Source organism: Dokdonella sp. GW821-FHT11D02, assembly GCF_058808595.1.
The window spans coordinates 169427-225996 of the sequence record NZ_CM179520.1; the positions used below are offsets into that span (position 1 = coordinate 169427).

The 56570-nt window shown below is 67.6% G+C and carries 47 protein-coding genes (2 of these 47 running past the window's edge); 24 read left to right on the forward strand and 23 right to left on the reverse strand.

The window, feature by feature from the left end; genetic code table 11:
* The 3 genes in view from AC3QL3_RS00760 to AC3QL3_RS00770 are tightly spaced (each overlapping or abutting the next) and all read left to right on the forward strand, a layout consistent with a single transcriptional unit that may run on beyond the window.
* Positions 1-738 carry the 3' portion of an alpha/beta hydrolase gene (locus AC3QL3_RS00760; protein ID WP_492896310.1) on the forward strand. It extends 828 nt beyond the left edge of the window, so 738 of the gene's 1566 nt are visible here — the last part of the coding sequence; its start codon lies beyond the left edge, outside the window; the stop codon is at positions 736-738.
* A complete protein-coding gene (locus AC3QL3_RS00765) occupies positions 735-1469 on the forward strand; it encodes an ABC transporter ATP-binding protein (RefSeq protein WP_492896312.1) in 735 nt (244 codons plus the stop codon). The genes AC3QL3_RS00760 and AC3QL3_RS00765 overlap by 4 nt, the downstream gene beginning before the upstream one ends.
* Positions 1466-2641 carry an ABC transporter permease gene (locus AC3QL3_RS00770; RefSeq protein WP_492896314.1) on the forward strand — a complete coding sequence of 392 codons (1176 nt, stop codon included), beginning with the start codon at positions 1466-1468 and terminating at the stop codon, positions 2639-2641. The genes AC3QL3_RS00765 and AC3QL3_RS00770 overlap by 4 nt, the downstream gene beginning before the upstream one ends.
* A gap of 16 nt (positions 2642-2657) precedes the next feature.
* Here AC3QL3_RS00770 and AC3QL3_RS00775 read toward each other — a convergent pair whose 3' ends face one another.
* The 3 genes from AC3QL3_RS00775 to ilvA all read right to left on the reverse strand — a co-directional run bounded on the left by AC3QL3_RS00775 (position 2658) and on the right by ilvA (position 7106).
* Positions 2658-3818: a Fic family protein gene (locus AC3QL3_RS00775; RefSeq protein WP_492896316.1), complete on the reverse strand. Its 1161-nt coding sequence runs from the start codon at positions 3816-3818 to the stop codon at positions 2658-2660.
* Between the two features lie 251 nt (positions 3819-4069).
* Positions 4070-5635, reverse strand: a complete 1566-nt coding sequence (locus AC3QL3_RS00780) for an amidohydrolase family protein (protein WP_492896318.1) — start codon at positions 5633-5635, stop codon at positions 4070-4072.
* Positions 5559-7106, reverse strand: a complete 1548-nt coding sequence (gene ilvA / locus AC3QL3_RS00785; protein ID WP_492896320.1) for a threonine ammonia-lyase, biosynthetic — start codon at positions 7104-7106, stop codon at positions 5559-5561. Before ilvA ends, AC3QL3_RS00780 begins: the two co-directional genes overlap by 77 nt.
* A 108-nt stretch (positions 7107-7214) precedes the next feature.
* Between ilvA and lpxO the strand changes: the two genes are divergently transcribed.
* Positions 7215-8117: a lipid A hydroxylase LpxO gene (gene lpxO, locus AC3QL3_RS00790; protein WP_492896322.1), complete on the forward strand. Its 903-nt coding sequence runs from the start codon at positions 7215-7217 to the stop codon at positions 8115-8117.
* 75 nt (positions 8118-8192) lie between these two features.
* Here lpxO and AC3QL3_RS00795 read toward each other — a convergent pair whose 3' ends face one another.
* The 3 genes from AC3QL3_RS00795 to bufA2 form a co-directional block, all read right to left on the reverse strand.
* The gene (locus tag AC3QL3_RS00795) at positions 8193-8981 is read right to left on the reverse strand and encodes an HvfC/BufC family peptide modification chaperone (RefSeq protein ID WP_492896324.1); all 789 of its coding nucleotides are present in this window, start codon (positions 8979-8981) and stop codon (positions 8193-8195) included.
* Complete coding sequence (gene bufB / locus AC3QL3_RS00800; protein WP_492896326.1) at positions 8978-9823, reverse strand: MNIO family bufferin maturase; 846 nt, start codon at positions 9821-9823, stop codon at positions 8978-8980. The genes AC3QL3_RS00795 and bufB overlap by 4 nt, the downstream gene beginning before the upstream one ends.
* A 63-nt stretch (positions 9824-9886) precedes the next feature.
* Positions 9887-10165, reverse strand: a complete 279-nt coding sequence (gene bufA2, locus AC3QL3_RS00805; protein WP_492896328.1) for a BufA2 family periplasmic bufferin-type metallophore — start codon at positions 10163-10165, stop codon at positions 9887-9889.
* A 306-nt stretch (positions 10166-10471) separates the two neighbouring features.
* Between bufA2 and AC3QL3_RS00810 the strand changes: the two genes are divergently transcribed.
* The gene (locus tag AC3QL3_RS00810; protein ID WP_492896330.1) at positions 10472-10951 is read left to right on the forward strand and encodes a DoxX family protein; all 480 of its coding nucleotides are present in this window, start codon (positions 10472-10474) and stop codon (positions 10949-10951) included.
* A gap of 5 nt (positions 10952-10956) precedes the next feature.
* Here the strand turns inward: AC3QL3_RS00810 and AC3QL3_RS00815 are convergent, their stop codons facing one another.
* The 3 genes from AC3QL3_RS00815 to AC3QL3_RS00825 all read right to left on the reverse strand — a co-directional run bounded on the left by AC3QL3_RS00815 (position 10957) and on the right by AC3QL3_RS00825 (position 12908).
* Positions 10957-11175, reverse strand: a complete 219-nt coding sequence (locus AC3QL3_RS00815; protein ID WP_492896332.1) for a YdeI/OmpD-associated family protein — start codon at positions 11173-11175, stop codon at positions 10957-10959.
* Positions 11176-11300: 125 nt separating this feature from the next.
* Positions 11301-12410, reverse strand: a complete 1110-nt coding sequence (locus tag AC3QL3_RS00820) for a PA0069 family radical SAM protein (RefSeq protein ID WP_492896334.1) — start codon at positions 12408-12410, stop codon at positions 11301-11303.
* A 48-nt stretch (positions 12411-12458) separates the two neighbouring features.
* Positions 12459-12908 carry a YaiI/YqxD family protein gene (locus AC3QL3_RS00825; protein WP_492896336.1) on the reverse strand — a complete coding sequence of 150 codons (450 nt, stop codon included), beginning with the start codon at positions 12906-12908 and terminating at the stop codon, positions 12459-12461.
* 159 nt (positions 12909-13067) lie between these two features.
* Here AC3QL3_RS00825 and AC3QL3_RS00830 point away from each other — a divergent pair, with 159 nt between their 5' ends.
* The 5 genes from AC3QL3_RS00830 to AC3QL3_RS00850 all read left to right on the forward strand — a co-directional run bounded on the left by AC3QL3_RS00830 (position 13068) and on the right by AC3QL3_RS00850 (position 18379).
* Positions 13068-13580 carry a DUF1993 domain-containing protein gene (locus AC3QL3_RS00830; RefSeq protein WP_492896338.1) on the forward strand — a complete coding sequence of 171 codons (513 nt, stop codon included), beginning with the start codon at positions 13068-13070 and terminating at the stop codon, positions 13578-13580.
* A 127-nt stretch (positions 13581-13707) separates the two neighbouring features.
* Positions 13708-14070: a VOC family protein gene (locus AC3QL3_RS00835; RefSeq protein WP_492896340.1), complete on the forward strand. Its 363-nt coding sequence runs from the start codon at positions 13708-13710 to the stop codon at positions 14068-14070.
* A gap of 120 nt (positions 14071-14190) precedes the next feature.
* A complete protein-coding gene (locus AC3QL3_RS00840; RefSeq protein WP_492896342.1) occupies positions 14191-15264 on the forward strand; it encodes a sterol desaturase family protein in 1074 nt (357 codons plus the stop codon).
* A 131-nt stretch (positions 15265-15395) separates the two neighbouring features.
* Positions 15396-17270: a putative bifunctional diguanylate cyclase/phosphodiesterase gene (locus AC3QL3_RS00845; protein WP_492896344.1), complete on the forward strand. Its 1875-nt coding sequence runs from the start codon at positions 15396-15398 to the stop codon at positions 17268-17270.
* 86 nt (positions 17271-17356) lie between these two features.
* The gene (locus AC3QL3_RS00850) at positions 17357-18379 is read left to right on the forward strand and encodes an alpha/beta fold hydrolase (protein WP_492896346.1); all 1023 of its coding nucleotides are present in this window, start codon (positions 17357-17359) and stop codon (positions 18377-18379) included.
* Positions 18380-18389: 10 nt separating this feature from the next.
* Here the strand turns inward: AC3QL3_RS00850 and AC3QL3_RS00855 are convergent, their stop codons facing one another.
* The gene (locus AC3QL3_RS00855) at positions 18390-19787 is read right to left on the reverse strand and encodes a GntP family permease (protein ID WP_492896348.1); all 1398 of its coding nucleotides are present in this window, start codon (positions 19785-19787) and stop codon (positions 18390-18392) included.
* Between the two features lie 188 nt (positions 19788-19975).
* Between AC3QL3_RS00855 and AC3QL3_RS00860 the strand changes: the two genes are divergently transcribed.
* Both AC3QL3_RS00860 and AC3QL3_RS00865 read left to right on the forward strand, forming a co-directional pair.
* Complete coding sequence (locus AC3QL3_RS00860) at positions 19976-22288, forward strand: TonB-dependent receptor (RefSeq protein WP_492896350.1); 2313 nt, start codon at positions 19976-19978, stop codon at positions 22286-22288.
* Between the two features lie 233 nt (positions 22289-22521).
* Positions 22522-23535, forward strand: coding sequence for an extracellular catalytic domain type 2 short-chain-length polyhydroxyalkanoate depolymerase (locus AC3QL3_RS00865; protein WP_492896352.1), 1014 nt, complete (start codon positions 22522-22524; stop codon positions 23533-23535).
* An 88-nt stretch (positions 23536-23623) separates the two neighbouring features.
* On the opposite strand, the gene AC3QL3_RS00870 is transcribed toward AC3QL3_RS00865, so the two are convergent.
* Positions 23624-24001, reverse strand: coding sequence for a VOC family protein (locus AC3QL3_RS00870; protein ID WP_492896353.1), 378 nt, complete (start codon positions 23999-24001; stop codon positions 23624-23626).
* Between the two features lie 197 nt (positions 24002-24198).
* Here AC3QL3_RS00870 and AC3QL3_RS00875 point away from each other — a divergent pair, with 197 nt between their 5' ends.
* Positions 24199-24564, forward strand: coding sequence for a cupin domain-containing protein (locus AC3QL3_RS00875; protein WP_492896354.1), 366 nt, complete (start codon positions 24199-24201; stop codon positions 24562-24564).
* A 32-nt stretch (positions 24565-24596) separates the two neighbouring features.
* Complete coding sequence (locus AC3QL3_RS00880; RefSeq protein ID WP_492896355.1) at positions 24597-27920, forward strand: hybrid sensor histidine kinase/response regulator; 3324 nt, start codon at positions 24597-24599, stop codon at positions 27918-27920.
* A gap of 7 nt (positions 27921-27927) precedes the next feature.
* Here AC3QL3_RS00880 and AC3QL3_RS00885 read toward each other — a convergent pair whose 3' ends face one another.
* Together AC3QL3_RS00885 and AC3QL3_RS00890 are read right to left on the reverse strand one after the other, a co-directional pair.
* Entirely contained in the window at positions 27928-28347 is a 420-nt protein-coding gene (locus AC3QL3_RS00885) for a GFA family protein (protein WP_492896356.1), read from the reverse strand.
* A 109-nt stretch (positions 28348-28456) separates the two neighbouring features.
* Positions 28457-29119, reverse strand: a complete 663-nt coding sequence (locus AC3QL3_RS00890) for a response regulator (RefSeq protein WP_492896357.1) — start codon at positions 29117-29119, stop codon at positions 28457-28459.
* A gap of 180 nt (positions 29120-29299) precedes the next feature.
* On the opposite strand from AC3QL3_RS00890, the gene AC3QL3_RS00895 reads away from it, so the two are divergent.
* The 3 genes from AC3QL3_RS00895 to AC3QL3_RS00905 are packed head-to-tail and all read left to right on the forward strand — an operon-like array spanning position 29300 to position 33237.
* A complete protein-coding gene (locus tag AC3QL3_RS00895) occupies positions 29300-31033 on the forward strand; it encodes a 3-hydroxybutyrate oligomer hydrolase family protein (protein ID WP_492896358.1) in 1734 nt (577 codons plus the stop codon).
* A complete protein-coding gene (locus AC3QL3_RS00900) occupies positions 31033-31614 on the forward strand; it encodes a GNAT family N-acetyltransferase (RefSeq protein WP_492896360.1) in 582 nt (193 codons plus the stop codon). The genes AC3QL3_RS00895 and AC3QL3_RS00900 overlap by 1 nt, the downstream gene beginning before the upstream one ends.
* A gap of 48 nt (positions 31615-31662) precedes the next feature.
* The gene (locus AC3QL3_RS00905; protein WP_492896361.1) at positions 31663-33237 is read left to right on the forward strand and encodes a tetratricopeptide repeat-containing sulfotransferase family protein; all 1575 of its coding nucleotides are present in this window, start codon (positions 31663-31665) and stop codon (positions 33235-33237) included.
* An 86-nt stretch (positions 33238-33323) separates the two neighbouring features.
* Here the strand turns inward: AC3QL3_RS00905 and AC3QL3_RS00910 are convergent, their stop codons facing one another.
* The 3 genes from AC3QL3_RS00910 to AC3QL3_RS00920 form a co-directional block, all read right to left on the reverse strand.
* The gene (locus tag AC3QL3_RS00910) at positions 33324-36440 is read right to left on the reverse strand and encodes an efflux RND transporter permease subunit (RefSeq protein WP_492896362.1); all 3117 of its coding nucleotides are present in this window, start codon (positions 36438-36440) and stop codon (positions 33324-33326) included.
* Between the two features lie 22 nt (positions 36441-36462).
* Positions 36463-39687 carry an efflux RND transporter permease subunit gene (locus tag AC3QL3_RS00915; RefSeq protein ID WP_492896363.1) on the reverse strand — a complete coding sequence of 1075 codons (3225 nt, stop codon included), beginning with the start codon at positions 39685-39687 and terminating at the stop codon, positions 36463-36465.
* 132 nt (positions 39688-39819) lie between these two features.
* The gene (locus tag AC3QL3_RS00920) at positions 39820-41049 is read right to left on the reverse strand and encodes an efflux RND transporter periplasmic adaptor subunit (protein WP_492896364.1); all 1230 of its coding nucleotides are present in this window, start codon (positions 41047-41049) and stop codon (positions 39820-39822) included.
* A 257-nt stretch (positions 41050-41306) separates the two neighbouring features.
* Between AC3QL3_RS00920 and msrA the strand changes: the two genes are divergently transcribed.
* The 4 genes from msrA (at position 41307) to AC3QL3_RS00940 (ending at position 45715) form a co-directional block, all read left to right on the forward strand.
* Positions 41307-41963: a peptide-methionine (S)-S-oxide reductase MsrA gene (gene msrA / locus AC3QL3_RS00925; protein WP_492896365.1), complete on the forward strand. Its 657-nt coding sequence runs from the start codon at positions 41307-41309 to the stop codon at positions 41961-41963.
* Positions 41960-42382, forward strand: coding sequence for a peptide-methionine (R)-S-oxide reductase MsrB (gene msrB, locus AC3QL3_RS00930; RefSeq protein ID WP_492896366.1), 423 nt, complete (start codon positions 41960-41962; stop codon positions 42380-42382). The genes msrA and msrB overlap by 4 nt, the downstream gene beginning before the upstream one ends.
* 73 nt (positions 42383-42455) lie before the next feature.
* Positions 42456-44579 carry a TonB-dependent receptor family protein gene (locus AC3QL3_RS00935; RefSeq protein WP_492896368.1) on the forward strand — a complete coding sequence of 708 codons (2124 nt, stop codon included), beginning with the start codon at positions 42456-42458 and terminating at the stop codon, positions 44577-44579.
* A 77-nt stretch (positions 44580-44656) separates the two neighbouring features.
* Positions 44657-45715 (forward strand): STAS-like domain-containing protein, encoded by a 1059-nt coding sequence (locus AC3QL3_RS00940; protein WP_492896369.1) that lies wholly within the window; start codon positions 44657-44659, stop codon positions 45713-45715.
* Between the two features lie 39 nt (positions 45716-45754).
* Here AC3QL3_RS00940 and AC3QL3_RS00945 read toward each other — a convergent pair whose 3' ends face one another.
* From AC3QL3_RS00945 to AC3QL3_RS00975, 7 genes are all read right to left on the reverse strand, one after another.
* The gene (locus tag AC3QL3_RS00945) at positions 45755-46555 is read right to left on the reverse strand and encodes a glycine zipper 2TM domain-containing protein (protein ID WP_492896370.1); all 801 of its coding nucleotides are present in this window, start codon (positions 46553-46555) and stop codon (positions 45755-45757) included.
* A gap of 137 nt (positions 46556-46692) precedes the next feature.
* On the reverse strand, positions 46693-49005 hold the full coding sequence (locus tag AC3QL3_RS00950) for a Tex family protein (protein ID WP_492896371.1): 2313 nt from the start codon (positions 49003-49005) through the stop codon (positions 46693-46695).
* A gap of 132 nt (positions 49006-49137) precedes the next feature.
* The gene (locus AC3QL3_RS00955; protein WP_492896372.1) at positions 49138-51459 is read right to left on the reverse strand and encodes a TonB-dependent receptor; all 2322 of its coding nucleotides are present in this window, start codon (positions 51457-51459) and stop codon (positions 49138-49140) included.
* A 29-nt stretch (positions 51460-51488) separates the two neighbouring features.
* Positions 51489-52598 carry an S-(hydroxymethyl)glutathione dehydrogenase/class III alcohol dehydrogenase gene (locus AC3QL3_RS00960; RefSeq protein ID WP_492896373.1) on the reverse strand — a complete coding sequence of 370 codons (1110 nt, stop codon included), beginning with the start codon at positions 52596-52598 and terminating at the stop codon, positions 51489-51491.
* A gap of 44 nt (positions 52599-52642) precedes the next feature.
* Complete coding sequence (locus tag AC3QL3_RS00965; RefSeq protein ID WP_492896374.1) at positions 52643-53614, reverse strand: YVTN family beta-propeller repeat protein; 972 nt, start codon at positions 53612-53614, stop codon at positions 52643-52645.
* A gap of 39 nt (positions 53615-53653) precedes the next feature.
* Positions 53654-54142 carry a c-type cytochrome gene (locus AC3QL3_RS00970; protein ID WP_492896375.1) on the reverse strand — a complete coding sequence of 163 codons (489 nt, stop codon included), beginning with the start codon at positions 54140-54142 and terminating at the stop codon, positions 53654-53656.
* 17 nt (positions 54143-54159) lie between these two features.
* Positions 54160-55146, reverse strand: a complete 987-nt coding sequence (locus tag AC3QL3_RS00975) for a chorismate transformation FkbO/Hyg5 family protein (protein ID WP_492896376.1) — start codon at positions 55144-55146, stop codon at positions 54160-54162.
* Positions 55147-55352: 206 nt separating this feature from the next.
* On the opposite strand from AC3QL3_RS00975, the gene AC3QL3_RS00980 reads away from it, so the two are divergent.
* The 3 genes from AC3QL3_RS00980 to AC3QL3_RS00990 form a co-directional block, all read left to right on the forward strand.
* Positions 55353-55643, forward strand: a complete 291-nt coding sequence (locus AC3QL3_RS00980; protein ID WP_492896377.1) for a phosphopantetheine-binding protein — start codon at positions 55353-55355, stop codon at positions 55641-55643.
* A 33-nt stretch (positions 55644-55676) separates the two neighbouring features.
* A complete protein-coding gene (locus AC3QL3_RS00985; RefSeq protein WP_492896378.1) occupies positions 55677-56249 on the forward strand; it encodes an isochorismatase family protein in 573 nt (190 codons plus the stop codon).
* Positions 56250-56339: 90 nt separating this feature from the next.
* On the forward strand, positions 56340-56570 hold the 5' portion of the coding sequence (locus AC3QL3_RS00990) for a COG4648 family protein (RefSeq protein ID WP_492896379.1). 501 nt of this gene lie beyond the right edge of the window; only the first 231 of its 732 coding nucleotides appear in the window; it begins with the start codon at positions 56340-56342; its stop codon lies off the right edge, out of view.

A 56570-nucleotide genomic window follows, 5' to 3' on the forward strand; every position in this document is an offset into this window, starting at 1 on the left:
GCCGCCTGCGCGAAGGAGCCGGCCTGCGCGAAGGCGTTCGGCGACCCATACACGAACCTCTATCGCCTGCGCGACCAGCTCGCGACCAAGCCGGAAACGTCGCCTCTGCGCGATCCGCGCACCTACGCCAAACAGAACAAGCCGCTCGGTCCGTTGCGCCTGGCCGGTCTCGTGCGCCTGTTCGCCTACTCGCCGGAAACCAGCGCGCTCTTGCCGCTGGTGATCGATCGCGCGCTGAAGGGCGACTACGCGCCGCTGCTCGGCCAATCCGAATTCATCGCCGCCGAGATGTCCGACCTGACCGGCAACGGCATGCAGCTCTCGGTGATCTGCGCCGAAGACGCCGACGGCTTGGGCGACCGGCCGCAGGACGCCAAGCTGATCCTCGGCGACATGTTCGCGCGCGTGTTGCGCGAGCAATGCGCGATCTGGCCGCGCGGTACGCGGCCGGCCGACTTCCACGCGCCGGTGCAGAGCGACAAACCGGTGCTGATTCTCTCCGGCGAGTTCGATCCGGTGACGCCGCCGCGCTACGGCGAAGCGATCGCGAAAGGCCTGCCGAACGCACGCCAGCTGGTCGCCGCCGGCCAAGGCCACAGCGTAATGGGACGCGGCTGTCTGCCCAAGCTGGTCTCGCGCTTCGTCGACACGCGCGATGCGAAGGCGCTCGACGCCGGCTGCATCGCCGACTTCGGGCCGATGCCGGCCTTCATCGACTTCAACGGAGCCGCACCATGATCGAGGTCAGCGACCTGCACAAGAGTTTCGGCACGGTCAAAGCGGTCGACGGTGTCTCGTTCGCCGCGCGCGACGGCGAGATCACCGGCCTGCTCGGTCCAAACGGCGCCGGCAAGACGACCACCTTGCGCATGCTCTACACCTTGATGCGCCCGGACACCGGCGCGGTGCGCGTCGATGGCATCGACGCCGCGGTCGATCCGCTCGCAGTGCGGCGCCGGCTCGGCGTATTGCCGGACGCGCGCGGTTTGTACAAGCGTCTGAGCGCGCGCGAGAACATCGACTACTTCGGCCGCTTGCAGGGACTCGACGCGGCCACGCGGCGGCAGCGCACGGACGAACTGATCGCCGCGCTCGACATGGCCGACATCGCCGAGCGTCGCACCGAAGGTTTCTCGCAAGGGCAGCGCGTGAAAACCGCGATTGCGCGCGCACTCATCCACGATCCGAGGAACGTGATCCTCGACGAGCCGACCAACGGCCTCGACGTGATGGCGACGCGCGCGATGCGCACCTTCATGCGCAAGCTCAAGGACGAAGGTCGCTGCGTGCTGTTCTCCAGCCACATCATGCAGGAGGTCGGTGCGCTGTGCGATCGCATCGTGGTGATCGCGCGCGGTCGCGTCGTCGCCGACGAATCGCCGGCGCAGCTGTTGGCGCAGACCGGCCAGACCAGTTTGGAAGACGCATTCGTGACGATCATCGGTTCGGACGAGGGGCTCGCCGCATGAAATCCGTACTCACCGTTTTCTGGAAGGAAATCCGCGAGAACCTGCGCGATCGCCGCACCGTCATGAACACGCTGCTGACCGGACCTCTGTTCGCGCCGCTGGTGTTCGTGCTGGTCGTCAACGCGGCGGTGTCGCGCCAGCTCGACAAGGCCGAGCTGCCGCTCGATGTGCCGGTGGCCGGCGCCGAGTACGCGCCGAACCTGATCGCCGCGTTGAAGCAGCAGAACATGCGCATCAAGGACGCGCCGGCCGATCCGGAGCGCGCGGTGCGCGAGAGGGACGCCGACCTGGTGCTGCGCGTGCCGAAGGACTACAGCGAGGCCTGGCGCAAGGGCGAACCGGCCCAGGTCGAATTGATCTTCGACGCTTCGCAGGTGGACGCGCAGGGTTCGGTCGATCGCTTGCAGCGCACGCTGGAAGGCTACGGGCAACGCACCGGCGCGCTGCGCCTGATCGCGCGCGGTCTCGCGCCGGATCTGGCGCGGCCGTTGGTGGTCGCGGCGCGCGATCAGTCGACCGCGCAGAACCGCAGCAGCATGATGTTCGGCATGCTGCCGTACTTCTTCGTGCTCGGCGGCTTCATCGGCGGCATGGCGCTGGCGATCGACACCACCGCCGGCGAGCGCGAGCGGCAATCGCTGGAGCCGCTCCTGGTCAATCCGGTTGCGCGCAGCCGCATTCTTGCCGGCAAGCTCGGCGCGACCGGTCTGTTCGCTCTCGTCACGGTCTTGCTCAGCATCATCGCGTTCTCGATCGCCGGCCAATTCATGCCGACCGAAAAACTCGGCGTATCGCTCGACATCGGCCTGCGCTTCGCCGCTTCGACGATGTTCGTGATGCTGCCGTTGGTGTTCCTGCTCGCCACGCTGCAGACCCTCGCCGCTGCGTTCGCGAAGAGTTTCCGCGAGGCGCAGACCTACCTGTCGCTGCTGATGTTCGTGCCGGTGATCCCGACCCTGCTGCTGTCCGTGTTCCCGCTGAAGACGCAGACCTGGATGTACGCGGTGCCGCTGATGGGCCAACAGATCGCGATCACGCGCTTCCTGCGCGGCGATCCGGTGCGCTGGACCGAGTTCGGCCTGTGCTTCGCCTGCACCGCGCTGGCGGCCGTGCTGGTCTATCTGATCACCGCGCGCATCTACAACAGCGAGCGGCTGGCGATTTCGACTTGAGAGAAAGGCGGATCGCTTACAGCGGTTGCGCGCCCTCGTTGAGGATGTCGAGATACGCTTGGTAGGCGAATATCTGGTAACGCTGCTTGCCGGTGACTTCACGCAAGATGCCCAAGCCTTCCATCGTTCGCAGACCGCGCATGATCGTCGGCTTCGACAGTCCGAGCTCCTTGGAGAGCTTCGGAATCGTATGCAAGGGGTGCTGCGTGAAGCGCTCGTGCAATTGCAACGCTGTACCGGCGATGCGGCCGGCACCGCGCAGCCGTTCGCGGTCGCCGTTGAACAGCTTGAGGAGACGCTGCACGGTGTCGACCGCTTGGCCCGAAGTGCTGGCGATGCCTTCGAAGAAAAAATGCAGCCAACCTTCCCAATCACCGCGTGCGCGGACGCCGTCGAGACGCTCGTAATATTCCGCACGACGCGACTTGAAGAACAGGCTGAGGTACAGGAAGGGTTCGTCGAGCAAACCCGCGTTGCACAGCATCAGCACGATCAGCAGACGTCCAAGGCGACCATTGCCGTCGAGGAACGGATGAATCGTTTCAAATTGCACGTGCGCAAGCCCGGCGCGTGTCAGCGGCGAAATGTCGTCGTCGGTCGCGTGCAGAAATTTCTCGAACTGGTCGAGGCAGATAGGAACTTGATCCGCCGGGGGCGGTACGAATTGCGCGCGATCCGGGCTCGGGCCGCCGATCCACACGGGCGTCTTGCGGAACTCCCCAGGAGACTTCGAGTTTCCTCGTCCGCGTTGCAACAAGTGCTCATGCATCTCGCGCAGTAAGCGCAGCGATAGCGGGAATCCTTCGCGCAGGCGCCGGAGTCCGTACTCGAGTGCATCGACGTAGTTCGATACCTCGCGCACATCGTCCAGCGGCACGCCGGGCGCGGCGTCGAGTTCGAACATCAAGAGGTCGGACAGCGACGACTGCGTTCCCTCGATCTGCGAGGACAGCAACGCCTCCTTGCGCACGTATTGATAGAGAAACAAGCTCGCATCCGGAAGGATGCGAGTGGTTCCCTTCAGTTCGCCGAGAGCGACCAAGGCGCGGTCTCGCAAGGTCGCCAACGCGTGATCGAGGCTGATCGGCGGAATGGGAGGTAAGGGCGAGGGCACGAACGCCTGGTGAGCTTGTCCGTTTAGAGTCGATGGGACATAAGTGCCTGTTTTCCGTTCCATCGCAGCGTTCGCCTTTTAAGGAAACGAATCTATCATATCCGTTACTTAAAGGGCATTTCTACGGAATTCCGTGGGCTGGCGTTACTTAGCCGCGAAGGCGGGGAACCCAAGTAACGTCTCAAGCGTGCAGCAGCAGGCGATAGGCCCAGTACCCTCGTCACGGTGCGCATAACCCGGTGTTGGAGGAGGCCAGCGAAATGGCGCGTCCGGCTTCGGGCACTCGATGTCGGCGCTCGTCGCGGCGACCGCGTTCAGTACCCTGCCGTCGCCCGCCGGTAGCTGTCGCGGATGCGATCTTTCAACGCATCCAGCGCCGCCGCGTCGCGCCATTGCCCGGCGGCCATGACGCCGAGCGGCTTGCGCAGCGTGGCCAGTGAGGCGAGTGGATTGTGTGAGGAGAGAATCAGGTCGGCGCGATACCCCGTCGCGACGACACCGAAGCGATCGCCGTGCTTGGTGCGCTCGATGAAGGCCCCGGGCGCGCGCGTCGCGGTGGTCAGTACTTGATAGGGCGTGAGCCCCGATGTCTCCAGCTCGGCGAGATTGTCGTGCAGGGAAAAGCCGGGGGCGGCGCCGGGAACCGCCGGTGCGTCGGTCCCGGCAACCAGTTCGACGCCCGCGTCCGCCATCGCCTTGACCAGCCGGCGCAGGAACCCGAGTTTGGCTTCGAGCTTCGCGGTCTTGTTCACGTAGCCGCTGGTCTGCCATTGAACGCGATCGTTCGGTGACAGGAAAACCGATTCGGGCCGCGCAAGGAATCCGGCAACGACCTCCGGATGCCCGATTTGGTGCGCGATCGCGGCATAGGTGACGAGATCCGCCGTGACGGTGGTTCCGTATCGCTTCACCAGCGCGATCGCTTCGGGGATGCGGCTTACGTCGGGCGGCGTGTCGGATTCTTCCACGCCCTGCGGCGTGAAGAACGTGTAGAAGAATTCCTCCGCATGCGCGACCAAGACCTGCCCTTGTTCGAACTGGCGCGCGAGCCGCACCGCGCGGACGCCGTGGCCGACCACCGGCAAGCCGAGCCGCGCGCCCTCGTCGGCAAACGCCGAGAAGACTTCGGGCGCGAGGTCGACATAGACCTTGATGAAGTCGTAGCCGTTGGTCTTCGCGAGCCCGACCAAGGCGCGCGCCTCTTCCGGCGTGTGCACGACGAAGCCGTTGTATTCGGGCGAGCCGTCGACGAGGAAGCTCGTGTAGACGTGCGGCCCCGGCAGTTCACCGCGGTTGACTTGCGGCACGATCTTGTCGACGAATCCGGCGCGGGCGTCGCCCATGTTCAGCACCGTGGTCACGCCGTTGGCGAGATAGACGGCGAGATCGTTCTTCGTCTGCGCATGCGTGTGCATGTCGGCGAGGCCGGGCGACAGCCACGCCTCGCCGCGGCCGTCGATTCGGGTCGCGTCGGCCGGTACGTCGACGTCGCTGCCGACCGCGACGATGCGATCGCCGCGCACCAGCACCGTCCGATCGCGCAGCACGCGTTCGCTATCCATCGGTACGACATTGACGTGCACGAACGCGGTCGTTTTGGCCCCGTCCGCGCCGGCATTTGCACCTGCCGACAGCGAAAGCAAGACGGTCGAGAGGGCGATGGTGAACCAGGCCATCCGAAAGGCTTCTTTAGTGAGGACGCAGCGTTCGATGCTCGGCGACGGGGCCAGGTTTAATTGTGCGCAAGGCCCGATCCGTTCGAGCTCGTAGCGAGCCTGAGCGCAGTCCTGCGCGCGCTCGCACTCACGACACAGCGCTCGCTGCGGAACCACGCAGCAATAGCTGAAACGCCGGATTCTCGCTCTCGTCGCGATACGCATAGCCGAGCCGCACGAGGAATTCGGCGAATGCCGCGCGATCCGACGGTGGCACCTGGATACCGACCAGGATGCGGCCGTAGTCGGCGCCGTGGTTGCGGTAGTGGAACAGGCTGATGTTCCAAGCGGGATCGAGCGCGGCAAGGAAGCGGCCCAGTGCGCCGGGCCGTTCGGGGAAATCGAAGCGATACACGAGTTCGTCGGCAGCGAGTTCGGAGCGGCCGCCGACCATGTGGCGCAGATGCAGTTTGGCCAGCTCGTCGTGGGTGAGGTCGAGCACCTCGAAGCCGCCGCGCTCGAAGTCGGCCGCGATGGTGGCGTTCTCGCCGGCGCTCTTGGTCTGCACGCCGACGAACAGGCGTGCTTTCTCCGCATCGCCGATGCGGTAGTTGAACTCGGTGATGCTGCGTTCGCCGAGCAGGGCGCAGAAGCGGCGGAAGCTGCCGCGCTCTTCCGGAATGGTGATCGCGAACAAGGCTTCGCGCGCCTCGCCGACTTCGGCGCGTTCGGCGACGAAACGCAGGCGGTCGAAGTTCAAGTTCGCGCCGCTGGCGATCGCGATCAGGGTCTCGCCGCGCAAGTTTTCGCGTTCGACGTAACGCTTGGCGCCGGCGACGGCGAGCGCACCGGCCGGTTCGAGCAGGCTGCGCGTATCGGCGAAGACGTCCTTGATCGCGGCGCACAGGGCGTCGGTGTCGACGCGCACGATTTCGTCGACGTAGCGGCGGCACAGTTCGAAAGTCTGCGCGCCGGCGAGCTTGACCGCGGTGCCGTCGGAGAACAGGCCGACCTCGGCCAGTTCGATCCGCTCGCCCGATTCGAGCGAGCGTGCCATCGCATCGGAATCCTCGGTCTGCACGCCGACGATGCGGATCTCCGGCCGCACCGCCTTGACGTAGGCGGCGACGCCGGCGATCAGGCCGCCGCCGCCGACCGGCACGAAGATCGCGTGGATCGGCGCCTGATGCTGGCGCAGGATTTCCATCGCAACCGTGCCCTGGCCGGCGATCACGTCGCTGTCGTCGAATGGATGGATCAAGCTCAGGCCGCGCGCTTGGCCGAGTTCGGTCGCGACGCGGTAGGCGTCGCTGTAGGACTCGCCGGCGAGGATCACTTCGACCGCATCACCGCCGTGCGTGCGCACCGCGTCGATCTTCACCGCCGGCGTCGTCACCGGCATCACGATCACCGCGCGCAGGCCGAGCTTGCGCGCCGCCAGTGCGACGCCTTGCGCGTGGTTGCCGGCGGAGGCCGCGAACACGCCGCGGGCGCGCTGTTCGGCCGACAGCTGCGCCATCTTGTTGTAGGCGCCGCGCAGCTTGAAGGAGAACACCGGCTGGTTGTCCTCGCGCTTGAGGAAAACGCGGTTGTCCAGGCGCGCGGACAGGTTCGGCGCGAAATCGAGCTCGCTCTCGCGCGCGACGTCGTAGACGCGTGCGGTCAGGATGCGGCGCAGGAGGTCGTGGTCGGGCATGCGCGGTCGCGTCGGCTGAACGGCACTCGATCTTAGTGGATGGGCGATATAACGGCGGCGACGGGTCGAAGGTAAACTACGCCGTCTGCAAATTCCGACTCCCGTCCGATGAAGTGGTTGATCCTGGCAATTTTCGTGGGCTGCGCCGCCTACATCCATCTGCGCGGTCGCGTACGGCTGCGCCTGGGGCGCCAGATCACCGACCATTCGACCTTCATGGCGCCGCTGAACGTGCTGATGTACGCCTGCTCGCGCGTGCCGACCAGCCGATACATCACGGTGGATGAGTTTCCCGAGCTGGCGCCGTTGCGCGAGCGCTGGCAGGAAATCCGCGAGGAAGCGCTGGCGTTGCGCGAGGCGCAGCAGATCAAGGCGTCCAATCAGTACAACGACGTCGGCTTCAATTCGTTCTTCCGCCGCGGCTGGAAACGCTTCTACTTGAAGTGGTACGACGACGCGCATCCGTCCGCGGCGACGCTGTGCCCGCGCACGACCGAGCTGCTGCGCACGATCCCGAGCGTGAAGGCGGCGATGTTCGCCGAGCTGCCGCCGGGCAGCGAGCTGCGCAAGCACCGCGATCCGTACGCCGGTTCGCTGCGCTTCCATCTCGGCCTGGTCACCCCCGGTGACGACCGCTGCTACATCGAGGTCGACGGTGAGCGTTACAGCTGGCGCGACGGCGAAGCGGTGATGTTCGACGAGACCTACATCCACCGCGCCGAGAATGCGACCGAGCGCGATCGCATCATCCTGTTCTGCGATGTCGAGCGGCCGATGAAGTACCGTTGGGCGACCGCGCTGAACCGCTTCGTCGCGCGCAACCTCGTCGCCGCGGCGGCGTCGCCGAACATGGAGGGCGATGCGACCGGCGGACTCAATCGCGCGTTCGCCTCGTTCTATCGCGTACGCGAGCGGGCCAAGCGCCTGCGCAAGGCGAACAAGACCTTGTACTACACGCTGAAATTCGGCTTGCTCGGCGGACTGGCGCTGGCGATTTTCTGGCCGTATTGAAGGCGCGGTTTTTCGCTTCCTTGTGATCGCTCGTCGTCTCCCTCTTCTTGAGGGAGCGGCGACAGCGGGGACTGCTCAGCTCTCCGCCAACTCCAGCCGCGCGACCCAGCCGTCTTCGATCCAGCGCCGCAGCAAGGTCGCCGCGCGCATCGCCACTTCTTCGGGCGCGTGCCACTGACACAGCCGTTCGCACAATTGCGCGAAGGTCGCCGCTTGCGCGGTCGCTTCGAGCGCGTCCGCCTCGTCTTCCTCGAGCCGGCGATGATGCACGGTCGACTGCCAGCGCCAGGCGACCCACGTTTGCGATGGCGCGAGCGGCTGCAGGGAGGGAACGCTTTCGCCGCGATCGAGCGAAAGGCGTATCAGGTCGAGGTTGTGTTCGAGTTCGAGCCGCTGCAGCGAAGCGTGCAGGCGCAGCTGCAAGAGCGGCCAGTCCGCAGGCGCCAGCGCGGCGGCGGCGGCGAAATCGACCGGCACTTCGTCGGCCGCGTCGAAGGCGAGACCGAGCGCCCATTCCAGCTTCGCCATCGCGGCCAGTTCCGGCCGCTCCGACCACGGTGCTCGGCTCTGCGCGAACGCTGCCAAATCGGCGCCGTACCAGCGCACGTTGGCATGCGTCGAAGGAATCGCGGCGATGTAGGCGAGCGCGAGGCGCTCGAATCCGTCGTCGCCGGCGAGCGCGCGCAAGCCGGGGAAATCCTCGCGCAGCACCCCGACGAGGCGAGTGCGATAAGCGTGGGAATAGATGCCGAGCCGTTCGGCGGCATCCGCTTGCGGCGTCGCCACGACCGCGTTCAACGCGGCGGCGTCGTGTTGCAATACGTGCGCTTGCAGTTCGCGCTGCAGGTCGGCCAGTGCGTTCAAGCGGCCGCCCGCAGGATCGGTTCGGCGATGGCGCGCGCGGCGGCGAGTTCGGCGACCAACTCGGCCAAGGGCGGAATGCGGTCGTCGCGTTCGATCAGGGTCGATACCGGACCGAAGCGCCGCACGGCGTAGGCGTACAAGTCCCACACCGGATCGATGACCGCCGCGTCGTGCGTGTCAACGATCAGCGCGCCGTTGTGCTCGTGGCCGGCGAGATGAAATTGCTGCACGCGCTCGGGCGGAATCTGGTCGAGGTAGCCGCGTGCATCGAAGCCGTGATTGTGCGCACTGACGTAGACGTTGTTGACGTCGAGCAGGATCAAGCAATCCGCGCGCCGCGCGATCTCGGCGAGGAAGTGCGCTTCGGACATCTCCGAGGCGCGGAACGCGACATAGCTCGACACGTTCTCGAGCAGGATGCGGCGGCCGAGTGCGTCCTGCACTTGGCGCACGCGTGCGGCTACGTGGTCGAGCGCTTCCTCGGTGTAGGGCAGCGGCATCAGATCGTGCAGATTGGTGCCGTCGACGCCGGTCCAGCACAGATGATCGGATACCCAGGCCGGCTCCACGCGGTCGGCGAGGGCGCGCAGCTGTGTCAGATATTGGCGATCGAGCGGATCGCTGCTGCCGATCGAGAGCGACACGCCGTGCAGTACCAGCGGCCAGCGTTCGCGAAAGCGCATCAAGTACTCGAGCGGGCGGCCTCCGGGGACGAGGTAGTTCTCGCTGATCGCCTCGAGCCAGTCGATCGGCGCCTCCTGCGCGAGCAGCTCCTCGTAGTGTTCGACGCGTAAGCCCAGGCCGTAGCCGAGTGCGGGATAGCGCGGATCGTTGTGCGACATGGGAATCGTCCGCCGACTGCATGGCCCGCCGTCGGCGGGCCATGCAGAATGCCGGTTTACGCGTTAGGACGCTTTCTTCTTGGCTTCGTCCTGCGCCGCCTTGCAGGCCGCATCGTCCTTCTGCATGGTGATGCCCTCACCCTTGCACGCGTTCTGGCCCTTGCACGAATTCTTCGCCGTCGCGCAGGCACCATGGCCCTTGCACGAGGAGGAGTTTTCGCACTTCACCTTCGCTTCGGCCTTGTCCGCGGCGAACGCCGGTGCGGCGCTGGTCAGCGTGAACAAGCCGGCGACGGCGGTGGCGAGGGCGATACCGGTCAGCTTCGAGACTTTCTTTTCCATGACGTACTCCGTAGTGGGTTCGTTGGTTGTGTATTGCAGTCGTCGCCGCCCCGTCGCGCATCGCGCTCATCGGCCGGCAGGCAGAGGAACGGCATTCCGCATGAGTTCTTTCAAGCTCCCATTCTTTCGAGAACCTTTGCCGCAGTGCAGCGAACCGCGTTCCGTTCGCAATGAAAGAACTCCCCGCCGGCTCGGGTCTTTGTACACGCCGAACGTGAACGGGTTGCAACCGCGATCCGCGGCGGTTCGGCAACTGCGAGTTTCGGCAAGGTTTTTGCCACCATTCCTGTTTAGGGAGTTTCCCCAATGTCCACGACGATCGCCCGCGGCTGCGAGGCCGTCCTGCGTCTTTTGACTCGCGTGCAGTGGCTCGGACCGCTGGTTCTGCGCCTGTTCTTCGGTTACTTCTGGCTCGAAACCGGCTGGGCCAAGCTGCACCATCTCGACGGATTCACCCAGCGCTTCGTCGAATGGGGTGTTCCGTTGCCGGCCTTCAACGCGGCGCTATCCGCCGGCGTCGATTTCGTCGGCGGCCTGTTGCTGATGCTCGGCCTGTTCACGCGCTTCACCGCCGCGGCGATGGGTATCAACATGGTCGTCGCGATCGCCCTGGTCGTGATCAAGAACGTCGGCAGCTTCGACGAGTTCGTCGAACTCGACGAGTTCGTCTACATCCTGATCTTCTTCTGGCTGCTGATCGCCGGTCCCGGCAAGGCGAGTCTCGATACGCTGCTGGCGCGCTGGCTCGGCATCGCGACGCCGGTGCTGCGGATGGAGAAGGCGTAAGCGAACTATCGGCGCGGCGCCGCGCGTGGTCGCCACGCCATCTTCATGTACGAGCTGCCGCCGCGCAGTTCGTCCAGCATCTGCTGCAAGCGCTTCTGGCGCGTGGCGTCCAGGCGCGCGCGGGCGATCCAACCCAGATAGTCGTTGCGCTGGTACGGCGGGCGCTCTTCGTAGGCTTCCATCAGTCCGTGTTCGAGCAAGGCGGCGCGTACCGAAGCGGGCATCGGGTGTTTCGCGCGGCGAAGCCGCGGAGCGGTGGACGTGGGCATTGCGCTGACTCCGGAACGAAGCGGCGGCGCATCGTTGGTCGGCGCGCGCAGGCCGTCAAGCGCCGGCGGCGTCGAGCGCCTTAGAACAACTCCGCCTGCGGCGACGCCTCGCGCGGCGGCCGAAACGCGCTGGTGTCGAGCCGCACGTCGCGGCCGCGGCCGATGCCGTGTTTGCGGCAGGCGAGGTGAACGCGCTGGCGGATCAGTTCGGCGAACTCACCCTCGCCGCGCATGCGCGAGCCGAAGCGCGGATCGTTGTCCTTGCCGCCGCGCATTTGGCGGATCAGGCTCATCACGTGCTCGGCGCGTTGCGGTACGTGCAGGTCGAGCCATTGCCGGAACAAGTCTTTCAGTTCATACGGCAGGCGCACGATGGTGTAGCCGGCGATCGTCGCGCCGCCGGCGGCGACTTGTTCGAGGATCTGTTCGATCCAGCGGTCGGTCACCATCGGAATGATCGGCGCGACCATCACGCCGCAAGGGACGCCGGCGGCGTTCAGGGCCGCGACCGCTTCGAGACGCCGGTGCGGCGCGCTCGCGCGTGGCTCCAGCGTGCTCGACAAGCGATTGTCGAGCGAGGTGACCGAAACGAACGCATGCACCAGCCGCGCCTGCGCCATCGGCACGAGCAGGTCGAGATCGCGTTCGATCAACGCGTTCTTGGTGATGATCGTGCACGGATGCCGGCACTCCAGCAGCACTTCGAGCACCGAGCGGGTGATGCGATAGCGCCGCTCGATCGGCTGATACGGATCGGTATTGGCGCCGAGGTTGATCGGCGAGCAGACGTAGCCGGGCTTGCCGAGTTCCTTGCGCAAGAGTTCCGCGGCGTTGGTCTTGGCGAACAGCTTGGTTTCGAAATCGATGCCGGGTGAGAGATTCAGATACGAGTGCGACGGACGCGCGTAGCAGTACACGCAGCCGTGTTCGCAGCCGCGGTAGGGGTTGATCGATTGGGTGAAATGAATGTCGGGCGAGTCGTTGCGGCTGATGATCGAGCGCGCGCGCTCTTCGGTGACGTGAGTCGCCGGGCGCGGCGTCGATTCCTCTTCTCGCTCCCAGCCGTCGTCTTCGCGTGTTTTCTCGATCGACTCGAAGCGGCCTTCCGGGTTGGACGCCGCGCCGCGCCCTTTGACGCGTGCCGGCGCGTCGATGCGGTCGGGGCTGAATGGGCGAGGTCCGGTCTTCATTCTGGACGGCAGTATGCGCCGCCGTGTCTCAGATGCTGCGAAGCGGCGTCAGCGCGAACGCTGCGCCAGCAGGCGGTCGAGCTGGTTGGCGAACGCCTGGCGGTCGCGTGCGTGGAAAGCGGGCGGTCCGCCGGTCTGCACGCCGCTGCCGCGCAGCTCGTCCATGAAATTGCGCATCGACAGCAGCTGGCCGATGTTCTCGCGGCTGTACAGCTCGCCGCGTGGATTGATCGCGAGCACGCCTTTGTCGACCAGCCGCGCGGCGAGCGGGATGTCGGCGGTGACGGCGAGGTCGCCCGCTTCGGCCCAGTCGACGATCGCCTGGTCGGCCGCGTCCAGGCCCTGCGCGACGCTGCGGCTGCTGATGAAGGCCGACTTCGGCACCGTCAGCGGCTGGTTCGCGACCAGGACCAAGGCCACGCCGGCACGCTCGGCCGCGCGATAGAGGATGTCCTTGATGACTTTCGGGCAGGCGTCGGCGTCGACCCAGATCTTCATGGCAGGCGATCGCCAGACGGGGCCGGCGAGCGTAGCAGTCCGCCGCGAATGCCGCTTTGCTGCGACCGCGACCTTGCAACGGCGCGCGCCGCCCTCAACCTCGTCGGCGCTGCCCGCGACCGCGGGCCTCGTCCGCGCCTAACCGCCCCAGGAGTTCCCATGCGTCTTTCCATGTACCAGGCCTCGGTTCCCGTCTTCATCCGCAATCTGACCCATCTCGACGCGATTCTAGACAAGGCGTCGGCCTATGCCGCGGCGAAGAAGATCGATCCGGCCGTGTTGGTCGGCGCGCGTCTGTATCCGGACATGCTGCCGCTGTCGCGCCAGGTGCAGATCGCGACCGACCACGCCAAGAACGCCAGCGGACGCCTGTCCGGCGCCGACCGTCCGGTGTTCGAGGACAACGAGAGCAGCCTCGACGAACTGAAGGCGCGCATCGCCAAGACGATCGACTACTTGAAAACGCTGACACCCGAGCAGTTCGAGGGCAGCGACGAGCGCGACGTCACCGTGCCGCTGCGCGGCAGCGAGCTGGTGTTGAAAGGCCTGCCCTATCTGTTCGCCTTCGCCCAGCCGAACTTCTACTTCCACGTCACCACCGCCTACGCGATCCTGCGTCACAGCGGCGTGGAGATCGGCAAGACCGACTTCATCGGCACGCCGCCGGTCTGAGTTCCGCGCCCGCCATCGCGCGACCGGCGCCGCCGGATCGCGCGACGGCGGCACTAAGAATTGCGACCGTTTCCGCAGCATTGCCCCGCCCGGGTCGTCGATCATGTCTACGACAGGAGACGTAGCGATGCTGCAAAGGCTGATCCCGAAAATCTTTTACGAACACCTCGACGAAGGCTTCGATTTCTTCGTTGACGGCCTCGGTTTCCAGGTCATGCATCAGGACGACGGCATGGTCGTGGTCGAGCGCGACGGCGCCAGGGCCTGCCTGGTCCAGAGCGCGCAGCCCGCCGGCACCAACCGCCCGGAGTTCGCGATCGAAACCGACGCGATCGGCGTGTTGCACGTGGAAATCCGCTCGCGCCGTCCGGACTTGCTGCACCCGGACAGCGCGATGGTGACGAAACGGCCGGGCGGCGCGCTCGAGTTCGCGGTGCGCGATGCGACCGACGTCTGCGTCGTCTTCCGGCAGTGGCCGGAGCTGGCCTGAGCGCGGCGCACTTCGGTGCGAAGCCGTTCGTGATCAATCCCTTGCCCGGCCGCCCGGCCGGGCCGTACCCAAGCTGCCGCCGCGCCGCCCCGGCGGCGGCGACGGCGCTACAATCCCGCAATGGTCGAACTGTGGTCCCGCGCCGTCGACGGCTTGAACGCGTACGCCGTCACGCCTTTCGTGCATCTGGTCCATCTGAACGGACTGGCCGGTGATCCGCGCGAGGTCGCCGAGGCCCTGCTGATCGCGCTGGTGCAGGTGCTGGTGATCGGCCTGATTTTCCGCCCGCTGGAGAGCTGGCTGCCGGCCGAGCACTGGCCCGATCGCCGCCACGCGCGTATCGACCGCACCTACACGCTGGTGATGCTGCTCGGCTTGAACCCGTTGTTCGCCTATCTGGTGCTGACGCCGTTGGCGAACGCGTTCGCCGGCGCGCCGGTCGCCACCGGCAGCGACGAGATCGCCACCGGACTTTCGCATTGGGTGCCGTGGTTCCAGCACCATCCGCTGATTCTGTTCTTCGTCTACTACCTCATCTACGACCTGGTCTACTACTGGATGCATCGCGCCCAGCACGCGATTCCGTGGTGGTGGGCGCTGCACAGCATGCACCACAGCCAGCGCCAGATGAGCTGCTGGAGCAACGACCGCGGCAGCTACGTCGACGGCTTCCTGCAATCGATGGTGCTGGCGACGGTGGCGCTGGTGATCGGCATCGAGCCGGACCAGTTCGCGCTGCTCTTGTTCGTCGCCGAGCTGGTGCAGAATTTCTCGCACGCGAACGTGCGCTTCGGTTTCGGGCGCGTGTTCGAAAGAATCTTCGTCGACCCGAAATTCCATCGCCTGCATCACATGATCGTCGACCCCGATCGTCCGCAGCTGCACAACTGCAATTACGGCCAGGTGTTGTCGGTGTGGGACGTGCTGTTCGGCACCGCGCTGTACGGCGAGCCGCCGCGGCGCACCGGCGTCGGCGATCCGATGGTCGACATCGACAACGAGCGCGGCCTGGTCGCGATGCAGTGGGGAGCGTTCCGGCGCTTCTGGGGCGCGTTGTGGACACCGGCGGGCTGGAAGCTCGGTGACGTCGCGTTCGGACCGGACTACAAGCCGGTGCCGACCGCGCACATGGACATGCATCAATTTGCGGCGGAGCCGATGCGCGAGTCGGCACAGGGCGTCGTGGCGAGCTGAAACGTCGCGGCGGGATGCGCAGGAAGCGTCGAACGATGGGTTGTGGGCGGGCGGAGATCGAGCATGTGTACGCGAGGGAATGAATCGGCGCGTCGCCGTCGCCTCGATGCCGACGCGGGAGTGCGCGCGCGATGATCGACGCCGGCGCCACCGCCTCGCTGCTGCACCTGCAGGGGCAGATCCTGGAAGAAGTCGCGCGCGGCGAACCGATGGCCGTGATCGCCGACCACATCTGTTCGAGCATCGAACGCCTCGCCGAAGACGTGCTCTGTTCGATCCTGACGGTCGATGCGCAGGGCAACCTGCATCCTCTGTCCGGACCGAGCCTGCCCGACTCCTACTCCTTGGCGCTGGACGGCTTGGTCAGCGGTCCAGCGGCGGGGTCGTGCGGCACCGCCGCCTATCGCGGCGAGGCGGTCGAGGTGATCGACATCGAGACCGACCCGCTCTGGGCGCCGTACAAGCATCTCGCGCTGCCGCTCGGCTTGCGCGCGTGCTGGTCGAGTCCGATCAAGACGCACGAAGGCCGCGTAGTTGGTACGTTCGCGTTCTACTACCGCGAGCCGCGCGGACCGAGCGAGCTGGAGCGGCAAATCGTCGAACGCTGCGTGCACCTGTGCGCGATCGCGATCGCACACGACCAGACCCAAGCGCGCATCGACCAGCTCGCCTACTACGACACGCTGACCGGCCTGCCCAACCGCAGCGAATTCCAGCGTCTGGCGCAGCAGGCCCTAGGTGCGCTGCCGCCGGGTGCCGTTCTCAACATCCACTACATCGATCTCGACGACTTCAAAAGCGTCAACGACCTGCACGGTCATCGCATCGGCGACTTGCTGCTCGAACAAGTCGCGCGCCGGCTGCTCGCGCGGGTCGGCGCCGACGCCTTCGCCGCGCGGCTCAACGGCGACGAGTTCGCGGTGGTGCAGACCTGCGAGGACGGCACGCGCGACGGCAGCACGCTGGCGCGCGCGCTGGTGGCGGCGCTGGAAGAGCCGTTCGACATCGAAGAGTCGCGCGTCAGCGTCGGCGCCAGCATCGGCATCGCGCAGACGCGTTCGGGCGCGATGCCGTTGACCGAACTGTTCAAGCGCGCCGACCTGGCCCTGCACGCGGCGAAGACCGACGGCGGCCGCGTGCACCGTTTCTTCGCGCCCGAAATGGAAGCCGCGGTGCAGCTGCGCCTGAGCCTGAAACAGGACCTGCGCGGCGCGATGGGTCGCGGCGAGTTTCGTCTGGTGTACCAGCCGATCGTCGCGCTGGCGAGCAACGAGCTGGTCGGTCTCGAGGCCTTGCTGCGCTGGCGCCATCCGAGCCACGGCGAAGTGTCGCCGAGCGTGTTCGTGCCGATCGTCGAGGAGATGGGTCTGATCGGCACGCTCGGCAATTGGGTGCTGCGCGAGGCCTGCCTCGCGGCCTCGCGCTGGCCGCGCGCGGTCAAGATCGGCGTGAACCTGTCGCCGCTGCAGATGCGCAAGGCCAGCCTCGTGCGCGAGGTCATCTCGGCGCTGCGCGAAGCGGGCCTGCCGCCCGAGCGGCTGGATCTCGAAGTCACCGAAAGCGCGCTGCTCGCGCGCGACGCCGCCACGCGCGCTGCGCTGCACGAACTGCACGACTACGGCGTGCGCTTGTCGCTGGACGATTTCGGCACCGGCTACTCCTCGTTGCAGTTATTGCGCGCATTTCCGTTCGATCGCATCAAGATCGACATGTCCTTCGTGCGCGACATCGGCATGGACGCCGACTCGATGGCGATCGTGCGTGCGGTGATCGGTCTCGCCGGCGACCTCGGCTTGCGCGTCGCCGCCGAAGGCGTGGAGATCGAAAGCCAGTTCGAGTGGCTCTTGCAGCACCGCTGCACCGAAGGCCAGGGCTACTGGTTCAGCCGGCCGCTCGATCGCATCGAACTGCAGACGCTGCTGGAACGTGCGCATCCGGACGAGCCCTTGGTCCTGTCGAACCTGCTGCGCCCGCCGCCGCTGTCTTCGGAACTGGCCGCGAGCTGAACGCAGTCGCGTTCGCAGCAACGCAGGGACTGGACGCGCCGTATTGGGTTTCGCCACGATGCCGGCTTCTGCGTGGGAGATCTCCGATGCGCATGCTCGGCGCCGCTGTACTCGCCTTGTCCGTCTCCGCGGCCTTCGCCGCGCCGCCGCCCGCCGCGAAGCCGGCCGCACCTGCGCCCGACAAAGCGCTCGACATCTATGCCGAACCCGGCCAGCGCATCGACATCGGTGGCCGCAAATTGAACTTGCGTTGCAGCGGCAGCGGCGCGCCGACCGTAATCCTCGACAGCGGTCTCGGCATGACATCGATGTCGTGGCGCAAGCTGCAACCGCTCGTCGCCAAGACCCTGCGCGTCTGCTCCTACGATCGCGCCGGACTCGGTTTCAGCGACGCCGGTCCGCAGCCGCGCACGGCGCAGGCCGCCGCGGACGACTTGCACGCGATGCTGCAGGCAGCACGGCTGGCGCCGCCGTTCGTGCTGGTCGGGCATTCGATGGCGAGCTACGTCGTGCGTCTGTATACCGCTGCGCATCCGAACGAGGTCGCTGGCCTGGTGCTGATCGATCCGGTCTCCGAAACGCTGGCCGAGGATGCGCCGGCCTATGCCGCGCACGAAGCGGCGGCGAGCGCCGCCAATACCGACTACGGCAAGAAATGCGCTGAGGCTGCGCGCAAGGGCGACTTGACCAAGCCGACGCCGGCCGCGCAGGCCTGCGTACCGCCGCCGTTTCCGGGTCTGAGCGACAAGCTCAGCGACTCGATCCGCCAGCGCTTCCGCAGCACGGCGTACTGGGACACGACGCTCGCGGAACGCGAGGCCGACGCCGCCAACATCGCTGCGGTGAAGGCGATACCGGCCTCGGCCTATGCGCAGCGGCCGCTGCTCGTACTCAGCGCCGAAAGCCGCGAATGGATCGCACCGGAAGACCGCGATGCGGCCTCTGCGGCGTACGCGAAAGCGCATCGGCGCATCGCCGCGTTGTCGACGCAGGGGCGCGTGCAGGCGGTGGCGAAGTCCGGCCACAACATCCAGGAAGATCAGCCCGAAGCCGTAGCGAAGGCGATCGTCGAGGTTGCGCGCGAGGCTGCCGCGCCGGCCGCTAAGTAACGCGTCGCGCTCAGACCAGGCCGGTCGCGTAGTACAGCGCGATCACGGCGAAGACGGCCAGGGTCTTGATCAGTGTGATGGCGAAGATGTCGCGGTAGGACTGGCGGTGGCTCAGGCCGGTTACGGCCAACAGCGTGATCACCGCACCGTTGTGCGGCAGCGTGTCCATGCCGCCGGAAGCCATCGCGGCGACGCGATGCAGCACCTCGAGCGGAATGCCGGCAGCGTGCGCGTTCTGCACGAACGTCTCGGCCATCGCGCCGAGCGCGATACTCATGCCGCCCGAGGCGGAGCCGGTGATGCCGGCCAGTGCAGTCACCGAGATCGCCTCGTTGACCAGCGGATCGGGAATCGCGCGCAAGGCCTGCGCGACGACCAGAAAGCCCGGCAGCGCGGCGATGACCGCACCGAAACCGTACTCGGAAGCGGTGTTCATCGAAGCGAGCAGGGCGCCGCCGACCGCGCTCTTCGATCCTTCGGCGAAACTCGCGCGCACCGCGCGCCAGCCGAACGCGAGCACGCAAGCGATGCCGGCGAGCAGGGCGCCTTCCACTGCCCAGATCGCCGCGAGGCGAGCGACTTCCTGCACCACCGGCTTGGCCTCGCCGACCGCGGCCGGTACGAAGCTGTGGCTGGCGCCGTACCAGCGCGGAATCCACTGCGTGAGCAGAAAATTCAGCACGCCGACCACGACCAGCGGCAGCAGCGCGACCAGCGGATGCGCCAGCCGTTCGCCGCGGAACGGTGCCGGTTCGTTGAGCAGATCGCTGCCGTAGCCTTCGCCGGCCGCGGCCGCGCGGCGGCGGCGCGATTCGAGATAGACCAGCCCGAGCGCGCACACGAACACGGCGCCGAACGTGCCCAGCCACGGTGCTGCCCAGGCGCTGGTCTGGAAGAACGTGGTCGGAATGATGTTCTGGATCTGCGGCGTGCCCGGCAACGCGTCCATGGTGAAGGTGAACGCGCCGAGCGCGATCGTGCCGGGGATCAGGCGCTTGGGAATGTCGCTCTGGCGGAACAGCTCGGCCGCGAACGGATACACCGCGAACACCACCACGAACAGCGAGACGCCGCCGTAGGTCAGAAGCGCGCACACCAGCACGATCGCCAGCATCGCGCGGCTGCGTCCGACCAGGCCGATCGTCGCCGCCACGATCGAGCGCGAGAAGCCGGCCAGCTCGATCAGCTTGCCGAACACCGCGCCGAGCAGGAACACCGGGAAGTACAACTTCAGGAAGCCGACCATCTTGTCCATGAACAGGCCGGTGAACATCGGCGCGACCAGGCTCGGATCGGTCAGCAGCACCGCGCCGAGCGCAGCCACCGGCGCGAACAGGATCACGCTGTAGCCGCGGTAGGCGACCAGCATCAGGAACGCCAGCGCGGCGAGCACGATCAGTAGCGACATCGACCAACGATCCCCGTGCGTGCGGAAGCGGTCCGGCGCGGCCGCGGCCGTCCGGATGCGCGTGCAGGGTAGGGTGATGCCGGCGGTGCTACCTACTGTACGAAGGTACAAGTGTGACGCCGGCGAGCCTCCTCTAGCCTGCGCGCACACACTGGCCACGAGGCCGGCGCGCCGCTGGAGGGGGAATCATGCAACGTCGTCTGCTCTGTCTTGCCGTCGCCTGCGCGCTCGGCGCGAATGCGAGCCGCGTGTTCGCGGCCCAAGCCGCCGCGCCGGACGAGGCGGCGGCGCAAGCCGAAGCTGCCGCGCAAGCCGAGCCGGCCGGGGCCTCCGCAGCGGTACCGACGACCCAGCTCGAATCGATCGCGGTCACCGCACGCCGTCGTTCGGAGAACATCGAGAAGGTGCCGGTCGCGATCAGCGCGTTCAGCGAAGAAGATCTCAAGGACCTGCAAGCGAACAACATCGACGGACTGCAAGGCGCGGTGCCGGGCATGAATATCGTGCAGGGTCGCGGCTCTTCTTCGGCGGTGAACGTGTTCATCCGCGGCATCGGCCAGCCGGACGCGTTGCAGACCTTCGATCCGGGTGTCGGCATGTACGTCGACGACGTCTACTACTCGCGCATCCAGGGCGCCTTGATCAGCCTGTTCGACGTCGACCACGTCGAAGTGCTGCGCGGACCGCAAGGCACGTTGTACGGCAAGAACTCGACCGGCGGCGCGATCAAGATCCAGACGCGCGCGCCGAGCGAAACGAGCACCGGCTCGGCCGAACTCACGCTCGGCGACTACGGTCGCGCCGAAGGGCGCTTTTATCTCTCGGGCGCGTTCGACGAGCGCTGGTCGGCCAGCATCGCAGGCGCGGTGGTCGGCAACGACGGCTACGTGCGCGATCCGGTCACACGCCAGGACTACAACGACGACGACACCAAGGCCTTGCGCGCCAAGCTGCAATTCAAGCCGGGCGAGAACTTCACCGCGACCTTGGCGCTCGACTACACGCGCCAGACCACCGCGCTCACGCTCGGCGAGCCGACCGCGCCCTTGATCCAGACCGATTTCGTGCGCGGCGCCGTCGTGCTGCTGTCGCCGTCGCGACGCGAGTACGACTTCGAGTCGCGCACTTCGTTCGCGCCGGACAAAGGCCAGAGCCTGACTCACAAGGGCGCTTCGCTGCATCTCGACTGGAAGTTGTCGGAGGCGTGGACGCTCAAGAGCATCAGTGCGTATCGACGCTTGAACAGCGCCTCCTACATCGACATCGACGCCTCGCAATACGAACTCGGCGACGTCTTCGTCGGCTTCCACCAGAAGCAATCCAGCCAGGAACTGCAGCTGCAATACGACAACGGCAGCAACCTGCAAGCGGTGTACGGCGTGTACTGGATGCGCGAGACCGTGCCCTCGCACCAAGAAGCCTACGCCGACGACCTGTTCGCGCTCGGCGGCGCGCCGATCGGTTTCCTGCGCACCATCGACGACGACCTGCGCAGCACCAGCTACGCCGGCTTCGCCCATCTCAACTGGGAATTCGCTTCCAGCTGGACGCTCGCCGCCGGCCTGCGCTGGACGCACGAGAGCAAGGACTACGACCGCAGCACCAGCGTGTTCTGGACGCCGCAAGTTCCGCCGGCCCTGGTCAACGGCACCTTGCCGTTCTCCGGCAAGGACGACTGGAACGCGTGGACGCCGTCGATCTCGCTGCAGAAGCAGTTCAACGACCAAGTCATGGCCTACGTCTCGGCCAACCGCGGCTTCAAATCCGGCGGCTTCAACGGCCGCGCCAACAGCGCCGCCGAAGCGGCCAACGCGGTGTTCGATCCGGAATTCGTCTGGACCTACGAGATCGGTCTCAAGATGCGCTCGGCCGACGGCCGCCTGCAAGGCAACATCGCCGCGTTCCACAGCGACTACAAGGATTTCCAGGCGCGGGTGTCGGAAGTACTCAATCCCGGCTCGCCCACGCCGACCTTCGCCTTCCCCGTGCTCAACGCGGCCAAGCTGAAGATGGACGGTCTCGAATTCGAAGGCGCCGCGTTGTTCGGGCAGGGCACGCGGCTGTCGGCGCAGCTCAGCTATCTCGACGCGCGCTACGACCAGTTCGCCGACCCGCGCGTGCAGTTGAATCCCGCGCTGGCCAGCCTGCACGACCATGTGCCGTTCTCGCCGAAGTGGAGCGCGCGCGTCGCGCTGACGCAGACCTTCAACCTCGGCGACGGCGGCGCGGTCACGCTCGGCGGCGACGTTTCCTATCGCGACGACACCTGGCTCAGCGTCGACAACCGCGCCGGCCTGATGCAGGACGCCTACACCCTGGTCGGCTTGTTCGGCGTGTACGACTCCGCCGACGGCCACTGGCAGCTGCGCGCCGGCGTGCGCAACCTGACCGACAAGACCTACAAAACCGACGGCCAGGAGTTCTCCAGCGTCGGCAACATACAGACCGTGTATTACGGTTGGCCGCGCAACTACTACGTGTCGGCGCGGTACAGTTTTTGAGGGCCGGGATTGGGGATTGGGGAATCGGGAGCGTAGCGCGCTGTTCTCACTCTCCCGCTTGCGGGAGAGGTCGAAGCCGCCGTCCGGCGGTTGAGGGCCGGCGCAGGGATGCGCTGGCGGCTTGCGAAGCAGGGACAGTGTAATTGGGGTGAGGAAATCGAAGCGCGCCGATCGGCGTGAGCTACAAACGTATCGCTACAACACGAACCAGCAACCCCTTCGGAGAGAATTTCGTGCGAACCCCAACGACCTCGATCCTCGCGCTGTCACTCGCGCTCGCCACCCTCTCCGTCCACGCGGCGGACTCGACACTGCCCAAGCTCAAGCTCGATCCCGCCAAAACCACGGTCTCCGGTCTCTCCTCCGGCGCCTACATGGCGCATCAAGTGCACGTGGCGTACTCCGACCACATCATTGGCGCTGCGCTGATCGCCGGCGGCCCCTACCACTGTGCCGACGGCAAACTCGAAACCGCGCTCGCGCGTTGCATGACGCCGGCCGACGGCAAAGGTCCGGACCCGAAGGCGCTGGCGCAGCATGCGACCGAAGTCGCCAAGGCAGGCAAGATCGCGCCGCTCGCCGGCCTCGTCGGCGACAAGGTGTTCATCCTGCACGGCAAGGCCGACAAAACCGTCGGCGAATCGCTCAGCCGCGACACCGCTGCGCTGTATCGCGAACTGGCGCCGCAATCGAACGTGCACGAAGACCTCGCGCGCGGCTTCACGCACACCTTTCCGACCGAATCCGCCGGCGCCTCCTGCGAAACCGCCACCACACCCTACGTCGGCAAATGCGGCTACGACGCCGCCGGCGCAGTCTTCGCCGAGCTGTACGGCAAGCCGCCGCATGCCGCGAAAGAGCCGAGCGGCGAGCTGCGCGCGTTCGACCAGGACACATTCCGCCCTGACGGCGCCGATGCCTTCCTCGGTACGAAAGGCTATGTCTACGTGCCCAAGCGCTGCGCCGACGGCAACACCTGCGCGCTGCACATCGCCTTTCACGGCTGCCAACAGAACGCCGACACGATCGGCGAAACCTTCGTCAAGGAAACCGGCTACAACCGCTGGGCCGATGCCTACGACGTCGTCGTGCTGTATCCGCAGACGCGTGCCTCGATGGCGCCGCTGAATCCGAAGGGATGTTGGGACTGGTGGGGCTACGGCGGCGAGGCTTACGACACGCGCGATGGCGTGCAGATGCGCGCGGTTGCGGCGATGGCGCAGGCACTCGGGGCGGGCTTGCGCTGAGATCGCAATCCGCACCGCCGTCGATTGACTACTTCGTTGGCGACAGGTGGGACAGGGGTGCTGCACTCGTCGCATGACTCGCGCGCACTCATTTCTCCGCCGTCGCGACGCCGAAGCAGTGCGAATGGCCGTCGTCGTCCGTCACGAAGAACTCGCTCTGGCCGTAGTCGCGTTCGCTGACGTCCGACACGGCGAAACCCAAATTCTTCAATCGTTGCCGCAGCGCGTGCAGATCATCGGGCGCCCAATACAAGCGGATGCCTTCGTAGTCGTCCGGCTTTTGCGGCGAACCCGCGCGCTGATTGAGCCAGAAGCGAACCTGCGCGTTGCCGACCATGCAGCCGACCAGACGGCCGTCTTGCCGCATCGCGCGATCCATGACGAGGCCCAAGCCGTCGACCCAGAAGCGCAGGCTCTTTTCCAAGTCCGCGCTCGGGACCACCGGGATGCACGATTCGATCGCCATGACACGCCTCTCGATGCTCGGCCGCCTTCCGTACGTTCGGATGGCGAAACGGTGCTGCGAGCCGCCGTGCGCTCCCTCGCGCGACTGCGGATACTCTTGTCGTCTCCCTTCATTCTGCCACCGCAAGCCAGCCGCGCCTTCGCGCACGTACGAAGAGCAAGCGCCCTCGCATTGCGGCTCGAACAGGTACCCAACGCATGAGCGACACCGCGATCAACCTGCGCAGCAAATTGGCCCAATTCTCCGAGCACTGGTCGCCGCGCGTCGTCGCCGAGATGAACGACTACCAGTTCAAATTGGCCAAGCTCGAAGGCGAATTCGTCTGGCACTCGCACGCCGATACCGACGAGGTATTCATCGTCCTCGACGGCGAGATGACGCTCGAATTCCGCGACAAGACCGTGCCGCTGGCGGCCGGCGAAATGTACGTCGTGCCGAAGGGCGTCGAACATCGCCCGGTGGCGCCGCGCGAATGCAGCGTGATGCTGGTGGAGCCGCGCGGGGTGGTCAACACGGGCGAGGCCGGCGGCGCCTATACCGCGCCGAACGACGTCTGGGTCTAGCGCGGCGGGCGCTCGTGCCGCTTATCTGACCGATGGCCTTCTCCGAACCGCTTGTCGCGCTCGCCGGCCTCGGCTGGCTGGTGCTGCTGTTCGGCATCGCGCTGTACGGCGAGCGCCATCCGCGCGTGCTGGCGCGGCGCTGGGGCGTGGTCTATGCGCTGTCGCTCGGCGTGCACTGCACCTCGTGGACGTTCTACGGCACCGTCACTCAAGCCGAGCGCTCGGGTTGGTGGCTGCCGCCGACCTTCGTCGGTCTGATCCTGCTCTATCTGCTCGCCGCCGGCGTGTTGGTGCGGTTGGTGCGGCTCGCGCGCGAACACAATGCGAGCTCGCTCGCCGATCTGGTCGCGGCGCGACTCGGCCGCCATGCCGGATTGGCCGCCCTGATCACCGCGGTGACCGCGCTCGGCATCGTGCCCTACATCGCGTTGCAGCTGAAGGCGGTCGCGATGAGCTATGCGCTGTTCGGCTCGGGTCGCGATCTCGCCACGCCGGCGTGGCAGGACAGCGCGCTGTACGTCGCGCTCGCGATGGCCTTGTTCGCGATGTTGTTCGGCACGCGCCGTGCGCCGGCCGCGGCGCACAACCGCGGCCTGGTGCTGGCGCTCGCGTTCGAGTCGCTGTTCAAACTGGTCGCGATGCTGGCGATCGGCGTGCTGGTGCTGCAATTGCCCGACGTCGCCGCCGCCACCGCGGCGCAGCCGCGCGACAGCAGCGGACTGGCGCCGCTGATCCTGCTCGGCGCGCTCGCCGCGTTCACTTTGCCGCATCAGTTTCATGCCGGCGTGGTCGAGTGCCGCGACACCGAGCACGTGCGCACCGCGCGCTGGTTGTTCCCGCTTTATCTCGGATTGATCGCGCTGCCGATCCTGCCGCTGGCGCAAGCCGGTGCGGCGCGGCTCGGTGCGCTCGGCGTGTCGTCGGATCTGTACGTGCTCGCGCTGCCGCTGTCGCAGGGTCAGCGCGGATTGGCGGTGCTCGGTTTTCTCGGTGGCTTGAGTGCGGCGACCAGCATGGTCATCGTCGCCACGCTCGCGCTGAGCTTGATGATCGGCAATCACTGGATCGCGCCGTTGCGCGTACGCACCGGCTGGGGGCGCGGCGAGGCGGGCGATTTGCGTCCGGCCGTGTTGCGCCAGCGCCGCGTCGCGATCCTGGCGGTGCTGCTGTTGGCCTGGGCTTATTCGCGCGCGCTCGCCGGCAGCGATGCCTTGGCCGACATCGGCGCGCTGTCGTTCTCGGCGCTGGCCGGCCTGATGCCGGCGGTGCTGGTGGCGATGTACCGGCCCTCGATCGGCGCACGCGCGGTCGCGCTCGGCCTCGTCGCCGGCAGTCTGGTCTGGCTGTACGTGTTGGCGCCGACGCTGCTGCCTGCTTCGTTGCCGATCTTGCGCAGCGGTCCGTTCGGCATCGACGCGCTGACGCCGGCCAATCTGTTCGGCCTCGGCGAATGGAGCGAGCTCGCGCGCGCGGTCGTCGCCAGTCTCGCCGTCAATGTCGCGCTGCTCCTGCTCGCGGCTCGCACGCGCTGGGCGCGCGACGGTGCGCCGTCCTCGCACGGCGACCTGCCGCTCAGCGAATTGCATGCGTTGGCTACGCGTTTCCTGCCGCGCGAACGCATCGCCGCCTTGCTCGGCGCGACGCCCGGGCACGGCCGCGCCGATGCCGCCGCGATCGCCGCGGTCGAACACGAACTGGCCGGTGTGATCGGCGCGTCGTCGTCGCGCTTGTTGATCGAAGTCGCGCGGCGCGAGCGGCGCGGTCAGCTCGACACCGTCGCCGCGATCGTCGGCGAAGCGAGCCAGGACCTGCGCTTCAACCAGCGCGTGCTCGAAGCCGCGTTGGAAAACATGAGCCAGGGCATCTGCGTGGTCGATGCCGCGTTGAATGTTGTCGCCTGGAATCGCCGCTACGCGGAACTGTTCGCCTATCCGGGCGACCTGCTCGCGATCGGCCGCCCGGTGGCCGCGCTGATGCGGCACAACTTCGCGCGCGGCCTCGCCGGCGCGGGTGCGATCGAAGCGCGCGTCGAACGGCGCCTCGCGCAGATGCGCTCGGGCTCGCCGCACCTGGCCGAGCGCACCTTCCCGGACGGCACCGTGGTCGAGATTCGCGGCAATCCGATGCCGGGCGGCGGCTTCGTCGCGACCTTCACCGACGTCACCGCGTTCCGCCGCGCCGAGCAAGAGTTGACGCGCGCGAACGAGACGCTCGAGCAGCGCGTGACCGCACGCACCGGCGAACTCGCGCGCGCCAGCGCAGCGGCCGAGCGCGCCAATCGCGACAAGACGCGCTTCCTCGCCGCGGTCAGCCACGACCTGGCGCAACCGCTGCACGCCGCGCATCTGTTCACGCACGCACTGGCGCAGCGCGTCGGCGAGCGGCCCGAGCGCGAAACGATCGCGCACATCGACAGCGCGCTGAGTTCGGCCGAGGCCTTGCTCGGCGGTCTGCTCGACATCTCGCGTCTCGATGCCGGCGGCATGCCGCGCGAGGAACGCGCGTTTGCCGCCGACGCGTTGTTGCAGGGTCTGGCGACGGAGTTCCGCTTGCTCGCCGCGGCGAAAGGATTGCAACTGCGCTGCGTGCCGACGCGTGCGTGGCTGCGCAGCGATCCGCAGCTGTTGCGCCGCGTGCTGCAGAATTTTCTTTCCAACGCGGTGAAGTACACGCGCCAGGGACGCCTTCTGCTCGGCGTGCGCCGTCGCGGTGCGGTGCTGCGGATCGAAGTCTGGGACAGCGGCCCCGGCATCGCCGAGGCCGATCGCGCGGCGATCTTCGAAGAATTCCGCCGGCTCGACCGCGGCGGCGCCGGCCTCGGGCTCGGACTGGCGATCGCCGAGCGCATCGCGCGCCTGCTCGCGGCGCCGTTGACTCTGCGCTCTTGGCCGGGCCGCGGCAGCGTGTTCGCGATCGACGTGCCGCGCGCGCTGCCGGCCGATTCCGTCGCGATCGAGGTGAGCGACGCCGTCACACCGCCGCGCCGATGCGTGCTGGTGGTCGACAACGACGCCGCCGTGCTCGCCGCCACCGCTGCGTTGTTGTCGGACTGGAATTGCGAGGTGCTGGCCGCCGCGAATGCCGACGCTGCGTTGGCGCTGTGCCGGCGCGCGCGCCCGGACTTGCTCGTGCTCGACTACCACCTCGACGGCGGCGTCACCGGACTCGATCTGCGCCGCCGTCTCGACGCCGAACTGCACGCGCTGCCCTGCATCGTCGTCACCGCCGACCACGACGACGCCGTGCGCCGCGCGGTCGCCGCCGCCGGCGGCCATCTGCTGCACAAGCCGCTGAAACCGTTGGCGTTGAAATCGCTGCTGGCGCGCCTGCTCGCGGCGGCGGAAGCGGCCGGCTGAGGTGTGCTCAGGCGAAGCGCACCTCGCCGATCCAGCCGCGCTGACGGCGCGCCAGGCGCGTATCGGTTTCCTCGCCGTCGAAGCTGACTTCGGCGTGGCGCAGGCGCGCGGGGTCGACGTTCTCGAACGTATTCACGTTGACGACGGCGTAGAGGCGGCCCTCGATCTCGCTGGTGACCAAGGGCACCGCGCCGCAGCGGGCGCAGACGTGGAAGTCGGCGGTGGCGGTCTCGAAACGGTATTGCGAATGCGCCGCGGCGTCGCTCACCGTCACCGTCAAGGTCGAGGCGGGGTGCGCGGTCCAGACCGCGCCGTGCTTGCGGCAGAACGAGCAGGTGCAGGCGCGCGCCGGAATCGCCTCGGCGTCGCCGCCCCATTGCAGCTCGTAGGAAAGATTGCCGCAGTGGCAGGCGCCGGTGATTTGCATGAGGTCTCCTGGAATGGAAGCGGCCGCGGACGTCGGCAGGCCTGGCCTCATCTTTGGTCGCGCGGTGCGACTGTCAACCGTCGCGCCAGCGGCTCGTCGCAGATTCTCGCTACGACTCCGCTACGGCGGCCGGATCGGCCAGCGCGAGCGAGCGCAGCAGCACGCCGGCCTGGGTGCGATTGCGCACGCCGAGACGCTCGAAGATCGCGGTCAGATGCGCCTTGACCGTGCGCTCCTGCACGTCGAGCCGATCGGCGATCTGCTTGTTCAACAGTCCCTCGGCGACCAGCGCGAGCACGCGCATCTGCTGCGGACTCAACGATGCCAGGCGCGCCGCGAGCGCGCGATCGTCGGCGTCGGTCGCGGCGGCGGCGACCGCGCCGCGCAACGACGGCGGCAGCCACGCCTGCGCCGCGAGCACCGCGCGCAGGGCTTCGCACAGTTCGTCGAGGCCGGCGCGCTTGGAAATGAAGCCGGCCGCACCGTAGGCGAGCGCGCGCCGGATCGTGCGCGGATCGTCGTGCGCCGAAATCATCGCCACCGCGATCGCCGGATGTTCGCCGCGCAAGGTCGCCAGCCCCATCAAACCGTGGCTGCCGGGCATGTGCAGGTCGAGCAGGACGAGGTCGGTGTCGGGCTGCGCCGCGAGCGCGGCACGCGCCTCCTCGAAGCTGCCGGCCTCGGCGATGATCGCGTCGGCGGCGACCGTGCGCACCGCCTGCGCCAGCGCCAGGCGGAACAGCGGATGGTCGTCGGCGAGCAGGAGACGCATCGCCCGCACTGTAGCAGCCGATCGCATCACGGCCGCTGGACCTAAGTACGATGCCGCGCACCGCGCCGCGCGCGCTACTCTGCGCCGATGCGCCGACTCGTCCTGCTATCGTTGCTCGTCCCGCTCGCGGCCTGCCTGCCGCGGCCCGCTCCGAACGGCTCTCCGATGCAAGATTCCTCGATGCACGATTCCATCCTCGTCAGCGACATTCGCGAAACTGCCCACCGCGACGGCGACGACCTGCTCAGCGCAGGACTGGGCTTGACCGGCCTGCGCGCCAAAGCGCCGGCCTTCGCCGACACGTCCGCGCCGACGCCGCAGGAACTGCGCCGGCGCGCGATCCACGCGAACTGGACCGGCATCGCCGACCTGGGCCCGCTCGGCGGCTACGGCACGCTCTACGGCGGCGTGCCGGCCGTGCCCGGACGCGAGTACCAGGCGTTCGCGCGGCTGCCGCAGGCGCAGGCGCCGTTCCGCGTGCTGGCGCAGATTCCCGACGCATTCGATGCGAATGCGCGCTGCCTGTTGGTTGCGCCGGCCTCCGGCTCGCGCGGCGTGTACGGCGCGATCGCGCTGGCCGGTGCTTGGGGTCTGCCGCGCGGCTGCGCGGTGGTCTACACCGACAAAGGCGCCGGCACCGGCTACTACGATTTCGATTCGCACACCGGCGTGGCGCTCGACGGCACGCGCGCCGCGCGCGGCGCGGCGCCGCTCGAATTCGAACCGGCAACGCAGCCGGCGCACGGCGTGGCGATCAAGCACGCGCATTCGGGCGACAACCCCGAAGCCGACTGGGGCCGCCACGTGCTCGCCGCGGCGCGCTTCGGTCTCGCCATGCTCGATCGCGCGTTCCCGCAGGCGGCGCCGTTCACGCCGGCGAACACGCGCGTGATCGCGGTCGGCCTGTCCAACGGCGGCGGTGCCGCGCTGCAAGCGGCCGGCCTCGACGAGGCGCAGCTGCTCGCGGGGGTGGTCGCGCTGGAGCCGAACGTGCACGTCGAGGGTTACGGCCGTGCCGCGTTCGATTACGTCACCGAGGCGGCCTTGTATCTGCCCTGCGCGCTGCTCGATGCGCGCTTCGAAACGGCGCCGTACGCGCGCGTGCCGACCGCGCTGCCGGCGTGGCAGGCGCGCTGCGCGCGCTTGCGCGAAGCCGGCCTGGTCGAGGGCGGCGACGTCGCCACGCAGGCGGCCGACGCGCTCGCGCGCCTGCACGCCAACGGCTGGGACGATGCGACCATCGCCACCGCCGCCAGCACCACCGCCTTCGATCTGTGGCGCGCGATCGGCGCGACCTACACCTCGGCCTACTTGCGCGCACCGGCCGACGCGATGCCGTGCGGCTTCCGCTTCGCCACTCTCGCCAACGGCGCACCGGCGCCCGCCGACGCCGCGACGCGCGCGGCCTGGTGGTCCGACGCCAGCGGCATTCCGCCCGGCGCCGGCATCGCCTTGCTCGGCGGCACCGACGCGTCGGCCGACCCGAGCTGGGCCGGACTCGACTGCCTGCGCGCGCTGTGGAAAAACGAAAACGCCGACGCCCAGCGCTTGCGCGTCGCGGTCGCCGCGACCGCCACGCGCATACCGCGTGCCGGACTGCCGATCCTGGTCGCGCAGGGCGAACGCGACGGCCTGTTGCCGATCATGTTCTCCAGCGCGCCGTACGTGCAGGCGCTGCAGGCGGCCGGTCGCGCGCCGGTGTACTGGCGCGTGCCGCATGCGCAGCATTTCGACGCCTTCCTCGCCCTGCCGGGCTTCGGCGACCGTCACGTGCCGCTGTTGCCTTACGGCTACGCTGCGCTCGATGCGTTGTGGACACATTTGACCACCGGCGCCGCGTTGCCGCCGTCGCGCCGCTTCGAGACCACGCCGCGCGGCAGCGGCGCGCTCGACCGCGCCGCGCTCGGATTCTGATGCGCGAGCCAGCGCCGGCACGGCTCGCGCGTGTCGCGGACGCGGCGGCCGTGGTGCCGCTCCTGGTCGAAGCGATCGACCACCTCGCCCTGCATTTGGCCGGCGTCGACACGCCGGCCGCCGCGGTGCCGTTCTTCACCCAGCTGTTCGAAGCGCGCGGCAATCGCTACAGCCACGAACAGGTGCTGGTACTCGAATGCGACGGCGAGATCGCCGCGGCGATCCTCGCCTATCCGGGACGCGACGAGGCCGCACTGGCGGCGCCGGTGCTCGCCGCCTGCCGTGCGCGCGATCCGAATGGTGTGTATCGGCACGAGCCGGAGAGTTCGGCCGACGAGTTCTACCTCGATGCGCTGGCGGTGGCCGCGCGTCATCGCGGAGCGGGACACGCAGCACGGCTGATCGAGGCCGCGTGTCTGCGCGCGCAGCAAGCCGCTCATACGCGAGTCGGCCTGCTGGTCGATCTCGACAAGCCCGGCGTGAAACGTCTCTACGGATCGCTCGGATTTGCGGTCGACGGTGAGCGCCGCTTGGCCGGGCATCGCTACGAGCACATGAGTCGGGCGTTGGCCCCGATCTGACGCGACCGCCGCCCACGATCAGGGGCGGCGCAGGCATACTTCGCGGTCATGACTTCATCCACCGCTCCCCTCGCGCCCCTGGCGCCGAACGTCGCCGCGCTGGCGCTGCGCGCACAGCGCGCGATCGAGCGCGGCGATTGGAACGAGGCGGTGCAGCCGCTCAACCACGCGCTCGGGTTGCAGCCGGGACATCCGGAATTGCTGCGCCTGAGCGGCACCCTCGAACAGGCGCGCGGCAACGTGGTGGCGGCGGGCAAGCTGTTCGCTCATCTGCATCGGCAGTTTCCGCACAATGCAGTGATCGCCAACCATCTCGGCGCCGCGCTGGCCGAGGCCGGGCGGGCGGACGGTGCGATCGCCGCGTTTCGGCGCGCGTTCGAACTCGATCCGAGCTTGCTCGGCGCGGCCTACAACCTCGGCCGTGCGCTCGATCTGCGCGGCGACGCGGCCGCGGCGCTGACGGCGTTCGATGCGGCTTTGCGCATCGATCCGCAACACCAGCCTTCGCGCATCCTGCGTGCCGAGGCGCTCAAGCAACTCGGCCGGCTGAGCGATGCGGAAAGCGAACTGCGCGCCGTGCTGCGTGGTGCGCCCGACGCATCGGCGGCCTGGGTCGCGCTCGGGAATCTCGGTGTCTTCGCCGCCGACGGCGGCGATCTCGCCGCGGTCGCGCGCTTGCGCGGCGACGGACGCCTGCACGAAACGCAGCGCATCGATCTCGATTTCGTCTACGGCGCGATGCTGGAGGCCGCCGGGCGCTACGCCGAGGCGTTCGAAATTCTGCGCCAAGCGAACGCGGCGAAGCGCCGGCGCGTGCGCTGGAACGCACCGGCGGTCAGCGCGCTGATCGACGACATCCTGCAGGCTTTCGCCGTACCGCACGAAGACGACGACCCGACGCGCGGCGCCGGTGCGATCTTCCTGGTCGGCATGCCGCGCTCCGGCTCGACCTTGGCCGAGCAGATCCTGGCCGCGCATTCGCAAGTAGCCAGCGGCGGCGAGCGCGAGGACATCGCGCGCGTGCTGCAGGAGGAATCCAAGCGCCGCGACCGCCGCTTTCCGACCTGGGTGCATGAAGCGACCGCCGCGGATTGGCGCCGCCTCGGCGAAGACTATCTGGCGCGCTGTGCGGTCTGGCGCCACGGAAAGCCGAGCTTCAGCGACAAGACGCTGACCAACTGGCAGACGATCGGCGCGATCCGCCGCATGCTGCCCGGTGCTCGCATCGTGCATTGCGTGCGCGATCCGCTCGAGACGTTGTGGAGTTGCTACAAGCAGCATTTCGGCGAAGCGCAGTTCTTCACCTATCAACTGGACGAGCTGGTCGCGTTCTGGCGCGACTGCACGCGGGCGATGCAAGTGTGGAACGCGCGCCACCCGGGCCGAATCCATCGGCACGAACACGAGGCGCTGCTGGCGCAGCCCGAAGTGCAGACACGCGCCTTGCTCGCCGCTTGCGACCTCGCCTTCGAGCCGGCGTGTTTGCAGTACCACGAAGTGCAGCGCGAAGTGCATACCGCGAGCGCGGCGCAAGTGCGCAAACCCTTGCAGCGTCGCGTGCCGCTCGGTGAACGCTACGGTGCGCTGCTCGACCCGCTGCGGCTGGCGCTGGCGCAACGCTAGCTTTTGGCCCCCCGCGCGCGGCGCCGGGATCGGAGTATCGAGAATTCCGTGCGAGCTTCGGATTTCACGCCGTCGCGGTTACGACCTCAAGCCGCCGCCAAACGCGCCCGACGTTCTTCCTTGCGCTTGCGCCGGCGTTCGCTGATGCGCGCGAAGATCAGGTAGATCGCCGGCGTCGACAGCAGGGTCAGCGTCTGCGACACGATCAGACCGCCGATCATCGCGATGCCGAGCGGACGGCGCAGCTCGGAGCCGACGCCGAAGCCGATCGCCAGCGGCAGCGCGGCGCAGATCGCGACCATCGAGGTCATCATGATCGGGCGGAAGCGCACCAGCGAGGCTTCGCGAATCGCATCGAACGGCGATAGGCCGCGTTCGCGTTCGGCGACCAAGGCGAAGTCGACCATCATGATCGCGTTCTTCTTGACGATGCCGATCAAGAGCACGATCGCGATCATCGAGATCACCGACAGCTCCGTGCCGGTCACCACCATCGCGAGCAGGGCGCCGACGCCGGCCGAGGGCAGGGTCGAGAGGATCGTGACCGGATGGATCAGGCTTTCGTACAGGATTCCGAGCACGATGTAGACGGCGATGATCGCGCCGAAGATCAGGATCGAGTTGTCGCCTTGCTGTTTCTGGAAATTGCGGAAGTCGCCGGCGAAGTCGAGGCGGATGTCGCCGGGCAGGCGCAGGCCGGCGATTGAGTCTTCGATCAGCTTCTGCGCCTGGCTCATGGTCGCGTCGGGTGCGAGGTTGAAGCTGAGGTTCATGGTCGAGAACTGGCCTTCGTGCTCGATTTCGGTCGGCGCGACGGTGTCGACCATCTTGGTCACCGCGGTGATCGGCACCATCGCGCCCGAGTTCGAGCGCACGTAGATGCGTTCGAGCGAGGCCGGATCGGTGGCCTGGTTGGGCAGCGCGCTGACCACGACTTTGAACTGGTTGATGTCGGAGTAGATGGTCGACACCTGGCGCTGGCCGAACGCGTCGTACAGCGCGCTGTCGATCGTGCCGACGCTGACGCCGATACGTGCCGCAGTGTCTCGGTCGATCTGCAAGAGCTGGCGCGGGCCGGCTTCGTCGACGTCGCTGCCGACGTCGCGCAGCTGCGGAATCTTCTTCAAGGCCTCGACCAGTTTCGGCGTCCATTCCTGCAACGTGCCGATGTCGTTGCCCTTCAGCTGCACCTGGTACTGGCCGCCGGAGTTGCCGCTGTTGCCGCCGCCGCTCGGCAGATCCTGCACCGGGCGCAGGCGCAGTCGCACGCCGGCCAATTCGCCGGCCTTCTTGTTCAGCCGCGTCATCACCTCGAAGGTCGATTCGCCGTTGCGCTCGGCCAGCGGTTTCAAGCTGATGTAGAGCTGGCCCGAACCGCCGCCCCCGCCGCCCCAGCCGCCGCCGAGGCGCGAGCCGACGCTTTCCACCGCCGGGTCCTTCATCACTAAAGCGGCGATCTTCTGTTGCTGCTCCATCATGCGCGAGGGCGACACGTCGGAGCCGGCGGTGGTGCGTCCGGTCAGCATGGCGGTGTCCTGCTGCGGAAACAGGCCGCCCTGCACGAAGCGCATCAGGAACACCGTGATCACGATCAAGAGCAACGGCTGCAGCGCGGTCAGGCGCGGCCAGCGCAGCGAATGGTCGAGCGCGCGCCGGTACAGATCGAGCATGCCGGCGTGGAACGCGTCGAGACGCTGGCCGAACCGCGACGGCTTGGTCGCCGCGTGCGGCTTGAGGAAGCGGCCGCACAAGGCCGGCGTCAACGTCAGCGAGACGATCGCGGAGAACACGATCGCCGCGATCAGGGTGACCGTGAATTCCTTGAAGAACATGCCGGTGATGCCGCCGGCGAACACCACCGGCACGAATACCGCGACCAGCGAGGCGGTGATCGAGACGATGGTGAAGCCGATTTCCTTCGCGCCGAGCAGGGTCGCTTCCAGCCGCGGCATGCCGGCGTCGACGTGGCGGATCACGTTCTCGATCACCACGATCGCGTCGTCGACGACGAAGCCGATCGCGATCACCAGCGCCATCAGCGACATGTTGTCGAGCGTGTAGCCGAGCAGATACATCACGATGAACGCACCGGCGACCGACAGCGGCACCGCGGTCGCCGCGATCAGGGTCGGCGCCAGCCGGCGCAGGAACAGCGCCATCGTCAGGATCACCATGCCGAGGCTGATCAGCAAGGTCACCTGCACCTCGTCGACCGAGGCGCGGATGATCGGCGTGCGGTCGAAGAACGGCGTCAGCGTGACACCGGCGGGCAGCCAGGTCTGCATCAGCGGGATGTCGGCCTTGACGCTGTCGACGGTGGAGATCACGTTGGCGTCGGCCTGCTTGCGCACGAACATCAAGATCGCTCGGCGGGTGCCGAACCAGGCCGCCTGATACTGGTCTTGCTGGCCGTCGTAGACGCGCGCGAGGTCCTTCAGCCGCACCGGCACGCCGTTCTTCGCCGAGATCACGACCTCGGCGAAATCGGCCGCGCTGTGCAGGGCGTCGTTGGCGACCACCGCGGTGGTCGTCTTGCCGTCGGACAAAAAGCCCTGCGGCGAGGTCACGTTGGCGGCGACCAGCGCATTGCGCAGCTGGTCGGGCGACAGGCCCATCGAATTCAGCGCACGCAGATTGAGATCGACGCGCACGGCCGGCGTGGCGCCGCCGGCGACTTCGACGTCGCTGACGCCGGGCAGCTGGCGGATGCGCTGCGCGAGCAGCGAGTCGGCGTAGTCGTACAGCTTGGACAGCGGCACGGTGTCGGAGGTCAGCGCCAGCGCCAGGATCGGCTGGTTGTTCGGGTTCATCTTGCGATAGGTGGGCGCATTGGTCAGGCCGGACGGCAGGTCCGGCGCGGCCGCGTTGATCGCCGCCTGCACGTCGCGCGCGTAGTCGTCGACCGTGCGCTTGCCGTCGAAGGCGATGAAGACCGATGCGCTGTTCTCGCTGCTGGAGGAATTGATCGAGTCGAGACCGGGAATCTGGCCGAGATGGCGCTCGAGCGGCGCGGCCACGGTCGAAGACATCACGTCCGCACTGCCGCCGGGCTGGCTCGCGGTGACGAAGATCGCCGGGAATTCGAGGTTGGGCAGCGCCGCCACGCCGAGCAGGGCGTAGCAGATCATGCCGAGCACGAACAGGCCGATCGCCAGCAGCGAGGTGCCGATCGGGCGGCGCACGAAGGGGCCGGAGATGTTCATGGCGTCGTGCTCGTGTGTGCGTTCACGCCGTGCGCTCCTGCAACGCCGCGCGCCGCTCGCGCCGGTGCAGCAGCCAATCCGACAGCCGCTCGAAGTAGAGATAAATCACCGGCGTCGTGTACAGCGTGATCAGCTGCGACAAGAGCAGGCCGCCGACGATCGAAACGCCGAGCGGTTTGCGCAGTTCGGAGCCGATGCCGTTGCCGAGCGCGAGCGGCAGTGCGCCGAGCAGGGCCGCGGCGGTGGTCATCATGATCGGGCGGAAACGCAGGATGCAGGCGCGCCGGATCGCATCGCGCGCATTGAGTCCGGCGCGCTGCGCCTCGATCGCGAAGTCGATCATCATGATCGCGTTCTTCTTGACGATGCCGATCAAGAGCACGATGCCGACGATGCCGTCGACCGACAGGCTCATGCCGCACAGCATCAGCGCGAGCAGCGCACCGACGCCGGCCGGCGGCAGGGTCGAGATGATCGTGATCGGGTGGATGTAACTCTCATACAGCACGCCGAGCACGATGTAGATCACCACCACCGCGGCGAGCAGCAGCAAGACTTCGTCGGTGAGCGAGGCGGAGAACTCGGCCGCCTTGCCGATGAATTGGCCGCGCACCTGCGGCGGAAACTTCAGCTGCGATTCCACCTCCTTGAACGCGGTGACCGCATCGGACAAGGAATGGCCGGGCGCGAGATTGAAGGAGATCGTCACCGCCGGCAGCTGGTCCTGGTGGCTGACCACCAGCGGCGCGTTGCCTTGCTCTGCGCTGGCCAGTGCCGAGAGCGGAATGGTGCCGCCGGCGCCGAGCGCGATGCCGATGTTGCCGGTGCTGCCGATGCCCGACGGCGTGGCCGAGTTGCTCGAGGTGGCCTGGCCGAGCGTGGTCGCATTGCTGCCGGTCAAGGCACCGTTGCCGTTGCCGCGCACGGTCAGCTGATGCAACAGCGCCGTGCTGGTGCGGAATTCGGGCGCCACTTCGAGCACCACGCGGTATTGGTTCAACTGCGTGAAGATGGTCGAAATCTGGCGCTGGCCGAACGCGTCGTACAGCGTGTCGTCGATCGTCTGCATCGGCACGCCGAGGCGGCTCGCCTTCTCGCGGTCGATGGTCAGATTCAGCGCGTTGCCCTGATTGACGAGGTTGTTGTCGACGTCGGCGAGTTCGGGTCGCTTGCGCAGCGCTTCGGTCATCTGCGTGGCGAAGCCGGCCAGCTCTTTCGAATTCACTTCCGACAGCGAGTACTGATACTCGGTCGGCGCCACGCGCGTATCGAGCGCGACGTCCTGCACGGGTTTCAGATACAGCGCCACACCCGGAATCGGCGCGGCGGCGGATTGCAGCGCCGGCAGCACGACGTCGAGTCCGCCGCGTTCGCCACGCGGCTTCAAGACGATGCTGAGCTGGCCCTGGTTCAAGGTCGGATTGACCGAACCCGCGCCGATGAAAGCGGCCACGCCGGCGACGCCGGGCACATTGCGTATTGCGTCGGCTACCGCCTTGGTGCGTTCCTGCATCGCCGGGAACGCGATGTTCTGGTCCGCCTGCACGACGCCGGTGACCAGGCCGGTGTCTTGCTCGGGCAAGAGGCCCTTCGGAATCATGATGTACAGCGCGATGGTGACCACGACCGTGGCCGAGGCGACCACGAGCATCAACGGCTGGCGCGCGAGCACCCAGTCGAGCGTGCGGCCGTAGCCGTCGAGGATGCGCGTCCACAGATCGCGCTTGGTCGACTGTTGGCCCTCCATGTGGTCGCCTGCCGGCAGCGCATCGGCCTTGAGCAGGTAGGCGCACATCATCGGCGTCAGCGTCAGCGAGATCAGCATCGAGATCGCGACCGCGATCGTCAGCACCCAGGCGAACTCGTGGAACAGCCGTCCGGTCACGCCCGGCATCAAGAGCAGCGGCAGGAACACCGCGATCAGCGAGACCGTCAACGACAACACGGTGAAGCCGATTTCGCGCGCGCCGATCTCGGCCGCTTCGCGCGGCTGCTTGCCTTGCTCGATGTAGCGCACGATGTTCTCGATCATCACGATCGCATCGTCGACGACGAAACCGGTGGCGACCGTCAGCGCCATCAAGGACAGGTTGTCGAGCGAGAAACCGGCGAAGGCCATCACGCCGAAGGTGCCGAGCAAGGACAACGGCACCGCCACCGACGGAATCACCGTTGCCCACAGCCTGCGCAGGAACACGAAGATCACCGCGACGACCAGGCAGATCGTCAGCATCAAGGTGAACTCGACGTCCTCGACCGAGGCGCGGATGGTGACCGTGCGGTCGGAGAACACCTGCAAATGCACGTCGGCCGGCAGCAGCGCCTGCAGGCCCGGCAGCTGGCGGCGGATTTCCTCGACCGTCTGCACGATGTTGGCGGCCGGCTGGCGGCGGATGTCGAGCAGCACGGCGGGTTTGGAGTTGGCCCAGGCGGCGAGCTGGTCGTTCTCGACGCCGTCGACGACCTGCGCGATGTCCGACAGCTTCACCGGCGCGCCGTTCTTGTAGCTGATGATGGTCGAGCGGTAGTCGGCGGCGTCGGCGAGCTGGTCGTTGGTGCCGATCGAGAAGCTCTGCACGGTGCCGTTGAGGCTGCCCTTGGGCGCGTTGACGTTGGCCTGGGTCAGCGCGCTGCGCACGTCTTCCAGCGTCAGACCAAGACCCGCGAGCTGGGCCGGATTGACCTGCACGCGCACCGCCGGACGCACATTGCCGGCGATCGAAACCAGGCCGACGCCGGCGATCTGCGACAGGCGCTGCGCGAGGATGCTGTCGGCGTAGTCGTTGACCTCGCGCAGCGGGCGCGAGTCGGAGGTCAGCATCAAGGTCAGGATCGGCGCGTCGGCCGGATTGACCTTGTTGTAGACCGGCGGGTAGGGCAGGTTGTTGGGCAGGGTGCCGCGCGCGGCGTTGATCGCCGACTGCACGTCCTGGCCGGCGGCGTCGATGTTACGGCCCTGGTCGAACTCGATCACGATCGTCGACAGTCCGGCCGAGCTGTCCGAGCTCATCGTCGCGATGCCGGAGATCTGGCCGAGCTGGCGTTCCAGCGGCGTGGTCACCAAGGCCGCCATGGTCGAGGCGCTGGCGCCGGGGTACTGCGTGGTCACCACCAGGCTCGGCGCATCGACGTCCGGCAACGCCGCTACCGGCAGGGCGCGATAGCCGATCGCGCCGAGCAGGAGCAGCGCGGCCATCAGGAGCGAGGTCGCGATCGGGCGTTGGATGAAGATCGAAGAGAAGCTCACGGGAATTCGGCCCTGGACTTCGAACGGAGGGGCGATTGCAATCGGAGCGCGACGCGCCGTGTTGCCTTACCTGCGCTTCCAGCGCGACCTCTCCCGCGAACGGGAGAGCTGATGAAAGCAAGCCGAGCGTCGTTACCCGCCACGCCGCCCACCGCGCCGCTGCTGACCCTTGTCCTGCCCCTTCAGCTTCGACAGCTCCGCTTCGCTGGTCGGCGGCGCCGCTTGGCCCGGCGCCAGCGCGATCACCTTGCTGCCGGGTTTGAGGCGGAACTGGCCTTCGGTCACCACGCGCTCGCCGGCGGCGACTCCGCCGGTGATCAGGATGCCGTGGTCGGCCGCCTCGCCGGCCGGCGTCACCATTTTCATTGCGACCGTGTCGTCCGCTTGCAGTACGTAGAGGTAGCTGCCTTCCGGTCCGCGTTGCAGCGCCGTCGCCGGCACCACCAGGCCGTTCTTGACCGTCTTGATCTGCAGCCGCACGTTGACGAACTGCCCCGGCCACAAGGTGTTGTCGGCGTTGGCGAACTCGGATTTGAGTTTGAACGTGCCGGTGGTGGTGTCGATCTGGTTGTCGATCACCTTCAGCGTGCCGTCGCCGAGCACGTGCGAGTCGGTGCGGTCGAGCGCGGCGACCGGCAAGGGCGCGGCGGTCTGGCCGCTGCGCACTTCGGCCAGATTCTGCTCGGGCAGGGTGAAGATCACGTTGATCGGGTGCACCTGGGTCAAGGTGACGATGCCGGTGCTGCCGTTCGCCGTGATCAGGTTGCCGACGTCGACCTGGCGGATGCCGGCGATGCCGCTGATCGGCGCGGTGATGCGCGTGTAGCCGAGCTGGGTGCGGGCCGAGGAGATCGCGGCCTCGTCGGCGGCGACCAGGGCTTCCTGCTGGCGCACGCTCTGGCGCTGGTTCTCCAAATCCTGCGCCGAGACGAAGTGCTTCACGATCAACTCTTCGTAGCGCTTGAGGGTGCTGCGCGAGGCCGACAGCTGCGCCGCATCCTGGCTCTTCTTCGCCGCCGCCTGATCGTAGGCGGCCTGGAACGTGCGCGGATCGATCTCGGCGATCAGCGCGCCCTGTTCGATCTCATCGCCCTCGGCGAAATGCAGCGACTTCAGCTGGCCGGTCACCTGCGAATTGACCGTCACCGTGTTCAGCGCCTGCACCGTGCCGAGTGCCGTCAGATAGACCGGAACGTCCTTCTGCTCGACCGCCACCACCGTGACCGGCACCGGCGCATCGGCGCCGCCCGCACCGCCGTGTGCCCCCGCCGCCGGTGCGGCGTTGCCGTGCATCAGGCGCCAGCCGATCACGCCGAGCACGAGCAGAACGAGGACAACCAGCGCGATTTTCCAACGCGACATGGGGCGAATCCTTTTGCGGGGCATGCAAGGTGGGCTAAAGGCTAGCAGTGGCGCGGCTACAGCGGGGTTCCAGCTGCGTAAATCCGTCTTTACATGGGTCGCCGTGCCAGCCGGGTTGGAAGGCGTAGCGTGCACCGAGTTCCGCTCTTGTGTCTGCCGAGGCGGTCGCCATCTGCAAGAAGGTCCCCGTTCGGCCTGTCTCGTCCGCTGCGCCCATGCAGCGGCGGCCGCATGGATTTCCGTACAAGGAGCCCGTCATGAACGAAGCCTGCGATCTTCCCGGCGTGGCGCTCGCGATCGAGCGCCAGCAGTTTCCCGATCCTCACCTCGACCCGGCGCCGGATGCGGCGGGCGAACGCCTCGCCGTGCTCGCCGCCGGCTGTTTCTGGTGCGTCGAAGCGGTGTTCCGCGAACTCGACGGCGTGCTCGGCGTAAGCTCCGGCTACAGCGGCGGCAGCGCCGCGAGCGCGAACTACGACGCGGTCAGCAGCGGCAAGACCGATCACGCCGAGGCGATTTCGATCCGCTTCGACCCGGCCCGCATCAGCTACGGCAGCCTGCTCAAGGTGTTCTTCGCCGTCGCGCACGATCCGACCCAGATCGACCGCCAGGGCGACGATCGCGGCCGCCAGTACCGCTCGGCGATCTTCTATGCCGACGCGGCGCAACAGGCCGTGGCCGATGCCTACATCCACCAGCTCGACGCGGCCAAGGCGTTCGCCGCACCGATCGCAACGCAGCTGCTGCCGCTGGAGGCGTTCCATCAGGCCGAGGCCTATCATCAGAACTACGCCGCCATGCACCCGACCCAGCCCTACATCGCCGCCGTAGCGGCGCCGAAAGTGGCCAAGCTGCGCAAGCAGTTCGGCGACTGGCTGCGCAGCGACAGCCCCAGAGACGGAGGATTGGCATGAGCACGTCCGCTTCCGGTTACGACCTCACCCCGCCCAGCGCCGACGAGCGCGAACGTCTCGCCGCGCGCCTGACGCCGGAAGAGCGCCGCGTCCTGATCGACCACGGCACCGAGCCGCCGTTCTGCGGCGGCCTGTTGAACGAGAAGGGCGAGGGCGTCTATCAATGCCGCCTGTGCAGCCTGCCGCTGTTCCGCGCCGACGCGAAGTTCGAATCGGGCACCGGCTGGCCGAGCTTCTACCAGCCGTTCGATCCGGCGCACATCCGCGAAGTGCGCGACACCAGCTACGGCATGGTGCGTACCGAGATCCGCTGCGCTCGCTGCGACAGCCATCTCGGCCACGTGTTTCCGGACGGCCCGCCGCCGACGCGCCTGCGCTATTGCTTGAACTCGGCGGCGCTGGAGTTCGCCGCCGCCTGAGCGTGCCGGCTGTCGTCTTTCGGCACGTGTGCGGCTGCTAGCATGCGCGGCTCGAAAACGGACGAGGCACCGCATGCGCAGTACGGATCGGTCGATGGGGCTCGGCGGCTGCGCCGCGCTCGCTTGCTTGTTCGCCGCCGCCGTACCGGCGGCGGCGAACGACGATCTGCCGGTCGTCGTCGTCACCGCGACGCGCACGCAACAGGATCCTTATGAGGTGCCGGCGTCGATCGATTCGGTCGACGTCGACAGCGCGCCCGACACGCTCGGCGTGAATCCGTCCGAATACCTCGGCGCGGTCCCGGGCGTGCTCGCGCGCGATCGCCAGAACTATGCGCAGGACGAGCAGATTTCGATCCGCGGCTTCGGCGCACGTTCGACCTTCGGTGTGCGCGGCGTGCGCCTGTACGTCGACGGCATTCCGGCGACGATGCCGGACGGCCAGGGCCAGGTCTCGCATTTCAATCTCGACTCGGCCGCGCGCATCGAAGTGCTGCGCGGCCCGTTCTCGGCGCTGTACGGCAATTCCTCCGGCGGCGTGATCCAGCTGTTCAGCGCCGACGGCGCAGGTCCGCCGAGCTTCGATTTCGGCCTCGCCGGCGCCGGCTACGGCACCTGGCGCGCCAGCGCGAATGCGCGCGGTGCCAGCGGCGGTTTCGACTACAACCTCGACCTCACCCATTTCCAGACCGACGGCTACCGCGACCACAGCCGCGCCGAGCGCGAATCGGGCAACGCCAAGCTCGGCTGGAAGATCGGCGACGGCGGCAAGCTGACCGTGCTGCTCAATTCGGTCGCCTTGCCCGGCGCGCAAGATCCGCTCGGCCTGACCCGCGCGCAGTTCGAGACCGATCCGCGCGGCGTCGCCGCGGTGGCCGAGCAGTTCGACACGCGCAAGAGCGTGCATCAGAACCAGGGCGGCGCGATCTACGAGCAAGACCTCGGCGGCGGTCACAGCCTGCGTCTGCTCGGTTATCTCGGCCAGCGCGAGGTCGAGCAATATCTCGCCGTGCCGAAGTCGGCGCAGGCCAACCCGCTACATTCGGGCGGCGTGGTCGATCTCGACAGCGACTACGGCGGTGCCGACGCGCGCTGGACCTATCGTGGCGAACTCGCCGGGCGCGCCTTCGAACTCGCCGCCGGTCTGGCGTGGGATCGCCAGCAACAACATCGGCGCGGCTACGAGAACTTCGTCGGCGACGCCCTCGGCGTGCGCGGCGCTTTGCGTCGCAATGAGATCGACACGGTGCGCAACCTCGACCAGTACGCGCAGGCGAGCTGGCGCGTGGCCGACGCCTGGACGTTGAACTTGGGGCTTCGCCACAGCGAAGTTCGCTTCGATTCGGCCGACCGCTATCTCAACGCGCGCAATCCCGACGACAGCGGTCGCGTCGAGTACGGTGCGACTACGCCGGTGGCGGGCGTGCTGTACCGCGCGACGGAATGGGCCAATCTGTACGCGTCCTACGGCAAGGGCTTCGAGACACCGACCTTCAACGAACTCGCCTATCGCGCCGACGGCGGCGCCGGCCTCGCGTTCGATCTCAAACCGGCGCGCACGCGCAACGGCGAAGTCGGGCTCAAGCTGCGTCCGGCCGCCGGCCTCGAAGCGAACCTCGCCGTGTTTCGCGCCGACACGAAGAACGAACTCGCGGTCGCCAACGCAGCCGGCGGCCGTACGACCTATCAAAACATCGGCCGCGCGCGCCGCGATGGCGTGGAGCTGTCGCTGGACTGGCGCTTCGCCGAGCGCTGGCAACTGCAAGCGGCCTATACCTGGCTCGACGCGACCTTCCGCTCGTCGTTCGCGACCTGCGTGGGCACGCCGTGCACGCCGACACCGGTCGCCGCCGGCACGCGCATTCCCGGCATTCCTCAGCGCGATGCGCACGTCGCGCTGAGCTGGGGCGGCGAGCGCGGCTGGCGCGCCTCGCTCAGCGGCGACTACGTCGACGCGGTGTCGGTCAACGACCTCGGCAGCGACCGCGCGCCGGGCTACGCCGTGGCCGGCGCCGATCTCGCTTATGCGTTTGAGCTGCCGAACGGCCGACTGCGCGCGTTCGCGCGCGTGGACAACCTGTTCGATCGCCGCTACGCCGGCTCGGTCATCGTCAACGACTCCAACGGACGCTATTTCGAACCGGCGCCGGGGCGTACGGCGATGCTTGGGTTGCGCTGGACTTGGGCGCGGCAGTAAGGAAGCGATCGCGTTCGAAACTTTACAATAATCGAGAATAACTATCTAATCGGGCGGCGTAACTTTACAATCCTGCGATGGCACGCCCAAGCCGCTCCGCCGAAATCGAAGCTGCCTTGCTGGCTCACGTGGCACAGCACCCGGGCGATTTGATTCGGGTCGTCGTCGATGAGATCGGAGTCAGTCGCGCCGCCGTCGCCGCTCGAACGCGTGCTCTGATCGAGAGCGGCTACCTGGAAAAATCAGGAACCACGCGCCCCACCTATCGTCTGGGCAACAACCGGCGCGGTTCGTTCGAGCATGCCCTGAAGGGGTTGGCCGAGGATCGGGTCTGGTCTGCGGACATCGCCCCTTTGCTCGCGGGCCTGCCACGCAACGTCGTCGACATTTGCCATCACGGCCTGACCGAGATGGTCAACAACGCGATCGATCATTCCGAAGGCCGTTTCCTCCACCTTTTCGTCGATCGCACCGAGACTCGAGTGGTTCTATGGATCGCCGACGACGGTGTCGGCATCTTCCGCAAGATCACTCGCGCGTTGGATTTGCCGGACGAGCGCCTGGCCCTGCTGGAACTGTCGAAAGGAAAGCTGACGACCGACCCGGCGAAGCATTCGGGCGAGGGCATCTTCTTCACCTCGCGCATGTTCGACGTCTTCTCGATCGAATCGGGCGGCCTCAGGTTCGACCACGACGATGCGGAAAGCCGTGACGTGCTCGCCGAAGTCGACCTACCCGACGCCTCCGTCGGCACGCTTGTGGCGATGGAGATTGCGGTGCGTTCGATACGGAAGACGAAAGAAGTGTTCGATCAGTTCTCCAGCGGCCCGGACGATTACACCTTCGCGAAGACCGTGGTGCCGGTCCGTCTCGCGCGCATCGGCGATGAAAACCTCATCTCGCGCTCGCAAGCCAAACGTCTGCTCCGACGCGTCGATCGTTTCAGCACCGTGGTCCTCGATTTCGAGGAGGTGACGACGATCGGCCAAGCTTTCGCCGACGAGGTATTCCGGGTCTTCGCGAACGAGCATCCGGCGATCGAGCTGATCGCCGTACACGCTGTTTCCGAAGTGCAGCAGATGATTCGGCGTGCTGAAGTGGCACGCGATGAGCAAGCTCAGTCGCTTCGGTCGTAGCGACGTCGAGAACGAAAGCGTTCCGACATTTCTATCGAACTACTCGATGCCACGCACCGGCAACTCGACGCGGTCGCCCGGATCGTGGTCGAGGCGCACCTTCTGCGTGGAGCCGAGGTATTCGTAGACGACGTCGTAGGCGACCACTTCTTCGCTCGGTTCGTTGACCTGGCGGCAGCGGCGCTCGGTGGTGGTGTAGGTGTTCTTGTTCTGCTGGTTTTCCTGGATCTTCTTGCCGGCATAGCCGCCGCCGACGGCGCCGGCGACGGTGGCGATGTCGCGTCCGCGGCCGCCGCCGACCTGGTTGCCGATCACGCCGCCGGCGATCGCGCCGATCACGGTGCCGGCGATCTGGTTGTCGTCCTTCGGCCGCGCGCGATGCACGACGCGTTCGTCGCGGCAAACCTCGCGCTTGTTGTCGACCTTGCGCTTGACCGGCTGCACGCTGATCACGTTCGCGTAGCGCGGCGCGCTCCCGGCGGCGGCCGGTGCTGGCACAGGTGTCGATGCCAGGGACGAATTCGCAGCGGGTGTTGCCGCGGGGGCCGGGTTCGGCGCGACGGCCGGCGGCGGCGTTTCGGGCGTGCTCGGCGGCGGATTGCCGGACTGCCTCGGCGCCGCGGCGAGCTCGCGTGCGGTCGGTGCTTGCGCCGGTGTTGCGGGCGGTTCGCTCGGCGTCGTCGTCGTTTTGGCGGGATCAGTCGGTGCAGGCGCTGCGGCTGGAGCCGTGGACGCAGCAGGCGCCGACGTTGCCGGCGGCTTGTCACCGCAAGCAGCAAGCGCGCCGATCAAGGCCACGCTGATCGCAATGCGCAGGTTGAGTGTCGTGAACGTCTTCATGGCAGCACCCCGGCTGGAAACCTCGCCCGCAAGTGTACGGCGCAGGCCACGGCCGTCCGCAAACCGGCGGATTTCCGTTTGGTATCCGCTCAGCTGCGGCGGGCGGCGGCGTTCAGGCCACCGCCGCGGCGGTCGGTTCAGTTCTTGCGCGCGCGTGCGAACGCGTCGGCGAACGCGCTGTTGGTCGGCGCCGGTGCGGCGGCCGGCTTGCGTGCCGGCTGCTCGCGGCGGCCGCCGCGATCATTGCGCTCCTCGCGTGGCCCGCGTGCGCTGCGCGCCTCGCCGGGCACGTCGTCCAGACGCATCGACAATGCGATGCGCTGGCGCTGCAGGTCCACTTCCATCACCTTGACCTTGACGATGTCGCCGGCCTTGACCGCCTCGCGCGGATCGCGCACGAACTGGTGCGACAAGGCCGAGACGTGCACGAGGCCGTCCTGGTGCACGCCGATGTCGACGAAGGCGCCGAACGCCGCGACGTTGGTGACGCGCCCTTCCAGCACCATGCCGACGACGAGGTCTTTCAAGTCCTCCACGCCTTCGGCGAAGGTCGGCGCGACGAACACCGGGCGCGGATCGCGGCCGGGCTTCTCCAGCTCTTTCAGGATGTCGCGCACGGTCGGCAGACCGAAGCGTTCGTCGGTGAACTTCGCCGGATCGAGCGCGCGCAGCAGCGTGCCGTCACCGAGCACCTGGCGCGCGTCGCGGCCGCATGCGGCGACGATGCGCGCGACCACCGGATAAGCCTCCGGATGCACGCCGCTGGCGTCGAGCGGTTCGTCGCCCTCGGCGATGCGCAAGAAGCCGGCGCACTGCTCGAACGCTTTGTCGCCCAGGCGCGGCACTTTCTTCAGCGCCTGGCGCGTGCGGAATGCGCCGTGCTCGTCGCGATGCTTGACCAGATTCTCGGCCACGCTGGCGGAAAGACCCGCGACGCGCGCGAGCAGCGGTGCGGAAGCGGTGTTGACGTCGACGCCGACCGCGTTGACGCAATCCTCGACCCTGGCGTCGAGCGCGCGCGCGAGCTTGATCTGGTTGACGTCGTGCTGGTACTGGCCGACGCCGATCGCCTTCGGCTCGATCTTGACCAGTTCGGCCAACGGGTCCTGCAAGCGCCGCGCGATCGACACCGCACCGCGCAAGGACACGTCGAGCGTGGGGAATTCCTTCGCTGCGAGTTCGGAGGCCGAATACACCGAGGCGCCCGCTTCGCTGACCACGATCTTGGCGATCTTGCCGCCGAGCTTCTTGATCAGCTCGCCGGCGAGCTTGTCGGTTTCGCGCGACGCGGTGCCGTTGCCGATCGCGATCAGCGCGACGCCGTGTTTGAGGCACAGCGCGCCGAGTTCGGCCAGCGATTGGTCCCACTGCCGGCGCGGTTCGTGCGGGTAGACGGTGGCTGTCGCGAGCAGCTTGCCGGTGCTGTCGACCACCGCCGCTTTGACGCCGGTGCGGATGCCCGGATCGAGGCCCATGACCGCCTTCGGGCCGGCGGGAGCGGCCAGCAGCAGATCTTTGAGGTTGTCGCCGAACACCCGGATCGCTTCGTCTTCCGCCGTCTCGCGCGTGCGGCCGAATAGATCCAACGTGAGCGACAGGTGCAGCTTCACGCGCCAGGCGAGGCGGCAGGTGTCGAGCAGCCAGGCGTCGGCGGCGCGTCCGCGCGCAGCGATGCCGGCTTGCGCGGCGACGCGGCCTTCGGCTTCGGAGTGGCCTTGTTCGGCTTCCGCGGTCGGCACCAGTTCGAGCGCGAGCACGCCCTCATTGCGCGCGCGCATCAGCGCGAGCAGACGGTGCGAGGGGATCTTCGCGATCGGCTCGGCGTGATCGAAATAGTCGCGGAACTTGGCGCCTTCGCTTTCCTTGCCTTCGATCAGCTTGGCGCGGATCTGACCCTTGCTCCAGACCCAGTCGCGCAGCTCGCCGACCAGGGCCGCGTCTTCGGCGATCGATTCGATCAGGATCTGGCGCGCGCCGTCGAGCGCGGCTTTCACGTCGGGCACGCCCTTGTCGGCGTCGACGAAGGCCGCCGCGCGCGTTTCCGGTGCGACGGTAGGATCTTCGCGCAGGCCGAGCGCGAGCGGCTCCAGTCCGGCTTCGCGCGCGATTTGCGCTTTCGTGCGGCGCTTGGGTTTGTAGGGCAGATACAGGTCTTCCAGGCGTGCTTTGGTGTCGGCTTCGAGGATCTGCGTCTTCAGCGTTTCGTCGAGCTTGCCCTGTTCTTCGATGCTGGCGAGGATGCTCGCGCGGCGGTCTTCCAGCTCGCGCAAATAACCGAGGCGCTCCTCCAACAGACGCAGCTGGGTGTCGTCGAGTCCTCCGGTGACTTCCTTGCGGTAGCGCGCGATGAACGGCACGGTGGCACCGCCGTCGAGCAGTTCGACGGCGGCCTTCACCTGCGCCGGCTGCGCGGCGATGTCCTGGGCGATGCGGTGTTCGATGGAAAGCATGCGGTCGATCGAGTCCTTGCCTGTGCGGAAATGCGAAGGGCCGCGCATGCGGCCCTTTCGCAACCGTCGATTCTAGCAAGCGGGGATCGGCGAAAGCGGCTTTTCCGCTTCGCGCAGGCCGCGCCGCGGTGACTACAGCACGACGCGGAACCCGACCCAAGCGCCGCGCGGCGCGGCCGGTCCGTAGAACTGCGGCCGCTCGAAATCGGGGAACACTTCGTCCGCCTCGCCCAAGGTGCCGAAGGTGACGTAGCGCCGATCGAATACGTTGTCGACGCGCGCGAACACGCTGAAGTGTTGCGTCAGCGTGTAGTTCGCATGCAGGTTCAGCACTGCATAGCCGGCGGTCTGGCCGAGCCGGTTCGCCTCGTCGCCGCGCAGGTACTGACCCGAGTTCGCGATGAGGTCGCCGCCGACGTCGAGCGCAGAGGTCAGCGCGAGATCGGCGCCGAGCTTGACGCTGTGCCGCGGCAGGCTCGGAATGCGATCGCCCTTGCGCACGAACAGACGGCCGTCGTCGTCGGCGTCGGGATGGTTCGCGCTGTTCTCGATGAACGCGCTGCGGTAGGTCGCATCGAGAAAAGTGTAGTTCGCGTACCAGCGCAGGCGCCGCTGCCAGCTCGTGCCGGACAGACTCGCCTCGACACCTTGCCGGCGCGTGTCGCCGACATTGGCGAAGAAGCCTTCGTTCGACTGCACCCCGCCGGTGGTCTGAAACAAGATGTCGTCGACATTGGTGGTGCGGAACAGGCCAAGCCGCCAGCTCAGGTGCTCGTCCTCGCCGGGGCTTCCGATGTTGCCGCGCAGGCCCGCTTCCCAGCTCTTCGCGACCACCTGCTTGAGCGGCGGATCGGACAGAAACTGATTGGGCAGCTTGCACGGCGCGTTTTCGTCGGCGCAAGTCAGCTCGACCGGGGTCGGCGCGCGCGTGGATTCGCTGTAGCCGCCGTAGAGATTCAGCGCCGGCTGCCACTGATAGCTCAGGCCGACGGCCGGATTGAAGCGCGAGAAGCGGTGGCGGCCGTTGAGATCGGGATTGTCGCCGCTCAAGTCCGCAATGGTCGTGCGCGTGCGATTGCCGCGACCCGACACGGTCAGCGCGAGCGCGTCGGTAATCGACAAGGTGTCGCTCGCGAACAGGCCTGCGCTGCGCGTGCGGCTGCGCACGCGCAGCGCGTCTTCGGGCACGAACAAGCCCGAGTTCGACGAGGTGCGGCGGTTCGCCAAGAGGGTTGCGACTTCGACTGCGGAATCGAATACCAGACGGCCGTCGTTGTAGTCGAGGCCGACCACGAGCTGATTCCGCATGCCGCCGATCGGCTGGTCGAAGCTCAGCTGCAAGGTGCCGCCGTCGCTGCGTTGGCGGCGGTGGCTGATGTTGTTGATCGCGTCGTAGCCGGCGGCGATCGGCGCGCCGTGTTGGTCGAGCACGCGTTCGTCGCTGTCGTTTTCGCAGAGGACTTCGTCGTCGTCCTCGCAGGGTTCGAAGTCGCTGCCGTCGCCGTTGTAGGAGCGTGTCTTCACTTCGCGATGGAACAGATTGAACGACAAGCGCGTCGACTCGCTGAGATCGATGCGGCCCTGCGCGCTGACCACGTCCATGCGGTTCGCGGTCTCGTCGGGCGCGGTGAAGATCGCGTTCCAATCGCGCCGCAAGAGCTCGACCGGCGCGGCGCCGTTGCCGGTGAGGTCGGTGTCGGCGTGGCCGAGATGCAGGTCGAGCGCGGCCGACTCGCCGCGCCACGACAAGGTGCCGTAGAAATTGCGCGCGTTCGACGGCGACAGATCGCGCCAGCCGTTCTCGTCGAAGCGGCTGCCCATCAGATACCAGCCCCAGGCACCGGCGTTGCCGGCGGTCTCGACGTTGGTCATCGTGCGCCCGAACGAACCGCCGTAGACCTCCAACCGCGTGCCCGGATCGCTGAAGCCGGTCTTGCTCTGGATCGAGATCGCGCCGCCGAGCGAATTGAGGCCGAACACCGGATTGGCGCCTGCCGCGAGACTCATGCGTTCGATCGCCACTTCCGGAATCAGGTCCCAGTTGACGGTGTCACCGAACACTTCGTTGACGCGCACGCCGTCGAGGTAGACCGACAGGCCTTCCGAGCCGCCCAAGAGCGGCGTCGCGGTGAAGCCGCGAAATTGCAGATCCGGCTGCAGCGGATTGTTCTGCGCGGCGTTGCTGGTGACGCCGGCGAAGCGGCGGGTCATGAAGTCGGAGAGATCGAGCGCCTGCGCGCGGTCGAGCGCGTCGTCGTCGATCGACTGCACGTCGTAAGGCAGCTTGGACGCCGCGATCTCGGTGCCGGCGACCGGCGTCACGCCGACCACGTTGACCAGATCGAGCGTGGTCACGTTCTCCGGATTCGCCGGCGGCTCCGCCGCGGCGACGCTGCCGAACGCGCCGGCCAGCACGGCCGCCGCGAGGCCGTGTCGCGTGTGTGAACGATTCAAGCTCGCACTCCCAAGTTTCGCCGGCCGTCTCAGTACTTAATCACCGAGCGGATCACCTTGCCCTCGTGCATCAATTCAAAGGCGTGGTTGATCTGCTCCAGCGGCAACGTTTCGGTGACGAACTCGTCGACCTTCAATTCGCCGGCGAGATAGCGCTCGACATAGCCGGGCAACTGCGAGCGGCCCTTGACGCCGCCGAAGGCCGAACCGCGCCAGACGCGACCGGTGACGAGCTGGAACGGACGCGTCGAGATCTCCTGTCCCGCACCGGCGACGCCGATGATGATCGACTCGCCCCAGCCCTTGTGACAGCACTCCAAGGCCGAGCGCATCACGTTGACGTTGCCGATGCATTCGAACGAGAAGTCGACGCCGCCGTCGGTGAGATCGACGATCACTTGTTGAATCGGCCGGTCGTAATCTTTCGGATTGACGAAATCGGTCGCGCCCATCGCGCGCGCCATCTCCCACTTGGACGGATTGACGTCCACCGCGATGATGCGCGCGGCCTTCGCCATCACCGCACCCTGCACCACGGCGAGGCCGATGCCGCCGAGCCCGAACACCGCGACGGTCGCGCCCGGCCACACCTTGGCCGTGTTGAGCACCGCGCCGATGCCGGTGGTGATGCCGCAACCGAGCAGACAGACCTTGTCCAACGGCGCCGCGGGATTGATCTTGGCCAGCGCGATTTCCGGCAGCACGGTGTACTCGGAGAACGTGCTCGTGCCCATGTAGTGCAGCAGCGGACGGCCCTTGATCGAGAAGCGCGAGCTGCCGTCCGGCATCAAGCCCTTGCCCTGCGTGGTGCGGATCGCCTGGCACAGATTGGTGCGGCCGGAGGTGCAGAATTTGCACACGCCGCATTCGGGCGTGTACAGCGGAATCACGTGGTCACCCGGCTTGACGCTGGTCACGCCGGCGCCGACTTCCTCGACGATGCCGCCGCCCTCGTGACCGAGGATGACCGGAAACAAACCCTCCGGATCGGCGCCCGATTGGGTGAACGCATCGGTGTGGCAGACCCCGGTCGCGACGATGCGCACCAGCACCTCGCCGGCGCGCGGCCCTTCCAGATCCACTTCTTCGACCGCCAGCGGCTGACCGGCTTCCCACGCCACGGCTGCACGGGTTTTCATCGCTGCTTTCTCCTTCGATTGGTGATGACGGCGCGGCTACGCGCTCACGGCGCGATGACCACGCCCCAGGGCAATTCGCCGACGGCGATTTCGCCGACGACTTCGAGTTTTTTCGTATCGATCACGCTGACGCTGTTGGAGCGGCCGTTGGCGACGTAGAGCTTCTTGCCATCGGCCGTCAGCGCCATGTTCCACGGCCGCTTGCCGACCGCGATCTCTTTGATGGCTTTGTCGCTCGCCACCTCGATCACCGACACGCTGCCGGCGCCGCCATTGGCGACATAGACGCGTTTGCCGTCTGCGCTGGCGCTGACGCCGGCGGCACGCAACGCGGTCGGAATGGTCGTGACCTTCTTGCGCGCGGCGAGGTCGATCACGTCGACCGCGTTGGCGGTTTCCTGGGCCACGTACAGTTTCGAGGGGCCGACGAAGGCGGCGCCGCGCGGATGGCCGCTGGTCGTGATCGAACCGGTCGACGCCTTGCTGGCGAGATCGATTACGTCCATGTCGTCGGAGCCTTCGTTGCTGGTCAACAACGAGCGCCCGTCCGGCGCGAACTCGCAATGCTCCGGATTGCGGCCCTTGGTCGGAATGCGCGCTTGCACCTCGAACGTCGCCGCGTCGATCAGCAAGACCAGATGTTGTCCTTCGGCGCAGACCGCGAGCCGCTTGCCGTCCGGCGCCAGGCGCACGCCTTCGGCGTCCTTGCCGATCGCGACGCGGCGCTTGACCGTATCGGTGGCGGGGTCGAGCGCGACCAGCACTTCGTGTTCGGCGTCGACCAGATACAGCGTCTTGCCCTTGGCGTCGGCGTCGATCGCCTGCAGGCGCTTGCCGAGTTCGCCGTTCGCGCGCAGCGTCTTGACCACCGCGTCGGTGGCCGTGTCGATCACCGAAATCGTGCCGCTCTTCTGGTTCGGCACATAAGCGAACGGCGCCGCCGCGGCGCTGCCTGCAACGAGCAGAGCGAAAGCGAGCCAATGCGGCGAGGGCGAGCGGGTGGCGCGCAGGGACATGAGCGTTCCGGGGCAGGGCAGAACCGCTATCGTGCCGGATTACCAGTTCCGAGCGGAAGGATCGCCGGCGTATTTCGAGCGCACGTAGGCGATCAGCTTCCACGCTTCCTCGTCGCTGACCGCAGCGGCGAACGGCGGCATGTCGCCGACCGCTTTTTCCCGCGTGCTGCGCGCATGCCCTTGAGCGCGGAACGCGACGCTGCCGAGCTTGATCAGGTTGAACAAGGTGGTGTCGTCACTGCCGTAGACCCAGCGATCGTTGCTCAGCGGCGGACACAGACCGCCTTCAGCGTTCGGGCCGTGGCAGCTGGCGCAGGCTTTGGCGACGAACAGCTCCTTCCCCTCAGCGATCGCGGCAGCGTCGTTGACGTAAGGATTTTCAAGCCGCTCGGGCGCGCGACTCGGCGCGTCGCCGTTCGCTTTCGAAGCGGTCGCATCCGTCGGTGCGGATGAACCGCAGGCGGTCAGCAGCGCAGCGCCGATGACGAGCGCGGCCGGGATCGATGCGCGCCCGAACCATCCCGTCATCGGAGGCCGACCGCCGCTCACACGGCGGCGTGATGCACGCCGTCGACCTCGACCAGGAGTTCGCGCCGGCAGATGTCGCCGCCGAGCAAGAGCAGGCCGCCGAGGTCGGGCACGTGTTGGCGCAACGCCGCTTCGACTGCGGTCGCGTCACCGGGGTCGCGCAAATACGCCTTGAGCAGACTGCCGGCGCCGAGCCGCGGCTCGGGCATCGAGGCCTGCCGCAGCAGGCTGCCGAGATTGGCCAGCGTTTCCTCGATCTGCGCGGCGAGATCGTCCTGATGGCGCGAGGCGTGGCCGACCACCGCCGCAGTGCCGGAGATCAGGAGTTGCGTCGCGGTCGTGCGCATGCCGCGTGCGAAGGTCGGCGCGGTCGGGCCGTACTGGCGTGGATAACGCCAGGCGCTGACTTGGCGCGGATTCTCGATCGCAGCGCCGGCGCTGCGCGCGGCGAAGCCGTACACCTGCAACACGCGCACGCCGTCCTGGCGGCCGATCGCGGTCGCGGCCGGATAGCGCGCGGGTGCTGCGCTTTCGATGCCGCGCGCGCGGCCGTCGCAGAAAAGACGATAGCGCTCGGCGTCGCCGTCGCCGAGGTTGATCGCGTCGAGGTAGTTCCACAAACGCAGGAGTTCGGGGGTCGGGCTCGCCGCGACGAACGCGCTCAGCGTGCGATACGCATACGCAGCGGCGCCGACGATGCCGTCGTGTGCCGCTTCCTCGACTTCGAGCGCGAAGAAGGTGTGCTCGCCGTCGCTGCTCCAGCGCAGCGCGCCGTCGCGGCCGTGACGTACCGGGGCGACGCCGCGCCAGACTTCCAGCGGCGCCGCACGCAGCGGCTGCAAGCCGACGCGCAGGACACGCGGATCGTCGGGCAGTTCGGCGGCGCCGAAGCCGAGTACGGCGAGCACGTCCGGCTCGGCCAGCACGCTCGCGGCCGCGCGGGTCTCGTAGCCGAGCCGCAGAGGCGGCAGCAGCGAGGCGGGTTCGGTCAGCGGCTTGGACATCGACAAGGCGGAAAGATGCGGAACGTGGCGCAGCGCACGGCGGGGCGCGGATGATACACTGGGCGGATGTCTGAGCGGGCCGAAGGGCCGCTTGGGTACAGGGATGCGTTGTCGCATCGCGCACCGGCGCGACCGTTCAGTGAAAGCGCTGCAGGATGCGCCGTTGCAAACCCCTCCTTCCTGCCAGCCATCCCGCCGCCGCCACGATGTCCACCCAAGCCAGCGCTTCCGCCCAGACCCCGGCCGAACACGAACTCGCGCAACTTTTGACCGAAAGTCTGAACATCGACTGGGTCAAGCCGGCCGACATTGATCCGGACGCTGCCTTGTTCGGCAGCGACCTCGGCCTCGATTCGATCGACGCCCTCGAACTCGCGCTGGCGGTGTCCAAGCGCTACGGCTTCCAGCTGCGTTCGGACAATCCGGACAACCGGCGCATCTTCGGCAGTCTGCGCGCGCTGTCGGCGCATATCGAGCAGCACCGCGCCGCCGGCTGAGCGCAGCGCTCGCGTCGGCGAACGGACAACGCGATGAGCGCATTCGCAAACCGCCCGCTCGAAGCCTTGCTGGTGATCGACATGCAGCGCGCAGTGGTGGCGCGCGCGTTCCGCCGCGACGACATCGTCGCCGTCATCGCCGCGCTGGTCGAGCGCGCACGCGCTGCCGGCGTGCCGGTGTTGTGGGTGCAGCACGAAGACGCCGAGCTGGCGGTCGGCAGCGACGATTGGCGCCTCGTCGACGAGCTGGTCCCGGCGGCCGGCGAAGCGGTCGTGCGCAAGCGTTACAGCGACGCTTTCGAGGACACGGATCTCGATTTCCGGCTCGCCGCCGCGCGTGTCGGCCGCCTCTGGGTTGCCGGTGCGCAAAGCGATTTCTGCATCCGCTCGACCCTGCACGGCGCGATCGCGCGTGGCTACGACGCGATCCTGATCGCCGACGCGCACACCACCGACGACATGGATCTGGGCGAGAACCGTCTCGCCGCGGCGCAGATCGTCGCGCACACCAACCAGTACTGGCATTGGCACCGCACGCCCGGCCGCAGCGGCGGTACGCGGCCGGCGGCCGAGGTCGATTTCGGCGCATCGAGCGGCGCCGGCTGAACGCGCGCACGCCGCGTTGCACGCGGGCTGACGCGAAAAACCCCTGTGCTACGCTCATTGCGATCCAAACCAGCCGCGCGCGCACCGTTCGTGTCCAGCATCGTTCCGACCACGCCCTCGACTCCGCGCGCGCGACGCCCGCGCGGGTTTCTCGTCGCGCTGATCGCCTACGTCGTGCTGTTGCTGGCCGGACTTGCGAGCGACAACGTCTGGCTCGAAGCGGCCGCTGCGCTGGTGCTGGTCACGCTGCTCTTGTGGTCGGGCTTGCGCAGTCGCAGCGTGGTGGCGTGGGGGTTGTGGCTGCTCGGCGGCGCGAGCGTC

What these genes read in the sequence shown, in the direction of transcription:
- AC3QL3_RS00765 (WP_492896312.1), top strand. Translation starts at nt 735, where the DNA reads ATGATCGAGGTCAGCGACCTGCACAAGAGTTTCGGCACGGTCAAAGCG.
- AC3QL3_RS00770 (WP_492896314.1), top strand. Translation starts at nt 1,466, where the DNA reads ATGAAATCCGTACTCACCGTTTTCTGGAAGGAAATCCGCGAGAACCTG.
- AC3QL3_RS00775 (WP_492896316.1), bottom strand. Translation starts at nt 3,818, where the DNA reads ATGGAACGGAAAACAGGCACTTATGTCCCATCGACTCTAAACGGACAA.
- AC3QL3_RS00780 (WP_492896318.1), bottom strand. Translation starts at nt 5,635, where the DNA reads ATGCGTATCGCGACGAGAGCGAGAATCCGGCGTTTCAGCTATTGCTGC.
- ilvA (WP_492896320.1), bottom strand. Translation starts at nt 7,106, where the DNA reads ATGCCCGACCACGACCTCCTGCGCCGCATCCTGACCGCACGCGTCTAC.
- lpxO (WP_492896322.1), top strand. Translation starts at nt 7,215, where the DNA reads ATGAAGTGGTTGATCCTGGCAATTTTCGTGGGCTGCGCCGCCTACATC.
- bufB (WP_492896326.1), bottom strand. Translation starts at nt 9,823, where the DNA reads ATGTCGCACAACGATCCGCGCTATCCCGCACTCGGCTACGGCCTGGGC.
- bufA2 (WP_492896328.1), bottom strand. Translation starts at nt 10,165, where the DNA reads ATGGAAAAGAAAGTCTCGAAGCTGACCGGTATCGCCCTCGCCACCGCC.
- AC3QL3_RS00810 (WP_492896330.1), top strand. Translation starts at nt 10,472, where the DNA reads ATGTCCACGACGATCGCCCGCGGCTGCGAGGCCGTCCTGCGTCTTTTG.
- AC3QL3_RS00815 (WP_492896332.1), bottom strand. Translation starts at nt 11,175, where the DNA reads ATGCCCGCTTCGGTACGCGCCGCCTTGCTCGAACACGGACTGATGGAA.
- AC3QL3_RS00820 (WP_492896334.1), bottom strand. Translation starts at nt 12,410, where the DNA reads ATGAAGACCGGACCTCGCCCATTCAGCCCCGACCGCATCGACGCGCCG.
- AC3QL3_RS00825 (WP_492896336.1), bottom strand. Translation starts at nt 12,908, where the DNA reads ATGAAGATCTGGGTCGACGCCGACGCCTGCCCGAAAGTCATCAAGGAC.
- AC3QL3_RS00830 (WP_492896338.1), top strand. Translation starts at nt 13,068, where the DNA reads ATGCGTCTTTCCATGTACCAGGCCTCGGTTCCCGTCTTCATCCGCAAT.
- AC3QL3_RS00835 (WP_492896340.1), top strand. Translation starts at nt 13,708, where the DNA reads ATGCTGCAAAGGCTGATCCCGAAAATCTTTTACGAACACCTCGACGAA.
- AC3QL3_RS00840 (WP_492896342.1), top strand. Translation starts at nt 14,191, where the DNA reads ATGGTCGAACTGTGGTCCCGCGCCGTCGACGGCTTGAACGCGTACGCC.
- AC3QL3_RS00845 (WP_492896344.1), top strand. Translation starts at nt 15,396, where the DNA reads ATGATCGACGCCGGCGCCACCGCCTCGCTGCTGCACCTGCAGGGGCAG.
- AC3QL3_RS00850 (WP_492896346.1), top strand. Translation starts at nt 17,357, where the DNA reads ATGCGCATGCTCGGCGCCGCTGTACTCGCCTTGTCCGTCTCCGCGGCC.
- AC3QL3_RS00855 (WP_492896348.1), bottom strand. Translation starts at nt 19,787, where the DNA reads ATGTCGCTACTGATCGTGCTCGCCGCGCTGGCGTTCCTGATGCTGGTC.
- AC3QL3_RS00860 (WP_492896350.1), top strand. Translation starts at nt 19,976, where the DNA reads ATGCAACGTCGTCTGCTCTGTCTTGCCGTCGCCTGCGCGCTCGGCGCG.
- AC3QL3_RS00870 (WP_492896353.1), bottom strand. Translation starts at nt 24,001, where the DNA reads ATGGCGATCGAATCGTGCATCCCGGTGGTCCCGAGCGCGGACTTGGAA.
- AC3QL3_RS00875 (WP_492896354.1), top strand. Translation starts at nt 24,199, where the DNA reads ATGAGCGACACCGCGATCAACCTGCGCAGCAAATTGGCCCAATTCTCC.
- AC3QL3_RS00880 (WP_492896355.1), top strand. Translation starts at nt 24,597, where the DNA reads ATGGCCTTCTCCGAACCGCTTGTCGCGCTCGCCGGCCTCGGCTGGCTG.
- AC3QL3_RS00885 (WP_492896356.1), bottom strand. Translation starts at nt 28,347, where the DNA reads ATGCAAATCACCGGCGCCTGCCACTGCGGCAATCTTTCCTACGAGCTG.
- AC3QL3_RS00890 (WP_492896357.1), bottom strand. Translation starts at nt 29,119, where the DNA reads ATGCGTCTCCTGCTCGCCGACGACCATCCGCTGTTCCGCCTGGCGCTG.
- AC3QL3_RS00895 (WP_492896358.1), top strand. Translation starts at nt 29,300, where the DNA reads ATGCACGATTCCATCCTCGTCAGCGACATTCGCGAAACTGCCCACCGC.
- AC3QL3_RS00900 (WP_492896360.1), top strand. Translation starts at nt 31,033, where the DNA reads ATGCGCGAGCCAGCGCCGGCACGGCTCGCGCGTGTCGCGGACGCGGCG.
- AC3QL3_RS00905 (WP_492896361.1), top strand. Translation starts at nt 31,663, where the DNA reads ATGACTTCATCCACCGCTCCCCTCGCGCCCCTGGCGCCGAACGTCGCC.
- AC3QL3_RS00910 (WP_492896362.1), bottom strand. Translation starts at nt 36,440, where the DNA reads ATGAACATCTCCGGCCCCTTCGTGCGCCGCCCGATCGGCACCTCGCTG.
- AC3QL3_RS00920 (WP_492896364.1), bottom strand. Translation starts at nt 41,049, where the DNA reads ATGTCGCGTTGGAAAATCGCGCTGGTTGTCCTCGTTCTGCTCGTGCTC.
- msrA (WP_492896365.1), top strand. Translation starts at nt 41,307, where the DNA reads ATGAACGAAGCCTGCGATCTTCCCGGCGTGGCGCTCGCGATCGAGCGC.
- msrB (WP_492896366.1), top strand. Translation starts at nt 41,960, where the DNA reads ATGAGCACGTCCGCTTCCGGTTACGACCTCACCCCGCCCAGCGCCGAC.
- AC3QL3_RS00935 (WP_492896368.1), top strand. Translation starts at nt 42,456, where the DNA reads ATGCGCAGTACGGATCGGTCGATGGGGCTCGGCGGCTGCGCCGCGCTC.
- AC3QL3_RS00940 (WP_492896369.1), top strand. Translation starts at nt 44,657, where the DNA reads ATGGCACGCCCAAGCCGCTCCGCCGAAATCGAAGCTGCCTTGCTGGCT.
- AC3QL3_RS00945 (WP_492896370.1), bottom strand. Translation starts at nt 46,555, where the DNA reads ATGAAGACGTTCACGACACTCAACCTGCGCATTGCGATCAGCGTGGCC.
- AC3QL3_RS00950 (WP_492896371.1), bottom strand. Translation starts at nt 49,005, where the DNA reads ATGCTTTCCATCGAACACCGCATCGCCCAGGACATCGCCGCGCAGCCG.
- AC3QL3_RS00960 (WP_492896373.1), bottom strand. Translation starts at nt 52,598, where the DNA reads ATGAAAACCCGTGCAGCCGTGGCGTGGGAAGCCGGTCAGCCGCTGGCG.
- AC3QL3_RS00965 (WP_492896374.1), bottom strand. Translation starts at nt 53,614, where the DNA reads ATGTCCCTGCGCGCCACCCGCTCGCCCTCGCCGCATTGGCTCGCTTTC.
- AC3QL3_RS00970 (WP_492896375.1), bottom strand. Translation starts at nt 54,142, where the DNA reads ATGACGGGATGGTTCGGGCGCGCATCGATCCCGGCCGCGCTCGTCATC.
- AC3QL3_RS00975 (WP_492896376.1), bottom strand. Translation starts at nt 55,146, where the DNA reads ATGTCCAAGCCGCTGACCGAACCCGCCTCGCTGCTGCCGCCTCTGCGG.
- AC3QL3_RS00980 (WP_492896377.1), top strand. Translation starts at nt 55,353, where the DNA reads ATGTCCACCCAAGCCAGCGCTTCCGCCCAGACCCCGGCCGAACACGAA.
- AC3QL3_RS00985 (WP_492896378.1), top strand. Translation starts at nt 55,677, where the DNA reads ATGAGCGCATTCGCAAACCGCCCGCTCGAAGCCTTGCTGGTGATCGAC.